Origin of the sequence: Rothia sp. L_38, assembly GCF_050689125.1 — a bacterium.
In the GTDB taxonomy this organism is placed as follows: Bacteria; Actinomycetota; Actinomycetes; order Actinomycetales; family Micrococcaceae; genus Rothia.
Genome location: NZ_JBOEQD010000010.1, coordinates 1 through 57067, shown reverse-complemented (window position 1 = coordinate 57067; position 57067 = coordinate 1). Strand labels below are relative to the sequence as shown.

The window sequence follows — 57067 nt, the reverse complement described above, 5'->3', positions numbered from 1 at the left end:
AGCCTGTACAACGGCCTTCGCTTCGGGGCCCTTGGCCTGGGCCTCTTCGACCTCGGTGCTTACTTCGGCAACCTGTTCAGCGGCTGCGGTAGCTTCTGCAGCCTGGGTTTCTTCGAGGTTTTCTACAACCTCGGACTGTTCGCTGCTCATCAGCGTTCACTCTCCTTGTGTTCGTATGCCCCTGCCGCACCAGTGGTCTTGCCTGTAGTCGGCAGTCCCTACCCTGAAGGTGGTCCGCCGAAATCCTTGGCTACCCGGCTCAACCGTGAGCTCCTTGGCGTACTCGGCAGGTCAAGGCTTCTGTGCTCCATACCGAGGGGAACCGGGCCAGCGGCAACAACCCGAGGCAGCGCTAGGGCTGCACTTGATGGGGGCTTGACGGTAAGGACGCCTGCGGGTAGGCAGTGCGTCACCGGCCGTTTCGGGGTGCCTGCTGGGTAGTGCCACCGCGTGCGGGCGGCACACTACCACACCCATTCTCTCACACCCGGGCTCTTTTCACCCCATCTAGAACCGAACTCACCACGCACCGAGCCGCCCTGCCCAAACCAGCTCGCCCCGGGCGTCCTTACCTGGGAACTTAGTAAAGAAAACCTGCCCCCACCCCGCAAAACCGGGCGGGCTTGGAGCCTGCCCCGTAGTATGGGGAAAGAAAGTTTTATACAGCCTAAGGATTCACTGTGTCTACCCCCGTGAACACCCCCGATACTGAGAGCGGTATCAGCCAGGCCCAGCTCGATCGCAGGCTCGGCTGGTTCACCCTCATTCCCGGCCTGCTGGCCTTCGGAGCCGCCGCCATGCTGGTCTACGAGCGACTTCAGATTTATATGGACGGCGCCCACCGGTCGGTCTGCGATATCAACGCCCTGCTCAACTGCGGCACCGTCATGCGCACCTGGCAGGCAGAAGCCTTTGGCTTCCCCAACCCCTTTATCGGTATCGCCGGTTACGCTATCGTGCTGACTATCTCTACCGCTCTGATTGCCGGGGCGTCCTTCGCCCGCTGGTACTGGGTCGCCATGCAGGTGGGTCATACCCTGGCCATGGCCTTTGTGCTCTGGCTCTGGTACAACACCACCTTCGACATCAACGCCCTCTGCCTCTTCTGCATGGTGGTGTGGATTATGCAAACCGCAATCTTCGTGAAGGTCACCACCCGCAACATCCATGCAGGGGTTATCCCGACCTCTGAGAGCATCCGTCAGGCTGCCCCCAACTGGACCTGGTTCTCTATCATCCTGGTCTATATCTTGATCTTCGGCATTATCTTCATCCGCTTCTTCGATGTGATTATGGGAATGTTCTAAACCCCTCCCCACCGCAAAAGGCCGGGGCCCTCAGTACGAGGGCCCCGGCCTTTTTGTTCTGCTTAGCGACAGGTCTTTTTAGGCACCGAACCAGAGCGCGATTTCGCGGTCTGCTGATTCTGCTGAGTCTGAACCGTGAACCAGGTTCTTCTGCACGCTCTCGCCCCAGTCGCGACCAAAGTCACCGCGGATGGTTCCGGGGGCAGCGGTGGTGGGGTTGGAAGATCCCATGAGAGTACGGGCGCCCTCAAGCACGCCGTTGCCCTCAAGTACGAGAGCAACCACGGGGCCTGAGCCCATGTAAGACACCAGGGGCTCGTAGAAGGGCTTACCCTCGTGTTCCGCATAGTGCTGCTCGAGCAGCTCGCGGGAGGGAACCAGCATCTTCAACTCAGCAATGCGGTAGCCCTTACGCTCAAAACGGGCCAGCACCTGGCCGGTGAGGTTACGCTCCACACCGTCGGGCTTGACCAGAATCAGGGTACGCTCGGTCATGACAATCTCCTTTGATAGGTCAGGGTGAGTTTTCACCCTTACCCTACCAGACAGCCCGCTAGGCGGGGTTAGCCTTCTCCCATTCCTCCTGCTCTTTGGCGCGGACGGCGTTCTCGGCGTCCAGGCGGGCACCACGCGTCACCCCGTACCAGTAGGCCACAGCAAAAGCCGCTCCCACAAAAAACATGGAGGGCAGGGCAAAGCCCACCAGAATCAGGGCAACCTGCAGACCGTAGCCCAGGTGGTAGCCCCAGGGCTTCTTCAGGAAGGCCGGTGTGACCAGCAGGGCTGCTGCCAGAGCTAGACCCAGCACCCAAATGACCACCTTGACCCAGGTGGGGTCGTTGAAGTGGTGGCCAAAGATTGCCAGGGTGGCAAAGAAAGCAACCAGGGCTTCGAGCGACAGCACCATCGAGGTAAACATGACCTTGATGGAGCGCTGTTTCTTGGGCTGGCCCGGCCGCCATTCACGCTGGGCGCGCGTCATTTTCGCCATCATCTCTCCTTTACAATCCAAGCAGGGTGCTAGCTTCGCCCACCACAGTGATAGAGCCGGTCACCAGAACAGCCGAGTTAAGGTTGGGCACGTCTGCTGCCGCTGTAACCGCTGCTGAGAGAGCATCGGGGATATTCTCGTAGGTTTCGATCGTATCTTCATCGAAACCGGCCTCAAGGGCCAGCTCAGCCAGTTCCTCAGGCGCGATGGCCCGTGGCGAGTCTGACTTGGTCAGGTGCAGCACCGTGCGCCAGTCAGCCCGGTCAACGTACTCGTCAAAGAGCAGGTTCAGCATGGTCGCGGCGTCCTTTTCACCCAAGATACCCACCACCAGGTGCAGTTCTTCGAAACTGAAGGACTCCTTGAAGGCAGCTGCCGAAGCAGCGACACCGTGGGGGTTATGGGCGGCATCGAGCACCACGGGCGGCTCGGTGCGGGCTACCTCTAGACGGCCCGGCGAGCGCACCTCGCCAAAGGCCAGCTTGATGAGGTCGAGGCTCAGTTCCTTCTCTCCCCCGCCCAAGAAGGCTTCAACCGCAGCCAGGGCCACGGCGGCGTTCTGGGCCTGGTGGGCGCCGAAGAGGGGCAGGGCTATGTCTTCGTAGCGGCCAGCTAGTCCCTGGATGGTAAGCAGCTGCCCGCCCACACCGGCGGTGCGGTCGACAGCGCCGAACTCTACGCCTTCAAAGCGGTAGTCGGCGTTGTGGGCGCGGGCGGCTTCGAGCAGAACCTGGGCGGCGGACGGGTCCTGGGCGGCGGAGACGAGGAAACCGCCGTCCTTAATAATCCCTGCCTTCTCACCGGCAATTTCGGCGAGGGTCTCCCCCAGCATGTCGGTGTGGTCCAGGCCGATGGGGGTAACCACCGATACGGTAGCGTCGGCGACGTTGGTGGCGTCCCAGGAGCCCCCAATACCCACCTCGAGTACCATCACGTCCACCGGCTCGTCGGCGAAAATCGCAAAAGCCAGGATAGTGAGGGCTTCAAAGTAGGTGATGCGGGGGGCACCGGCGGCCTCAAGTTCAGCATCCACGATCTGTAGGTAGGGCTGAATCTCGCCCCAGATACGCACAAAGGTGGAATCTGCCACGGGCGCCCCGTCAATCGAGATCCGCTCGGTGACCGTGGAAATATGGGGGCTGGTGTAGCGACCCACACGAATGTCGTGCGCCATGAGCAGACGCTCAATCATGCGGGCGGTTGAGGTTTTGCCATTGGTGCCGGTGATGTGGATGACCGGGGCTGCCTTGTTGGGCTCGCCCAGAATTTCCACGGCGCGGGTCATCGCATCGAGGCGGGGGGCCATCTTGTGCTCGGGGGCACGAGCCAGCAGATCGGCGTAGACCGAGGCTACGCCGAGGGCATCGTCAGCGCGAACGCCCTCGGCAGCAATCTCGGCAAACACGGGGTCAAGCTCCATGTTGTCCTTGGTCATTTATGCCTTCTTCACGGTCGCTGAGAATTCAGCGCCCTCGAGGTAGGTCACGGCCACAGCCAGGGTCTCACCGGCCACCAGTTCCTCGTGCTTCTTGATAGCTTCGAGGTCGGCTGCGGGAGCGGTGATGGTCAGCTCGATGCGGTCTGAGACATTCAGGCCGGCGTCCTTACGCTCGGACTGGATGGCGCGGACGGCGTCGCGGGCAGTACCCTCGGCGCGCAGCTCGTCGGTGAGGGTGGTGTCGAGTACCAGGAAGCCGCCGCCGGGCAGAACCGAGACGGCGCGCTCTGCGGCGCCGTCGGTTTCTGCGACCACGGTTTCAAGCTCGTACTCGCCCGGCTCCAGAGCCATGTTGTCGGCACCCACCACAACGGTGCCGTCCTCGGTGACCTTCCAGTCCCCGCTCTTAGAAGCCTTGATAGCAACCTGCACCTGCTTGCCCAGGCGGGGGCCTGCGGCACGGGCATTGACCTTGAGCTGCTGGGAGATGCCGAAGTCAGCAGGAGCCACCTCGGCAGCGTCCAGAAGCTCAACCGCCTTGATGTTGAGCTCATCAGCGATGATTGACTCAAAGGTACCGGCCAGGTCCTTGCCACCGGCAACCGCCACGGTCAGGGCAGCCAGGGGCTGGCGCACGCGCAGCTTGTGGGCCTTACGCAGGGCAGAACCGGCAGAAGCGACAGCGCGGGTGGTCTCCATCAGGGCCAGCAGTTCAGCCTCGTCCTTGAAATCCGCAGGTGAGGGCAGGTCGGTCAGGTGAACCGAACGCTCCCCGGTCAGGCCGCGGTAGATTTCTTCGGTGGTCAAAGGCAGCAGGGGGGCCGCCATCTTCACAAAGGTCACCAGGGCGGTGTAGAGCACGTCGAAGGCCGCGGCGTCTTCGTTGAAGAAACGCTCGCGGGAGCGGCGCACATACCAGTTGGTCAGGGCGTCGGTGTAGGTGCGCAGGGCCTCGCAGGCGGCCGATACATCGTAGGCGTCCATGGCCTCGGTGACCTCTGCAACCAGCTGACGGGTCTTCCCCAGGATGAAGCGGTCCATAACGTGCTCGGCCTCGGTGACCAGCTTGGCCTCGTAGCCTGCACCGCCGTTGGCAGCGTTGGTGTAGAGAGCGAAGAAGTGGTAAACGTTCCACAGGGGCAGCATGACCTGGCGGACGCCCTCGCGGATGCCCTGCTCGGTCACAATCAGGTTGCCGCCGCGCAGAATCGGGGACGACATGAGGAACCATCGCATGGCGTCCGAACCATCGCGATCCAGAACCTCGGAGACGTCCGGGTAGTTGCGCAGGGACTTAGACATCTTCTGGCCGTCTGAGCCCAGCACGATACCGTGGGCAATGACGTTCTCAAAGGCGGTACGGTCGAAGAGGGCGGTAGCCAGAATGTGCATGGTGTAGAACCAGCCGCGGGTCTGGCCAATGTACTCAACGATGAAGTCTGCCGGGTAGTGGGCCTCGAACCACTCCTTGTTTTCGAAGGGGTAGTGGAACTGGGCAAAGGGCATAGAACCGGAGTCGAACCAGACATCCAGCACGTCCTCCACGCGGCGCATGGTGGACTTGCCGGTGGGGTCGTCCGGGTTGGGGCGGGTCAGCTCGTCGATGTAGGGGCGGTGCAGGTCGACTTCGCCGTCCTTGTTCAGGGGCAGGCGGCCGAAGTCGGCTTCCAGCTCAGCCAGGGAGCCGTAGACATCGGTGCGGGGGTAGTTGGGGTCATCAGAGACCCAGACCGGAATCGGGGAGCCCCAGAAGCGGTTACGCGAGATGGACCAGTCGCGGGCGTTCTCAACCCACTTACCGAACTGGCCGTGCTTGACGTTCTCGGGAATCCAGTTGATGTCCTCATTCAGCTCGCTCATGCGGCCCTTGAAGTCGGTCACGCGCACGTACCAGGAGGTGATGGCGCGGTAGACCAGGGGGGTGCGGCAGCGCCAGCAGTGGGGGTAGGAGTGAACATAGGACTTCTCGCGAATCAGCACGCCGTCAGCCTTGAGGGTGTTGATGATGGTGCGGTTAGCCTCGAAAATCTGGACGCCGGCGATCTCAGCCAGGGGGGCACCGTCGGCCAGGGAAGAGTCGGCGAAGAGGTCCAGGAACTTGGCGCCCTCGTCGATAGACAGAATCACGGGGATACCGTAACCCTCACAGACCTTCTGGTCGTCCTCACCGTAGGCGGGTGCCTGGTGGACCAGACCGGTACCGTCGGTGGTGGTCACGTAGTCGGCAACCAGAATCTGCCAGGCCTTCTCGGTGCCGAACTTTTCTGCGTCGGTGAAGTAGTCCCACAGGGGTGCGTAGCGCACACCTTCGAGCTGGGTGCCGGTGTAGGTGGCAAGGACGGCCTCGCGGGCGGCGTCCGCGGGCTTTTCAGCCTCCCCGTAGCCCAGGTCCTTGGCGTACTCGCCCAGCAGGTCAGCAGCCAGCAGGAAGCGGCGTCCTTCCAGCTCACCGGCACCGGGCACCACAACGTAGCTGATCTCGGGGCCAGCGGCCAGGGCCTGGTTGGTGGGCAGGGTCCAGGGGGTGGTGGTCCAGGCAAGAGCCTCAACACCGACCAGAGCTTCAGCTACAGCCTTGTCGGTTGCCAGGGAGGTGTCATCGGTGATGCTAAAGGCTATGGTGACGGAGGGGTCCTGACGCTCCTTGTAGACGTCATCGTCCATGCGCAGCTCATGGTTCGAGAGCGGGGTTTCGTCCTTCCAGCAGTAGGGCAGCACGCGGAAGCCCTCATAAGTCAGGCCCTTATCGTGAAGCTGCTTGAAAGCCCAAATCACGGACTCCATGTACTCCACGTTCAGGGTCTTGTAGTCGTTCTCAAAATCCACCCAGCGGGCCTGGCGGGTGACGTACTCTTCCCATTCCTTGGTGTACTTGAGCACCGAGGCGCGGGCAGCGTCGTTGAAGTTATCGATGCCCATCTCGATGATCTGCTGCTTGTCGGTCATACCCAGCTGCTTCATCGCTTCAAGCTCAGCAGGCAGGCCGTGGGTATCCCAACCAAAGCGGCGCTCCACCTTGTGACCGCGCTGGGTCTGGTAGCGGGCGACCAGATCCTTGACATAGCCGGTCAGCAGGTGGCCATAGTGGGGCAGGCCGTTAGCAAAGGGAGGGCCGTCGTTGAAGACGAACTCGTTGGCACCGTTCTCGCCGGCGTCGCGGTTATCAATGGATGCCTGGAAGGTTCCGTCATTCTTCCAGTAGTCCAGCACTGCTTCTTCGAGTGCGGGGAAAGAGGGGGAAGCGGCCACAAAACTGGCTCCGCTTGCGCTTGCCTTGGGGTAAACAGGCTTATTGGTCATGGTTGCGCCCTTAGGTTCTTGTCTGCCTAGTACTTGGGGTGCAAGGACGCCTGCCCTCCCCCGTCCGCTCGACGGGCAAGGAACCTGCGCGGTACCACCTTGCTTACATCAACCGGCCCGACCCCACCCCGAGCCGCACTGAAAAGTGCGGGCGGGTATGGGTCTGCGCCGGGGCAACCTACCGTCTCGTGAGATGAGGTAGGTTGCGCCCAGCGCAGGGTCGAACCGGTTATCAGTCGCTTCATGACAGCTGTTTCGGGCTTACCCGTCCGGGTCTACTGGGGCTATATCTATTCCGCGCACTCCCCTCGTCGCAACGAATTACGGGGGTGTGCAGGTACAGCCTGTTCTTCCGGATTGCTCGCCGGTGATAGCCGGGTCATTGCAACTGTTACCTATTTTAGGGGCAGGGGCGGTGGCTGTCTAACGGGTTTTTAGCTTTTCTGGCAGGCGCCCGCCGGGGCGGGGTGTGAATTACAGGCGTGTGAGCACAAGATGTAGTACAGGTGCGGACGCCCCGCCCCAAGATAGCGGATTACCGCCAGCTGGCAGGGTGAGCAGGGGAACCTAAATTACAATTCTTACCCCCGCCCCTATGCTCACCTTCAGGTCGCACCCGCAGGCGGGCGGCGTCCGCGCACCTCTCCCTCTCCTATTCCGCGAGCGTCCACCAGACTCTCAAAGTGCTTATTCCCCCGGTGGACGCTCCGAGAGTCTGGTGGACCTTAGAGGCGGCGGGCACGGTTGAAAGCTCGCTCCATCTTGATTTTGAGCTCGTGCGGACGCCGGGTGAGCTCGTCCCACGCTACTCGAACCACATCCCACCCCTGCCCCCGTAAGAGAGCCTCACGTTCGTTCTGCCGCCCAAAAACGTCCTCACGCTCACCAAACTGGGTGTATTTGATCTGCCCATCGAACTCAACGATGATCTTGAGATCTGGCCAGGCAAAATCTACCCTGAACTGCTGCCCATATACCCCAATCACGTACTGTTCGACAGGCCGAGGCAAACCACACCTCATCAAGAAAAGCCGCAGCAAACTCTCCCCAGGCGACTCGCTGAGAGGGCTTACGATATCTGCAATTATGCGAGCCTGCACAGAGCCACGACCAGACAGCCCCCGTAAGGCCTGGGTCAGTTTTTGGTGCTCAATCTTCCGCAAAGAACTATCTGCAAGCACAAGTGCCTCTTCGAATTTCATCACCCTCATACAGTGAAGAACCGTATCGAGCGGTGCGGTTACATCCACACCCAAACTTTTCTCGATTTCGTACCGGCCGTTTCTATGCCGCACAACCCGCGGTAATGGGGTGCCGTGTGCCTGCCCCACTGTATGGATAGCAGTCGGTATATGGAGTAGCCACATACCGTGTACCGCTGCCGCTGAATGGTGGGATAGCACCGAGGTTTTGAGCCTGCTTCTGCCATACCCGATGACACGGGCCAGATACTGCTGACTAGGGTAAAGCTGAGAGTGGAAACCACTTTCCATATAACTTCCGTAGCCAAGCCGCTGGTACTCGCCGCGAGCGACCGCACGGGCGAGGGCGTCCTTGTTTATGCCTCGCGCGGATAGCTGCTGTGTGGTCTGTACGGCCATTGCTATTTCTTCTGGAGATTTCATGGTCAGATTGTGCGCTGATTCGGGCAGATTTCGCTAGATAGGCGCTTCCTGTGGATAGCGCTTTGCTCACCAGTGCACGGCGAGCGCGTTTAAAACGGTGCAGCCGTGACGCAGTATGACGCGGCTGAGCTAAGTGTCCACAAGAATCTTGCACCGCCCATTTGAGACATAAGCATTCCGCGAGTCTGGTGGACGCTCAAGATGAACACGCCTCTGATACGCCGCTAGACTTGGGTTCAAGCACTACCCAGGAGAACACCATGCCCCTCATTAATGTCTCGTATGCATCTACTCAGTCTGATGAGAAGAAGGCCGAGCTGATTGCTGAACTCACCCGAACCTATGCCTGGGTGATGGGTGCCAAGGAAAGCTCGGTGTGGGTGGTCCTAAACGAGGTGCCGCGCACCGATTGGGGTGTGGGTGGCCAGCCTCTAGCAGCGCTTGACGCGGCAGCAACTCACCAGCAGGACGCCCGTGTTGAGATTCGCCAGGCACAGCAGGAAGACCTGCCCGCCCTTGCAGCCATTGAGGCCGAGTGCTTCCCGGCGGCTGAAGCAGCGAGTGAGAGCGACCTGCGGGCCAGGTTTGAGGTTTTTGGGGAGCATTTCTGGGTACTTGAAGCTGACGGCGAAGTTGTTGCCTTTATCGACGGACTAGTGACCGACTCCCCCGTTATCTTCGATGACCTCTACGAGAGCCCCCAGGCCCACACCCGGCACGGGGCTTACCAGACGGTTTTTGGTATCAACACCCGCCCGGCCCACCGGGGCCGGGGGTACGCGTCCGCCCTGATAGAAAAGCTCATCAACCAGGCCCGAGAGCAGGAGCGAACAGGGGTGATTCTTACCTGCAAGAAGGAGCTGATTGGCTTCTATGAGAAGCTCGGCTTTGAGCTTGACGGGGTTTCAGAATCAACCCACGGCGGCGCTATCTGGCACGATATGACCCTGCATCTGAACTAGTCCCAGCCCAGCACCCCGGCGATGCGGTTGAGCAGGGCAAGGGCTCGCCGCGGGTTACCCCCGCCAGAAACAGCCACCAGTTCATCGCCCTGCCTGCGGTGGGCCAGCGACCAGAGTGGAGATTCCTGCGACGCCCCTCCCACTAGGTACCAGATTCCTCGCTCGTCGCAGAGCTCAGCAACCCGTGCGTTGAGGTCCGGTGAGTCCGTGAGAGCGTAGACCAGCCAGGCACCGGCAAGATCTTCGGGAGTAAAAGGACGCCGGTGGGCAACAAGACTCCCCTCAGCCAGCAGGTTCTCCAGGTGGGAGTCGAGAGAAGGAGCCACCACCTCAACCTGAGCCCCAGCCTCAATGAGGGCGCCCACCTTCCGGGCAGCGACCTGCCCCGCCCCGACAAGGAGGACCCGGCGTCCGCGCAAATCAAGGGCTACCGGCAGCCGCTGATTCACGCGGGGAGCTCCGCCCAGATGTCACCGTCGCGCACTTCTACGGGGTACACAGGTAGGCGATAGTCAGCTCCAGAGAGGCAGTCGCCGCTGATGAGGGAATAGACCTCTTTATAGAGAGGGGATGTCACGGTGGGCTCGCCGCCCTTCTCTCCCAGGATGCCGCGGGCAATCACCAGGGCCCCGGAGGCAGGGTCCCTGTGGCTGGTGACGAAAATAGAATCGTCTGCGGCACGAAAGACCGCATACTGCTGCCCGTCAATCAGAGCCGCTTCACCCCAGTTAGGCTCCAGGTCGTTCTTGGTGCAGATTCGGTGCCACTGTACTGTCACGGTGCCCTCCATTTTCTTACTGTACGTCGTGCGTTTGCGTGGGTTTACCTTGTTTACCCTGTCTTTAAGCTAATATTAGCATTATAAATACGCATTAAACCGGCTTGAACCCACACCAGGGAGGCTCCCATGTCCCACACCCCCACCACCTCCAGCCAACGTTCCGTTCTGGTGATTGGAGGTGGGCCCGCAGCCTGGAGATTTGCCAAGGCCTTCCTCGACAAGGACTCCGGCGCCTCCCACCTTACCGTGCTCAACGCCGAGAAACACCTGCCCTATGACCGTGTAGCGCTAGAGAAGATTTTTCACGATACCGCCCGCGACCTCACCCTCGGCGACCCCGAACTCTGGAACAACCCCCACGTCACCCTCGTCAATGGTGTGAGCGCAACCGCCATCGACCGCAAGAACCACACGGTCAGCGCAACCGACGGTCAGACCTACCCCTACGATGAACTGATTCTTGCTACCGGCTCATCGGCGGTCAAGATTCCCATTCCTGGCTCCGACAGCGCCCACGTCTTCCGAACCATCGATGATGTGCAAACGGTGGTTGCGGAAGTTGCCCGTCTAACGGAAAAGCTAGGACGCCGCCCCCGCGCTATCGTGGTCGGTGGCGGCCTACTGGGGCTTGAGGCAGCAGAGGGCCTGCGAGATGTAGGAGCTGACCCCACCATTCTCGATGTGGCTCCCTGGCTGCTATCGATTGAGGTAGACCAGGGTGGCGGTTTCGCGGTCAACGCCGCAATTCGCGAGGCGGGAATCGCGGTTGAAACCGGTGCTTTTATCTCAACCATCAATAAGGATTCCGCCGGTGAGGTTATCTCGGTGTCGGTGGCAAACGGTATGGGTGATGAAGCCGATGTGCACCAGCTCGATGCTGACCTGGTCATGATGGCTGCCGGTATCCGCCCCAATGACCAGCTAGCCCGGGACGCCGGTTTGCAGGTGGGCGAGCGCGGCGGCCTCGTGGTCTCCCCCAGCTGTCAGTCGGAAGACCCCCACATTTGGGCTATTGGTGAAGTAGCCTGCGTGCTGGGTCGCACCTGGGGCCTGGTGGCTCCGGCGAATCAGATGGCTGAAGCTGTGGCAACTAATCTCACCGGTGGTCATGAAGAGGTAGAGAGCTTCGATATCGCCACCAAACTCAAGTTTTCGGGTCTGGAAGTAGCCGGTTTTGGTGACCGTCGCGGGGTGACCGAAAACTGTCTAGAGATTATGTTTGCTGATCCGGCCCGCGGCCTGTATCAGAAGATTGTGACAACCGCCGATGCGAAGACTCTGCTCGGTGGTGTCTTCGTGGGTGATACCGCCCCCTACGATTCGCTGAAGCCGCTGCTAGGCAGGGAGCTGCCCGCGGAGCCGTCCGCCTTTCTCACCGCTGCAGGAAGCGGGGATGGCGTGCCCGATACAGAACTGCCCGACGACGCGGTGCTGTGCTCCTGCAACAATATCTGCTTCGGTGCAGTGCGGGAAGCGGTAAAGGGCGGCGCGCACGATGTGGGAGCGGTCAAGGCTGAGACAACCGCCGGGACCCAGTGCGGCTCGTGCGTACCCATGATCCAAAAGACCCTAGAACAGACCATGAAGAAACTGGGGCTGACGGTCTCGAAGGCCCTGTGTGAGCACTTTGATCTCTCGCGTGCTGAGCTTTTCCAGGCTGTCTACGCTGTGGGCGACCTCGATGATTTCTACTCCGTGCTCAAGCGCTTTGGGCGGGGTACCGACGGCTGTGCCATCTGTAAGCCGACCGTGGCGTCCATCCTTGCATCGACCCGCAAGTCCTACGCCCTGGACGGCGGACGCGGCACCCTGCAAGATACCAACGACCGCAACCTGGCCAATATGCAGAAGGACGGCACCTACGGGGTGATTCCCCGCATTCCCGGCGGCGAAATTACCCCGCAGAAACTTGCGGTGATTGCCCAGGTGGCAGCAGACTACGGGCTCTACACCAAGATTAACGGCGCCCAGCGTATCGGCATGTACGGTGCCCGCCTGGAGCAGCTACCCGAGATTTGGCAGCGCCTGGTTGATGCTGGTTTTGAGTCGGGTCAGGCCTACGGTAAGTCCCTGCGCAATGTGAAGTCCTGCATCGGGTCTGCCTGGTGCCGCTTTGGCATGCGGGATTCGGTGGCCATGGCCATTGATACCGAAAACCGCTACAAGGGTCTGCGCTCACCCCACAAGTTCAAGGTGGCGGTTTCTGGCTGTAACCGCGAGTGCGCTGAGGCCCAGGGTAAGGACGTCGGCTTGATTGCCACCACCAACGGCTGGAACCTCTACTTTGCCGGTAACGGTGGTGCCAACCCCACCCACGGTCGCCTCTTCGCCCAGGACCTGGACCAGGCAACCGCCTACCGCTACATTGACCGCTACCTCATGTACTACATCCGCACTGCCGATAAGCTGCAGCGCACCGCCCGCTGGGCTGAGGACCTCGATGAAAAGTTTGGCGACGCTATCGAGCACCTACGCGAGGTGATTATCGACGACAAGCTGGGCATCTGTGAACAGCTCGATGCCGATATGCAGTACCACATTGACCATTATGAGGACGAGTGGGCTGCAACCCTGCGCGACGAGAAACGCCTGCGCCGCTTTAGGGCTTTTGTGAATGAGCCTGAGGCCAATTCGGCGGGTGACCGCATGTATGTGCTGGAGCGTGACCAGATCCGCCCGGCCACCGAAGCGGAAATCGCTGCAGCCGAGGCCGATGGTGATCTTGAGGGTGAGGACGCCGGCGAGAAGGTTTTGATTGCCGGGGCCATTTTGCCGGTGCACGCCGGCTAGCTGCCGCCGTGTGACCTCGCGTGACAAGGTTGTGGTACTCCGGTTCATGCGAGGTCACGCAAGTGGGTGAAGCTGCCCGACCCGTGTGAGGATGAAGGGTAAAGAGTTTTCTAGGGAGAGGATACGGCGTGTTCGCTAATCTTGATGTCACCAGTGCCGCGGTGCTGCTCTGCGGAGCATCAGAGCGGGTGGGGCAGGTTGCGCCCAAGTATAAGGCGGCGGCTGAGGTCATGAGTGTCTCCTCTGCTGACCTACTCCCCTCTGTTCTAGAAGATATCGCCCCGTCTGTGGTGGTCATCTGTGCCGAGCAGCCCGATGAGATTGGGAGCTGGCGGCAGGCGATCAAGGCCGCCCTGGGCAACAGGGGGCTGCACACGGTTCTTCTTGTGGATAGCGAACCGACCCCCCAGCAGGTCGGCAGGGTCTTTTTGATTGGGGCTGGCCCCGGCGATCCCGGCCTCATGACCCGCTATGCCCTTGAGGCACTGAGTCGGGCGGACGTCGTCCTGCTTGACCATCTTGCTCCCCACCAAGACCTGCCCCGCTGGGCACCTAAGGCTGACATCATCGATGTGGGCAAGATTCCCGGCCAGCACCGGGTGCCGCAGCGGGAGATTGACCGGCTCATGGTAGAGCATGCCCTAGCCGGTCGAACCGTGGCTCGCCTCAAGGGCGGTGACCCCTATGTCTTCGGGCGCGGTGCTGAGGAACTCTACGTCTGTGAGCAGTCCGGCATACCGGTTACGGTGTATTCGGGGGTGACCTCGTCGATCGCGCTGCCCGCTCTGGCCGGTGTGCCGATTACCCTGCGCGGTGTGTCCCACATGTTTACCGTGGTGTCTGGGCACGCGCCTCTAGGCGGCTCGGAGCTGGATCAGCTGGCGGGCCTGCTCAAGGACGGCGGCACGGTCTCCCTCCTCATGGGCGTCAAGTCCCTCCCCCATACCGTTGCCGGTCTGCGCGAGCGCGGGGTGCCGGCGTCCTTGCCCCTGATCGCGGTGCAGGACGGCTTCCGCCCCAACCAGCGCGAAGTGTACGCGACCTTGGGTGACTGCCTTGAAACGCTAGCCGATGTGAAGCCGCCTGCTGTGATTACTCTGGGCGAGGTGTGTGCGGTGGCCGGCCCCCGCCGCGAAGAGATCATGGCAAGGGCTTTTGAGACCCACTAGGCAGCAGCTGCCACAGCGACTTTTCAGGCCGGGGCCGACGTCCTAGCCCCGATTCCGAGTCTGTTTCCGCGCTCTCGTTGTGCCTTCCTCTTCATTTCGACGCGTCCGCCGGTTTTCCACGCCTCAACAGTGGAAAACCGGCGGACGCGTCGAAGGTTTAGCAGGGTGCTAGAAATCCGGACGGACGCGCCCCCAGTGCGGTCCGGACAAGTTGTGCAGACCCCACAGCAGCTGACTTCTATGACGCGTTTATGTCTTTGTGGCGCCTTAAACGTTAGGCCTATCCCCGCTAAAGGGCGCAGTTATCCACAGGTTCGGCCTTAGGCCTGCGATAAAGGTGCTCAAGGGTGCAATCTAGATGCATGAAAAGCCTGCACGACATCCACCCCCTGGTTCAGACAGCCCAAGATCTGGAGCTACGCGGTTTTACCCGTCATGCTGTGCGTCAAAAAGTGTCCCGTGGCGAGATCGTCAGAATACGTCGCGGGGTCTACGTGCCCTCTCAGAGCTGGTCTTCGCTCCTACCGAGTGAACGCTATGTGGCCCGGCTGGTTGCCCATTCAAAAGGTATGGGTGCTCGAACAGTTTTCTCGCATCAGAGCGCTGCAGCTCTCTATGGTTTTGCTCAGCTGACTGTTCCTGAACGTATCCACGTTGCAGCACCGAACTCTAGGGCTCATTCTTCACCGGGCGTCACCGTGCACGGGCTTACGAGTAAGCCCCAAGAGCTTGCGGGTATTCCCGTAACATCTGCCCTACAGACAGTGGTGGATTGTTGCCGGGTTCTCGACCTACGCCATGCACTCGTACTGGCCGATAGTTCCTTACGGGCTGGGGTTCTCTACCCCGATCTCTTGACGTGTTTACGTCAGGCTAAGGGCCGCGGCAGTAACCGCCTACAGAGGTTGGCTGACCTAGTCAATCCGCTTTCCGAATCTGCTGGTGAAAGTCTGGTGGTCTATTTCTTAGACGAGTTTGGCTTTCCGCCCTGCCAGCAGCAGGTGTGGGTTGAGGGCGGCGGACGGCGCTACCGGCCTGATTTTATGTGGCCTAAGTGCATGATCATTTTAGAGTTTGACGGAAACATCAAATACGCGGGTTCAAACCGTGAACAGGTTTTTGGTCAGCAAAATGAGCGTGAAGCCTGGCTCCGCGGTAGAGGCTACAACGTGGTACGAACCAACTGGCATGAGGTTATCTACCGGCCGCAGTTCTTGGCGGAGAAACTGAAGCGGGCTTTTGCGTCCGCCGGGGTGTACCCATAACTTCGACGCGTCCGCCGGTTTTCCACGCCTCAACAGTGGAAAACCGGCGGACGCGTCGAAAAGCCAGCCCTATACTAGCTGCTGCTCGTCTGCCTCCAGTGCCCAGCGCGCAAAGGTCTGGGAGGCGTCCGCTCGCTCCGCAAGGTAGGTGCGAATCAGGCGCTCAAGGTAGTCCTCAAGCAGGTCAGCTTCAACTTTGAGCCCGCGCACGGTACGCCCAAGGGTGCCGGCTGCGTCATTCTGGTAGTCAGCCAGCCCGCCGCCAAGGTGGACCTGGAAGCCGGGTACTTGGCGCCCGTCCTCAGTGGTAATGATCTGCCCCTTGAGCCCAATATCGGCAGTCTGAATACGAGCGCAGGAGTTGGGACAGCCGTTGATGTGCAGGGTCAGGCGCTGCGGGAGCTGGTCAGCAACATCAGCTAGGCGTTCTTCGAGGTTATCGATGACGCGGGCGGCAGTGGACTTGGTCGCAACGATAGCCAGCTTGCAATACTCGATGCCGGTGCAGGCGATGGTGGAGCGGCGGAAGACGGACGGACGCGCGTAGAAGCCCAGCTTCTCAGCTTCGGTGATGAAGGGTTCAACATCATCTTCTTCGATATCGAGCACAACCAGCTTCTGGTAGGGGGTAGTACGTAGACGCGAAGAGCCGTACTTTTCAACCAGGTTGGCCAGGTCAATGAGCTGGCTGCCGCTGATGCGCCCCACGGTGGGGGTCAGGCCGATATAGAACTTGCCGTCCTTCTGCGCGTGTACTCCCACGTGGTCGCCGGTGACGGCGGGGGTCTCGGGGGCGGGGCCGTCGGGCAGGGCATAGCCCAGGTATTCTTCTTCCAGTACCTGCCGGAATTTCTCTACCCCCCAGTCAGCAACCAGGAACTTGAGGCGGGCCTTGTTGCGCAGGCGGCGGTAGCCGTAGTCGCGGAAGATGGAGATAACGCCCTTCCAGACCTCCACGGCCTGCTCCTGGGTGACGAAGACCCCCAGGCGCTCTGCAAGCTTGGGGTTGGTGGAGAGACCGCCGCCGACCCACAGGTCATAGCCGACACCCAGTTCCGGGTGGCTAACACCAACGAAGGCGACGTCGTTGATTTCGTGCACGACGTCCTGGCTGGGGTGGCCGGTGAAGCAGGTCTTAAACTTACGTGGCAGGTTGGAGAAGGCGGGGTCGCCGATATACTTTTCTTTAATCTCACGAATCACCGGGGTGGGGTCGATGAGTTCGTCAGCGGCAATTCCTGCCAGGGGTGAGCCCAGAATGACGCGACCTACGTCGCCACAGGCCTCGGTGGTGTCGAGCCCCACCTCTGCCAGGCGGCGCCAGATTTCGGGTACGTCTTCTACCTGGACCCAGTGCAGCTGCACGTTCTGGCGGTCGGTCACATCGGCGGTGTCGCGGGCAAAGTCTCGGGAGATTTCACCGATCACGCGGGTCTGCTCGGTGGTGAGCTGGCCGGAGTCGATGCGCACACGCAGCATGAAGTACTTGTCTTCGAGTTCTCCGGGGCTCAGGGTTGCGGTACGGCCGCCGTCAATGCCCTGCTTGCGCTGGGTGTAAAGACCCCACCAGCGGAAGCGGCCGTGTAGGTCGTCCGAGTCGATGGAATCAAACCCTTCCTTGGAGTAGGTGTCGATAATCCGTTCGCGTACGTGCAGGCCATCATCTGCCAGCTTGAATTCTTCGTTGGCGTTGAGCGGGCTTTTGCCGTCGATTTTCCACTGGCCGTTGGGCTTCTTTGAGACGGGTTTACGGCGGGCCGGTGCGGCTGCCTGGTCGGGGCGGGCGGTGAGGGTCTTAGCCATAGGTTTAGTCTTTCGTGCGTGTGGTGCTGGTGGCGAGAGTGTGATGTGAAGATGCGATAGTTTCACTGTAGCCGGTGGGGCGGCTGAGGGTGAGGTTCCGGCTCCGCAGCACTCCTCGGGTGCTCAGGGCCAGCCCGGTCAGGGCTGCTCCCAGGGTGAGCGGCAGGCTGTAGGGGGCCAGGGCCGGTACGAGGCCGGTGAGGTAGGGCAGGTGGGTGACGACCAGGCAGGTGCCCACGAACCCGCCGAGGGCGGTGGGGTTGATGCGGGTGACCAGCCAGGCTGCGACGGGAGCAGCGAGGACGCCACCGGCCAGTAGGGCAAGGACGGCGAGCAGGTGCTCGGTGAGGTCCTGCCACATTCCCAGGATAAAGCCCAGACTGGCGGCCAGGGTGACCAGGAATTCGGCGGTGTTGACCGTGCCCACGATGCGGCGGGGTTCGGTTTTGCCGATGGTCATGAGGGTGGAGCTGGTGACCGGGCCCCAGCCTCCCCCACCGGCGGCGTCCACGAATCCGCCGAAGAGCCCGAGGAAGCCGAGGGTGCGGGGGTTGGCGGGAGCGCCGGTGCCGCGGGCGGCGCGGCGGCCGGTGGAGAAGCGGAGTACCAGGTTGATGCCGATGAGGGTCAAGATAGTTGCCATGACCGGCTTGGCGGTAGCCAAGGAGAGGTTGGAGAGCAGGGTAGCTCCTGCAAAGGCCCCTACCGCACCCGGCAGGCCCAGTCGCAGCACGACCTTCCAGTCGATGTTGTTGAATCGCCAGTGGCTGACGCCCGAGGCGAGGGTGGTGCCGAGTTCTGCCACATGAACAACTGCTGAGGCGCTGGCCGGGTTCATCACGGCGAGGGTGAGGAGCAGGGTGGTTGAGGTGACTCCGAAGCCCATGCCGAGGCTGCCGTCAACGAGTTGTGCGAGCAGACCGCCCAGGGCGATGAGTAGTAGTTTGTTCATGGTGGTGTTCGTTCTGTGAGGGCTGCTAGCGGACGAGACCCGCGGCTAGGGTGTTGCCGTCTGCCTGGTTGATCAGCAGCAGGGAGCCTACCAGTCCGCGCCCGTTGTAGGGTTCGACGGGTAGGTCTTCTGCCAGTTGCAGGGTGACGGTGGCGATGTCGTTGAGTTCAACTGCTTCGCCGGGGTGTTCTTGGTTGGTGTCAATATCGAGGATGGAGTCGATGGAGGTGAGGCGGGCCCGCACCAGGGAGGTACCGTAGCGCAGCTTGACCTTGGCACCCGGACGCAGCGGGGTATCGGCTAGACCTACCAGGGTGGCGGTGAGTTCCCTGCTACCTTCGGGGCGGTCGGCACCGGCAATGAGGTCACCGCGGGAGAGGTCGATATCGTCTGCCAGGCGCACCACGATGGAGTCTCCTACGGTGGCAGTGGTTGCTGCCCCATCTGCGGTATCGATGTGGGTGACGGTGCTGGTTCGCCCCTGCCCCAGGTGCACGGTGTCGCCCACAGCCAGGTGACCGGCGGTGATACGCCCGGCGTAGCCCCGGTAGTCGGTACCCTGGGGGCGAATTACATACTGGATGGGCAGGCGCAGGCCAAGGTCTGACTCCTGCTCAGCTACGTCGACGGTTTCGAGGTAGCGCAGCACGGTCGGGCCGGTGTACCAGGGGGTGTTGGCAGAAGGTTCCACCACGTTATCCCCCTTCAGGGCGCTAATAGGGATCACGGTTACCTCAGCGACGCCCTTAGCCTGCGCCAAAGCCGTGAACTCTTCGCGGATCTGCTCAAAGACGTCCTGGGAGTAATCCACCAGGTCAATCTTGTTCACAGCCAGGACTACCTGGCGCACGCCCAGCAGGGCTGCAACCGTCAGGTCGCGGCGGGTCTGGGTCACTACGCCGTGGCGGGCGTCCACTAAGAGCACCACAACCTGGGAGGTTGAAACACCGGTCACGGTATTGCGAGTGTACTGCACGTGGCCCGGGGTATCAGCCAGAATGAAGGTGCGCTCGGCGGTTGAGAAATAGCGGTAGGCCACGTCGATGGTGATGCCCTGTTCGCGTTCTGCGCGCAGACCATCAACCAAGAGCGATAGGTCCAGGCCGTCGTGGCCGCGCTCGCGGCTGGTGCGCTCGACCGCTGAAAGTTGGTCAGCCAGCACGCTCTTAGTGTCGTGGAGCAGACGGCCCACGAAGGTTGATTTGCCGTCGTCGACGCTTCCGGCGGTGCACAGGCGCAGGGTCTGACGGGTTGCGAGCTGGGCGGACGCCGGTGCCCCGCTTGCTGTCTCGATATCGGTGGGGTGGGTGAGCAGGGTCATTTTAGAAATAACCTTCCTTCTTACGGTCTTCCATGGCGGATTCGCTCAGGCGGTCGTCCGCGCGGGTTGCGCCGCGTTCGGTCAGGGTTGAGGTGGAGATTTCGGTGATGATGTCCTGTACTGTGCTGGCTTCAGACAGGACGGCGCCGGTGCAACTCATATCGCCGACGGTACGGTAGCGTACCCGGCGGGTTTCAAGGGGTTCGCCCTCGGTGGGTCCACCCCACTCCCCTGCGGTCAGCCACATACCGTCGCGGTTGAAGACTTCGCGCTCGTGGGAGAAGTAGATGGGGGGAAGCTCGATTGCGCGGGCTCCGATGTATTCCCAGATGTCGGCTTCGGTCCAGTTGGAGATGGGGAAGACGCGGATGTTCTCGCCGGGCAGGTGGCCTCCGTTGTAAAGGTTCCACAGCTCGGGGCGCTGGCGGCGGGGGTCCCAGCCGCCGAAGGCGTCGCGTACCGAGAAGATGCGCTCTTTGGCGCGGGCTCGTTCCTCATCGCGGCGAGCGCCACCGAGCACCGCGTCGTAGCCTTGTTCTTCGATGGTTTCGACCAGGGGGACGGTCTGCAGGGGGTTGCGGGTGCCGTCGGGGCGCTCCTGGAGTTCTCCCCGGTCGATCCAGTCCTGGACTTTGGCCACGCGCAGGCGGGCGCCGGTGCGCTCCACCAGGCGGTCGCGGAAGTCGATAACTTCAGGGAAGTTGTGGCCGGTATCAACGTGAAGCAGCTCGAAAGGAACCGGGGCAGGGGCAAAGGCACGGCGGGCTAGTTCGTAGACGACAACGGAGTCTTTACCGCCTGAGAAGAGCAGGGCGACCTTGTCGAATTGCCCGGCTACTTCGCGCAGGATGTGGATTGACTCGTTTTCTAGGTCTTTGAGGTGGGGTGAAAGGGTTTCTGTTGTTGTGGTGCTCATGTGTGTAGTCCGCATTCTGTCTTGGTGAACCCTGCCCAGCGTCCGCTGCGGGGGTCCTGGCCGGCTTCAACCTTGGCGGTGCAGGGGGCGCAGCCGATTGAGGGGTAGCCTGCCTTGGTCAGGGGGTGAACTATGAGGTTCTTATCCTCGATGTACCGGTCGGTATCTTCAAGGCTCCAGGTAACCAGGGGTGAGATCTTGAGTCTGCCGTTGGGGTCTATGTCCAGTGCCGGGGTGGTGGCGCGAAGCGGTGAATCTGCCCGGCGGAGGCCGGTAATCCAGCCGGTGTAGGGGGCCATGGACGCTGCCAGGGGCTCGACCTTGCGCATGCGGCAGCAGGCTGCGGGATCGGTGCCGTAGAGGTTGATGCCGTAGCGGGCGTCCTGCTGGCCCACGGTGAGCAGGGGCTTGGCTCTGACCAGGTTCTGGGGGTAGCGTTCCTCTACCTGCTGGGCCACGTCAAGGGTCTCGGGAAAGTGGTAGCCGGTATCAAGAAAGAGGAAGTCGGAGTCAGGCAGGTAGCGGCTAGCCAGTTCGGCGAGCACCGTGTTTTCCATGGAGAGGGTTACCACCAGCTTGCCCGTCACGTGTTCGTGGGCCCAGGTCAGGATTTCTTCGGCACTTGCATCGTAGAGGGCTTCGGCATAGCGATCTACGAGTTGCCGGTTGGCTTCTTTCTCGGCGTCAGAGAGCTGGGCGGGCTCAGGCGTGCCCTCCGGGCTGATAGCCGGATCTTCCAGCGCTGCGGCCGGTGAGCCAAGACCAAAGTTTTTAAAGCTCACGGGTGAGGGTTCCATAGCGCTCCTTTCATAACAGTTCTTAGGGTCGAATTGTTTGAAAGTCTAGGCTTATGGGGGCGGGGTGGTCGAGTTATTGCGGGGGCCAGGTCACGGGGCGACATTTTTACGTCATAGGTATTCACCGGGGGTAATTTTTACGGCCCTAGGTTTGCTTGAGGCCCTTGCAGCCCACTACTGTGCGCCACTGGTTGCAGGCTTACTTGTCATCTAATGAAACGTGCGTACCGCAGGTAGACCCAGGGCGTGCCACAATGGTGTTTATGCGTATTTTGTCTATTCAGTCCGCTGTAGCTTACGGCCACGTAGGTAATTCAGCTGCCGTTTTCCCCCTCCAGCGTCTTGGCCACGAGGTCATGCCCGTCAACACCGTCCTCTTCTCGAACCACACCGGCTACGGTGCTTGGCGTGGGCCGCTAATTTCGGGCGACGACGTCCGCGAAATTGTCACCGGCATCGAGGAACGCGGCGGTCTGACCGATACCGCCCTGGTGATTTCCGGCTATCAGGGTGGCTCTTCCATCGGCGACGCCATCCTCGATGCCGTTGCCAAGGCCCGCGCAGCCAACCCGAACGTCCTCTACTCCTGCGATCCGGTGCTGGGCAATGCCACCAGTGGCTGCTTTGTCTCCCCCGAGGTGCAGGAGCTGATTCGCGACCGCGTCATTCAGCACGCCGACATCATCACCCCCAACCAGTTTGAGCTGGGCTTTGTAACCGGTACCGACCCCAAGACCCTGGATGAGGTTCTCGAGTCTGTGGCTGCAGCCCAGAAGATTGGCCCCCAGACCGTGCTGGTGACCAGCGTGAACACCCCCGAAACTCCCGAGGATTCAATCCAGATGCTGGCTGTTTCGGGCGACGAGGCCTGGCTGATTACTACCCCGCGTCTGCCTATGAAGGCCAACGGCTCAGGCGACGTTACCCAGGCCCTGTTTGCCTCTCACTTCGCATCGGGTAAGGGCCTAAAGGAGGCCCTGGAACTCACCACTGCCAGCGTCTACGAACTGCTGAAGAACACCCTGGCCTCGGGCCAGCGTGAACTTCAGCTGATTGAGTCCCAGCAGGCCTACGTTGAACCTGCTGAGACCTTTGAGGCTGTAGCGGTTAAGCGCTAAGAGCAGCTAAGGCTTCGGTGGCCCTCTCTAGGGCAACCGAAGCGACAACCGCAGCAGAGGCGGCGTCACCGGGAAGCACCAGCGGCTCGGCGACGACCGCCTTTTCTGTGCCCTGGTAAGCCTTGGTGAGTTTGCTGTGGAAGTAGCCGCGGGCCAGCAGGTAGGTTGAGATGTATTCGGCCTGGTTGCTCTCCCAGGCCTGTTCGATAGTGGGTTCAATGTCGGCAACAAAACCGTAGGGCACCTGCCGGCTGAGCAGGGTGCTGAAAACTTCTGCCTGATAGAGCACCGCTTCACGGCCGTCCGCCCTGGAGGAACCGGCTGCTGCAAGCGCAATATCGTCGTAGCCGTCCCAGCCTGCCTCTTCGAGGCGCTGGCGTTGCAGCTTAGCCAGGGCTGCGGAAGGGCCGAGGGCGCGGGCTACTGCGGTGGTCAGGTGGCTAGCGCCTGCTGCTGCCTGCCTCATATCGTGTTCGGTGTGGTAGCCCGGTGAGAGTAGCAGGGGCACCAGGACGACGGTTGCCCCGGACGGTAGGGCCTGCAGCACCTGCGGCAGGGCGGGTTCTTGCACATCAACGTAGGCTTCGTGCACGGTGTAGGTTCCTGGGGCCTGGGCCTCGACCAGGGCAGTGAGCTGCTCGCGGATGAGGTTGACGGCTTCGCGGCCCTGGGGGTTATCGGTTCCGTGGGAGGTGGCGACCAGGTGAATCATGGGGCTCCAGTCTGCTGCTCATACAGCACAGTGGGTGGGGCTGACCCCACCCACTGTACAGCACAATCGATCGACTGGCAGGTGCGCTTCTCCCGCTTTTATCGTGCTGATTCCTCAGCAAGGGGTTGGCTGACCAGTTTCTCCGCTTCCTCCTTGCTGAGAATCCGTCCGCCAAGTCCACCGCGGTCGTGCCAGGCACCACCGACCTCAATTCTGGAAGCAATGTCCAAGCCGCCAGCCTTGACGGGCTCCCAGCCACCCAGACGCAATAGGTGGGTAATGCGCTCTTGCGCTACAGGGTCGTCCGTTGCAAAAAGTTGAGCCACCTTTTCGCCGCTACCGGTAGTTTCTTTGCCCAGATTAGCCGCACTCATGGTTCCCAGTGCTTTGACGAAATGAGCGCCCTCAGGAAGAAGGGCAGCGTTCTGCTGGCCAGCTGAGGACCCTTCTGGGTTGGCGGAAACCGCCCGGCCATCATCAGCAACCCGGAAGTTGTTGGATGGATCAACAACAACCTTGTCCACCAACTGTGAAGAGTGTTCCTGTAGCAACTGCTGAGTAACGGGGAACATCGTAGCGAAGACAACTGTGTCTGCCTCGTCAATGACCTGCTCGACGGTACCAGCCCGAATACCTAGCCCCAGTTCTTGAGCTGATTTCTGAGCCGATTCGAGATCTGATGCTGCAACCAGTATCTCTTCTCCCCCGCGAGCCAGGCGGAGGGCGACCTGTGAGCCAATGCGCCCTGTTCCAATGATTGCTGTGGTCATCTCAAACCCCTTATTTAGTTCATTTATTGACTATTTTCACTTTACTCTCGCGCTCTTAATTTTCAACAAAAGGGGTTGGGTCGCGTCTTAATTCGACACAAGACGAGCCCCGACCCCAACGAAGGGAACAATTTGGCCAACAGCCTCACAATCACAACCTAGCGGCCAACAATGAAACCACAGCGGGGCTCAGTGCTGGTGCAACCGGTGTAAACGGTCGACCCTTCCTCCCCTAGCGGCCCGGTAATGCTGACCTGCCGCACTTCTCCGCTGTCGTCCTTCCCCAGAACAAGGTAGGCTTCCCCGTCCGCATCGAGGTGCAGGCCGGCTGCGGGCTCGCCGGCCTCGTCGAAGAAGGGCTGAATTTCGAACCTGGGTTTCTCTACCGGCGCGGACGGCAGGGTGCCCTCCTGACTGTACCCGGTATCGGTGGGTGCTAGGACGACCACGGACCTATCCGTTGCTAGATAGATGTTTCCGTAGCGGTCAATATTGGTGCCGTTCTCAAGATTCCAGATCATGTTGCCCATCACGGTGTGCGTAGCGATGAAGGCGTAGGCATTGCCCAGGCCCTCGTAGAAGCCGATGGGCTGGCCGTCCTGATATACGGCGTAGGCCAGTTGCATCTGAGAGGGGGCTGACCCCGGGTTCATATCCCAACCGTAGGTACGGATCTCTACCGGCCCAAGGGCAGGGTGGGTGGCTTCAATGGTTTCGTAGTGGGTGCAGCGGTCTAGGCAGGTGTCTTTAAGAGCCTCAGATGTGGAGGCTACCGGGGAGCTTGAGGGCGTAGAAGTGCTTGCTGGTGCGGACGCAGAGGCAGAAACGGGGGCAGAGGTTTGAGCCGGTGCCTGCGCTGGAGCTTCAGCACCACCGGCGCAGGCGGCCAGGAGGGGCGCAAGGACCAGTGTTCCGAGGGCAGGACGCCAGCAGGCGGGCCGGTCGGTGAGGGCGGGGCGGGTGCGGGGGTTGCGCTTCACGGTCATCATCTCCTTTGATTGATGGTTGGTTACCGTAGTGGGCTCCCTCTTCTCATACTAAGCATGCTGGCAAGTCGCTTTCAAGAAGATGACGCGGGCTCACCCCGCCCTCTGGCCGCTCTGGCCGCTCCGGCTAGGAGGCTGCGGGCCGGCGAATCACCTTGTACTGGGCAGCCTGGGCGACCGGGCGCATGGTGATGTGGTCCAGGTTGATGTGCTGGGGGATGTTCACGGCAAAGGTGACGGTCTGGGCGACGTCCTCAGCCAGCAGGGGCTTCTCAACGCCCGCGTAGACCTTAGCCGCAGCCTCGTCCGACCCCAGGCGGTTGCGGGAGAACTCTTCGGTGTGCACCATGCCGGGGCGTACCTCAATCACGCGCACATTGTGTTCCGCCTCTTCGAGACGCAGGGTCTCGGTCAGGGCCCGCTCCCCGAACTTGGCGGCGTTGTAGCCCGCTCCCCCTTCGTAGCCGGCTTCGGCTGCGGTTGAGGTCAGGTTGAGCACGGTGCCCTGGCCGTTCTCGCGCAGGGCTGGTAGGAAGGCCTTGACCATATTGAGGGTGCCAATCACGTTGAGCTCGAACATGGCCGACCAGCCAGCGGGGTCAGCGTTAGCTACAGAATCAGCCCCGATAGCACCGCCGGAAATATTGACCAGGGCGTCAAGACGGCCGCCGGTTTCCCCCAGAATCTCCTGGGCGCGGGCAGATACCGCGTCGGCGTCCGTAATATCGAGGACGACCGGGCGCACCGAAGTGCGCGAGGCAAGTTCTTCGAGGCGCTCGGCGCGGCGGGCCACAGCGTAGACCGTCCAGCCGGTAGCGGCCATAAGTTCAGCGGTAGCCCGGCCGATACCGGAAGAGGCACCGGTCACCACGGCGATCTTACCGGCCTGGACATCGGGGGCAAAAGGGTTTGCGGGAAGTGATGAAGTAGTCATAGCACTAGCCTAACCTGCAACATATTTTTATTCGTGAGAGAATAGGCACCATGGCTGAAATCAACCAGGGCACAGACACGCCCGCAGAAAACACCGTAGAAATTACCGTCCCCGCGAAGCCCGGCCTCGAAGGCCTCGAAAAGAAGTTCACCGAGAACTGGGCCGCCAATAAGACCTACGCTTTCGACCCGAATACCACCCGCGAGCAGGTCTACTCCATCGACACCCCGCCGCCCACAGCGTCCGGCTCCCTGCACGTAGGTCACATGTTCTCCTACACCCAGACCGACGTGATTGCCCGGTACCAGCGCATGAAGGGCAAGAACGTCTTCTACCCCCTGGGGTGGGACGACAACGGCCTACCCACCGAGCGTCGCGTGCAGAACTACTATGGCGTACTCTGCGACCCCGCTATCCCCTACGACCCCGATTTCAAGGCTCCCGAAAAGCCTGCCAAGAACCAGCGCGACTGGCCCCGTATCTCCCGCCAGAACTTCATCGAGCTGTGCGAGATCCTGGCGGTAGAGGACGAAAAGGTCTTCGAAGAGCTCTTCACCACCCTGGGTCTGTCCGTCGACTGGTCCCACACCTACCGCACCATCGACGCCCACTCCCGCAAGGTCTCCCAGCTGGCCTTCCTCAACGACCTGGCCAGCGGCGATGCCTACATGGCAGAGGCCCCCACCATGTGGGATGTCACCTTCCGCACCGCGGTGGCCCAGGCAGAACTGGAAGACAAGGAACGCCCCGGCGCCTACCACCGCATCTCCTTCCACCGCGAGAACGGCGAGAAGGTCTGGATCGAGACCACCCGCCCCGAGCTGCTGCCCTCCTGTGTTGCCCTGGTCGCCCACCCCGACGATGAGCGCTACAAGCCCCTCTTCGGCACCAAGGTCACCTCTCCCCTCTTTGGCGTTGAGGTCGAGATCAAGGCCCACCCCCTGGCCCAGCCCGACAAGGGCGCCGGTATCGCCATGATTTGTACCTTCGGCGACACCACCGACGTCACCTGGTGGCGCGAGCTCCAGCTGCCCACCCGTGCCTTGATTGGCCGCGACGGCCGCTTCGCCACCGACACCCCCGAGTGGATTACCTCCGCCGAGGGCCGCGAGCGCTACGAGCGCATGGCAGGTGCCACCGTGTTCACCGCCCAGAAGACCGTCGTTGAGATGCTGGTTGAAGCCGGTGAAATGGATGGCGACCCCAAGCCCATCACCCACCCGGTTAAGTTCTACGAAAAGGGCGATAAGCCTCTTGAAATCGTGGCCTCCCGCCAGTGGTATATCCGCAACGGTGGCCGCGATGCCTACCGTCGTGAGGCCCTGGTAGAGCGCGGACGTGAAATCACCTGGCACCCCGCCTTCATGCGCTCCCGCTACGAGAACTGGGTTGAAGGCCTCAACGGTGACTGGCTCATTTCCCGCCAGCGCTTCTTCGGCGTGCCCTTCCCCATCTGGTACAAGCTCGATGCCGACGGCGAACCTAACTACGACGAGCCCATCATCCCCAGTGAAGAGATGCTCCCGGTCGACCCCGCTTCGGACGCCGCCCCCGGCTACACCGAAGACCAGCGCGGCGTGCCCGGCGGCTTCATCGCCGACCCCGACGTCCTCGACACCTGGGCCACCTCATCCCTGACCCCGCAGATTGCCACCGGCTGGGCCGTGGACGAGAACCTGCACAAGGTCACCTTCCCCATGGACCTGCGCCCCCAGGGCCACGACATCATCCGCACCTGGCTCTTCTCCACCGTGGTTCGCTCCAACTCCCTGGAGAACTCCGTCCCCTGGACCGACACCGCCCTTTCCGGCTGGATCCTGGACCCGGACCGCAAGAAGATGTCCAAGTCTAAGGGCAACGTCGTGGTCCCCAACGAAGTTCTGGAAAAGTACGGTTCGGACGCCGTTCGCTACTGGGCTGCCAGCGCCAAGCTCGGTGCCGATACCGCCTACGACGAGGCCCAGATGAAGATCGGCCGCCGCCTGGCCATCAAGCTGCTGAACGCCTCCAAGTTCGTGCTCGGCCTGGGCGCCACCGCCAACTCGGTCATCACCGACCAGGCTGCCGCGGGCGTCCTGACCAACGAGCTGGACCGCTCCCTGCTGGCCCGTCTCGCTGCCCTCGTTGACGAAGCCACCGCTGCTTTTGAGAACTACGAGTACGCCCGTGCCCTGCAGATCTCAGAGACCTTCTTCTGGCACTTCACCGACGACTTCGTAGAACTCATCAAGGACCGTGCCTACGGCAACGTCGGCGAAGCAGAACAGGCCTCCGTCCTGGCCGCTCTGGCTACCACCCTCGATGCTATGCTGCGCCTTTTCGCCCCCTTCCTGCCCTTCGTCACCGACGAAATCTGGTCCTGGTGGCGAGCAGGCTCAGTACATCGCGCCCCCTGGCCCACCACCGAGGGCTTCGCAGCCGCCGTAGCGGACGCCGACCCCGCCGTCCTGCCCACCGTCGCAGCTGCCCTGGGCGGTCTGCGTAAGGCCAAGTCAGAAGCCCAGGTCAAGCAGCGTACCGAGGTTGAAACCGCAACCATCACCGGTTCAGCGGACGACCTTACCCGCATCCGCGGCGGTCTTGGCGACCTCAAGGCAGCAGGCAACGCCCGCGACCTCACTCTCACCGAAGCAGAGGGCGAGCTGGCGGTCACTGACGTTGTGCTGATTACCGAAGAAGAAAGCTAATGTTATTGGGCATGCATACCCCGGTATAGCTGCATCATACGATAAGGCCCGGTTCCAGAGCTTCTGGAACCGGGCCTTTCGTGTATTCAGTAACAGGGGTATAAAGCACCCCTCGCTACTACTTTTCGGTGTTGAAAATCGGGCCGACGTTGCGGGGGCGCTTGATTTCAAAGAAGCCGGGGTAAGAGGCTAGGGCTACCGCGCCGTCGAAGACCTTGGCGGCTTCTTCACCGGTGGGAGCCGGTGACATCACGGGGCCAAAGAAGGTCACTCCGTTGATGCTCATCAGGGGCACGCCGATATCGTCGCCACCGGCTGAGTCCAGGCCAGCACGGGTGGAGGCGCGCATCTGCTCATCGTACTCTTCGGTAAAGGCAACCTGGGCAAGCTCAGCAGGTAGGCCCACCTCAGCCAGGGCAGCCTCGATAGCCTTCTCGAAGTAGGTGCCCTCCTTATTCTTCTGGTGGTGGATCTGCTCGCCCAAAGCGGTGTAGAGCTCGTCCAGCTTCTCTTGGCCGTACTGCTCTGCCACAGCGGTGGCAACACGGGCCGGACCCCAGGTGTTATCGATATGCTCGCGGTAGTCAGGGTCAAGGTCGCGTCCCTCGTTCAGGACGGCCAGGGAGAAGGGGTGCCAGGTGACAGCAACGTCGCGCTGGGTCTCCACTTCCTTAATCCAGCGGGAAGTCATCCAGCACCAGGGGCAGGTAGGGTCAAACCAGAAATCAACAGTATTTTCAGCCACGGGGTTACCTTTCAGTTAGGGGTGACATAGAAGAGCCCGCTGCCGGCATGTACAAGCACCGACAGCGGGAACGTTTTAGGCAGATTTTTTCTCGGGGGCTTCCAGCACCAGAATCGGGTCCTTCTCCCCCGCTACTACAGCCTCATCAATAATCACTGTAGTCACGTCAGTGCGGCTAGGTACATCGAACATGACCGGCTGCAGAATCGATTCCATGATGGAGCGTAAGCCACGGGCACCGGTGTCACGCTCAACTGCCTGACGGGCAATCGCTGCCACGGCGGCGTCCTCAAAAATGAGTTCTACCCCGTCGAGGGCAAACATGCGCTTGTACTGCTTAACCAGGGCATTCTTAGGCTCGGTCAGAATCCGCTTTAAGTCAGATTCGGTAAGTTTACCCAGGGTCGCCAGCACGGGCAGACGCCCAATAAACTCGGGAATCAGACCAAACTTCAGCAGGTCTTCAGGCATGAGCTTGGTGAGAATATCGCTCTCTTTAGCGGCCTGGTCAATAGATGCGCCAAAGCCGATGCCCTTGCGGCCCACTCGCCCGCCCACAATCTCTTCGATACCGGCAAAAGCACCGGCGACGATGAAGAGGATATTGGCGGTATTAATCTTGAGGAAGTCCTGCTGGGGGTGCTTCCGCCCGCCCTGCGGGGGCACAGCTGCCTCGGTGCCCTCAAGAATCTTGAGCAGGGCCTGCTGCACACCCTCACCCGATACGTCCCGGGTGATGGAGGGGTTGTCGGCCTTGCGGGAAATCTTATCGATTTCGTCGATATAGATAATGCCGCGCTGGGCCTTTTCAATATCACCGTCAGCAGCCTGGATGAGCTTGAGCAGGATGTTTTCAACGTCCTCGCCCACGTAGCCGGCCTCGGTTAGGCTGGTGGCGTCGGCAACGGCAAAAGGTACGTTGAGTTTCTTAGCCAGAGTCTGAGCCAGGTAGGTCTTACCCGAGCCGGTGGGGCCAACCAAGAGAATATTAGACTTAGCAATCTCTACGTCTTCGCCCTCGGTCGCCAAAAGCTCCTTGGCCTCAAAGGCAGGGCTCTGCTGGGCCCGAATACGCTTGTAGTGGTTGTAAACAGCAACAGATAGAGCACGCTTGGCAGCCTCCTGGCCGATCACGTACTCCTGCAAGTGGTCAAAGATTTCACGCGGGGTGGGAAGCTCTTCAACGGCACCCAAATCTTTCACATCGGCGAGCTCTTCTTCGAGAATCTCGTTGCACAGTTCAATGCATTCATCGCAGATGTAAATGTTGGGGCCGGCGATCAGTTTACGAACCTGTCGCTGGTTCTTCCCACAAAATGAGCATTTGGGAAGAGTGGTGCTATCGCCTAGGCGAGCCATAGACCCTACCTTTCCTTGGGTTCCTCTACCTAATCTACCGTGAAAACCTGCCTAGCCCAACATGTGACGGTTCAAGCAAGGTTACGTCTTTATGACTTAACAGTTGAACCGGGCGGGCTATTCCTTCTCTACCGCTTGGCAGACAGAAGGACGCCGCCCCTGCCCTTCCCTGCCTTGGGGCAGGTGGGGTGGGAGGCGGCGTCCGCACCGAGTCTAAACGTGAGCAGTGCTTAGTCGTGCTTCTCGGCGGTGTTGAAGGAGGGCTTGACGGCCTTACGGGATTCAAGCACCTGGTCAACGATGCCGTACTCAAGAGCGCCCTTAGCGGTAAGGATGTTATCACGCTCGATGGACTTATCGACCTCTTCAAAGGTCTTGCCGGAGTGCAGGGCCAGGGTCTGGGCGGTCCACTCGCGCATACGCATAACCTCGTTGGCGTGGATCTCGATATCAGAAGCCTGGCCACCCTGCTGACCCGAGAGGGCGGGCTGGTGAATCAGCACGCGGGCGTTGGGCAGGGCAAGGCGCTTACCGGGGGTACCGGCTGCCAGAAGGACGGCGGCAGCTGAGGCAGCCTGGCCCAGGCAGACGGTCTGAATTTCGGGGCGGATGTACTGCATGGTGTCGTAGATAGCAGTCATCGCGGTGAAGGAGCCACCGGGTGAATTGATGTAGAGGGTGATGTCGCGGTCGGGGTCCTGGGACTCAAGCACCAGCAGCTGGGCCATGATGTCGTCGGCTGAGGCGTCGTCGACCTGCACGCCCAGGAAGATGATGCGGTCTTCAAAGAGCTTGGCGTAGGGATCCTGGCGCTTGTAGCCGTAGGGGGTGCGCTCTTCGAAGTTGGGGAGCACGTAGCGGTCGGTGGGCATACCGGCAGGTGCGGTTGATGAAGGAAGGTGAATCATTCGTTTCTCCTGTAAAAAGTTCTGTGCCGGTTTACTTGTCGGTGGCACTGGTGGCCGGGCCGATCTTGTCGAGAATCTTGTCGAAGAAGCCGTAGGCCAGGCCTTCTTCGGCGGTGAACCAGTTGTCGCGGTCGTTATCGCGCAGGATGGTTTCAACTGTCTGGCCGGTGCGCTCTGCGGTGATTTCGCTCAGGCGCTTCTTCATGTCGAGAATCAGCTGGGCCTGAGTGCGGATGTCGGAGGCGGTGCCACCGATGCCACCGGAGGGCTGGTGCATGAGGATGCGAGCGTTGGGGGTGGCGTAGCGCTTACCGGGGGCGCCTGCGGTGAGCAGGAACTGGCCCATGGAAGCTGCCATACCGGTGACCACGGTGACAACGTCGTTGGGGATCAGCTGCATGGTGTCGTAGATTGCCATGCCCGCGGTGACGGAGCCGCCGGGTGAGTTGATGTAGAGGTAGATATCTGCCTCGGGGTCTTCAGCTGAGAGCAGCAGGAGCTGGGAGCAGATACGGTTGGCGTTGGAGTCGCGCACCTCGGAGCCCAGCCAGATGATGCGTTCCTTGAGCAGGCGGTTGTAGACGTAGTCGTCCTGGCCGCCCATGGGGGTTTCCATGGCGGGGGCCTGGTGTGCTTCAGGGGTGAAGGACATGTGTTCCGCTCCTTGTGTCGGTTGCAGCACCCGCGCGGACGCCGGTGCCAAAGATTTGCTTGACACTTAGGTTATCGCTTTTGGGGCTCCAAAAATTGCCTTTTGCCCTTCAGTTCGCTGTTGGCATGTGCCCGCTACGCTGTGAGCAAGAGCGAGCGGGCACGGTGCCTAGTGGTAGCAGGCGATGGGGCCGTTGGGGCCCTGGATCACCTGGATGGGGGTGTTGAAGATATCGGTGAGCAGGTCATCTTGCATGATCTCTGCAACGGTTCCGAAGCGGGCTAGTTTGCCGTCCTTGATAGCGCAGATGTAGTCGGCGTAGCGGGCGGCGAAATTGATGTCGTGCAGCACCACGATGATGGTGCGACCCAGGGTGCGGGCGGCGTTGTGCAGGTGCTGCATCATCTGCACGGAGTGGGAAATATCGAGGTTATTGAGGGGCTCATCAAGAAGTACGTAGTCGGTTTCCTGGCAGAGCACCATGGCTACGTAGGCCCGCTGCCGCTGGCCACCTGAGAGTTCATCGAGGTAGCGGTTTTCGAGGGTGGTGAGGTTGAGGAAGTCGATGTAACGGGAAATAATTTCTTCGTCTTCAGCGGTGAGTCGGCCCCCGGTGTAGGGGAAGCGCCCGAAGCCCACCAGCTGGCGCACGGTGAGTTTGGTGACGAAGTGGTTTTCCTGGCGCAGGATCGAAACTACTTTAGCCAGATCCTTGGACTTTGTGGTGGCAACGTTGAGACCGCCAATCTCGATGGTGCCAGAATCGATATCCAGCAGGCGGCCGACCATGGTCAGCAGAGTCGATTTTCCCGCACCGTTGGGGCCCACCAGGGCTGTGATACCTCCAGACGGTAGCTCTACGTCAACCGGGCCGATGTTGGTTTCACCGGAGTAGCTTTTGGCGACCTGGTTCAGGGTGATCATAGTTTGCCCTTTCGGAGGATAACGATCAGGAAGATCAGGCCACCGATCAGTTCGATGATAATGCCAACGACTCCCTGGGCTGAGAAGATGTGGTTCATGATGAAGTAGGAGACCGCCAGAATGGCAAAGGAGAGCACGGTTGCCATGGGGAAGAGGTAGCGGTGGTCGTAGGTATCGGCGAACTGGTAGGTAAGGGTTGCCACCAAAAAGCCGAGGAAGGTCAGCGGGCCGACCAGGGCGGTGGAGACCGCCATCATGATAGCGACGATCACCAGCACGATAATGGATTCGCGGCGGTGGTTGATTCCCAGGTTGGTAGCCGCGGGTGCGCCCAGGGAGAGGGCGTTGAGGGTGCGGGACTTTGCGTAGAGCACCGCGACGCTCAGGACGACTAGTGGCAGGGCTACCGGGTAGTAGGCGGGGTCGGCGTTGTTGACCGAGGCGAAGAGGCGGGCGGTCAGGATATCAAACTCGCTGGGGGTCAGCATGCGCTGCATGAAGGTTGAGACTGACCCCAGTCCCCCACCCAGTACCACACCGACCAGGAGCATGACGTGCATGTTGGCCCGTTTGCCGGTCAGCAGCCAGGAGTAGAGCAAGAGGCTCAGGGCCACCATCATGACCAGCTGGAAAATAAAGGTGTCGAGGGTGCGGGCAGCAATCAGCCCGGCTGCCCCGGCGAAATAGATGGTTGCCGTGTGAATCGCGGCGTAGAGGGCCTGAAAGCCCAGAATACCGGGGGTGATGATGCGGTTGTTGGTCACCGTCTGAAAAGCCACCGTTGCTACAGCCTGGCAGACAGCCGCTACAGCCATCGCAATCAGGGCGTTGGAGCGGCGCTCAGCAATGAGCCACCACTTGGGGGTGCCGGTCTCAAAGGGGTTGGCGTAGGCCAAGAGCCCAAAGGCTGCCAGCGCAGCTGCAGCGGTGAGCGCTGCCAGGAGCACCCAGTAGGTGCGGGCAGCGGACGGGGTCTTGAAAGCCCCAGCGCTACGGGAGGTGCCTGCCCTGCGGGAGGCGGGGCGGGCGTCCGCGCCTGTGGTCATCTCGGGTAGAGCGGACGCCCCCACCCGGCTTTCCTTACTTGCCTGCTGGTACACGAGGGCGCCCCTTCACAATCAGACCAATAAATACGAGAGCTCCAACAATGCCCAAAATGACCGAAACCGGGATTTCGAAGGGGGCAATGATGGTGCGGCCAATCAGGTCGCAGACGGTCACAACACCGATACCGGTGAGGGCTACCCAGGGTAGGTTAGAGCGAAGATCATCGCCGCGGAACATACTGACGATGTTAGGAACAATCAGTCCTAGAAATGGTAAAGCTCCTACCACCACGGTCACCACACCTGTTGCAACCGCGATGAGGGCGGTACCCACCAGCATGATCTGGGCGTAGTTTAGGCCCACATTGGTTGCAAATTCCTGTCCCAGACCGGCAACAGTCAGCCGATCGGCATACCAGAAGATAACAGCAACTACCAGAAGCACCAGCCAGAGCACCTCGTACTGCCCCTTAATGACAGACGTAAAACTGCCGGCAAACCACACACCCAGGTTCTGCAGCAGGTTGGCCTGAAGGGCAAAGAAGGTGGTAAAGGCAGAAACAACAGCACCCAGCATCATGCCCACAATCGGCACAATGAGGGAAGACCTGAGAGATACCCGGCGCAGGAAGAGGAAGAAGACCATTGAGCCGATAAAAGCAAAAACGATAGCCGCCGTCATCTGCTGCAAGAGGTTCGCCGCGGGGAAGAAATAGAGCATAAAGAGCAGACCCAGACTAGCCCATTCGGTGGTACCGGTCGTGGTTGGTTCCACGAACTTGTTCTGGGTCAGCATCTGCATGACCAGACCGCACATAGCCATAGCTGCCCCGGCAAGCACCAGGGCGACAGTGCGGGGTATGCGGGTTATGGCAAACATTGCAGCACCGTCCGGCTGGTTGAAGATGTCATACTCCCCCGTGAACAGTGAAACCACAAGCAAGGCGGTAATTCCTAGGCTGGCAAGCAGGAACTTACCGCTGAACACTGAGGTTCTAGTACGGCTTGTTCGGGGTATTTCTGTAGTCGTCATAAAAGCCCTCAAGGAGTCACCCTGCCCCAGAGGCAGGATGACTCCTTTTTCATTGGTTATAGGGTCTGAGCCGGTAGGTTACTTAGCGGCTTCGAACTTATCGGCAAGATCGTTGAGAATCTCGGTGTAGGTGATGATGGATTCGTTGGTGTAGGTATCAGCCGGCGCGTAAGCAATCTGCTCCTTGGTGATTGCGGTGACGTTTGCCAGTGCTGAGCTACCGGCAATGACGTCAGCTGCAGCCGGTGAACCTTCGTCGCTACTGGTACCGGCGTCACGGTCAAGAACCAGCAACCAATCGGGGTTCGCTTCGGCAATAGCTTCTACGGAGATATCGTCACCCTGGTGGTTATCTGATGAGCCTTCAACCTCTAGGGCGGGCTTGAGACCCAGTAGATCAAAGATGGGGCCATAGGTGCGGCCGATAGAGGGTGCGATGTAGCCGATTTCGCCGCCGGAGACGTTGACGGCCATGACGGTGGATTCGCCGTCGTAGGCAGCCTTAGCGCGGGCCAGGGCCGCATCGAAGTCAGCAATCAGCTGATCAGCTTCGGCCTGCTTACCAAAGACCTCACCTAGTACGGTGACCTGGCGCTTGAGTTCAGCATCTAGAGGCTCACCTTCACGAGGTTCGAGTTCCAGGATGGCGGCCTGGGGATTCAGTTCCTTGATGGCATCGTAGTGCTGTGAGAAGCGCTGGCCGTTGACAATAAGGTCAGGTTCTTCGGCAGCTAGCAGCTCCAGGTTGGGCTCGCGGTGGGTGCCGATATCGGTGATGGAGGAGTCGTTCTTGTAGGTCTCTACGGTTGCGGGAACGAGGGTGACGGGAGCGGCAACCAGGTCAATGCCCCAGGCTTCGAGTACCTCAAAAGTGCGGTTATCGGTGGCTGCTACCTTCTGGGGAGGTACAGTAACGGTGACCTCACCGTAGTTATCGGTAACAGTGACGGTGCCAGTGGTCTGGCTCGCTGATCCAGAAGCGGTGGTGGAGGTAGAGGCACTCGAGTCATTGGAGGCATCAGTGGTGCCTGCACCACAGGCAGTTAGCGCCAGTGCTAGAACGGAAGTGGCTGCAAGCAGGGAGATACGGTTGGCCTTCACGGGTTTTCCTATATCTGGTAGTGGTGTGTACTTGGTAAGCCTCAACATCGTGTAAGGCTTGACTTACCTAAGATTAGTTAGCCCCACCTTACTTATGCAACCCCAAACCCCTTATTACGGAATATTTATTTAACTTATTTCCTGTATTTGACTTCCCAATGCCCAGGTCAGCCACTTTCACCCGCGGACGCCGGGGGCCGCGACCGCCTCTTCCCACGAGTTTTAACGCAGGCAGCACAAAGCCCCCGCCAGAACCCAATCAGGGTCGTGCGGGGGCTTGCGCTAGAAAAGTTTTAGAGCCTCAGCGGCGCTAACTTATTCAGCGTCTGCGGTCTCACCCAGGAAGGATGAGAGGTCAACGGTCTTGCCGTCGGCGTCCTTAACCTCAGCCTGAGCCAGAACAGCTGCCAGAGCCTTTGAACGGCGAACCTCGCCGACGATCATGCCGGACTGGCCTGAGCCGTCGAGCATCTGAGCGAACTGGTTGGGGTCCATGCCGTACTGCTGGCTCATGGTGATGATGTAGTCAATCAGCTCAGCCTGCTCGACAGAAACTTCTTCCTTCTCAGCAATAGCGTCGAGGATAATTTCGTTCTTGAAGGCACGCTCGGTGTTCTCGCGAACCTCTGCGCGGTGCTCTTCAGTGTCGTGGTCGTCATCCTGGCCGGGAGCGTTGAAGTGCTGAGCCATCTGGTCTTCGATGACCTTCTCGGGAACGGGGATTTCAACCAGTTCAACCAGAGCGTCGAGGACCTTGTCGCGTGCTTCTGCACCCTGCTCGGCAACCTTGGAATCAGCAGCCTGCTTCTTCAGGTCTTCCTTCAGTTCGGCAATGGTGTCGAATTCTGAAGCCAGCTGAGCGAAGTCGTCGTCAGCCTCAGGCAGCTCGCGCTCCTTAACAGCGGTGACCTCAACCTTAACGGTTGCCTCTTCACCGGCGTGCTCGCCACCGGCAAGCTTGGTTACGAAAGTTGCATCTTCACCGGCAGACAGACCAAGAACAGCCTCATCCAGGCCGTCCAGCATGGTGCCGGAACCAACCTGGTAGGACAGGTCATTAGCGGCGTCAACCTCTTCACCGTCGATTTCAGCGGCGATGTTGATGGTCAGGAAGTCTTCGTCAGCAGCGGGGCGGTCAACAGCCTTCAGAGTGCCGAAGCGGCCGCGCAGGGCATCGAGAGCCTTCTGCTCGTCTTCTTCAGTGACCTCTACGCTTGCAACCTTAACCTTGATACCTGAGTAGTCAGGCAGTTCAATCTCGGGGCGGACGGTGACCTCGATGGTCAGCTTAACGTCAGCTTCGCGATTACCCTCTTCAGGCTTGGACACGATGTCAAGCTCGGGCTGCGCCAGGGGGGTCAGCTCATTCTCAGCCAGAGCCTGTGAGTAGTAGCTGTTCAGAGCATCGTTCAGAGCGTTCTCAACAACAAAGTCAAAGCCTGCACGCTGATCGATGAGAGCCTTAGGGGTCTTACCCTTGCGGAAACCGGGAACCGAAATCTGGTTAGCCAGTGACTTGTAGGTACGGTCAAGGTAGGTCTTGAACTCAGCGAAGGGAACCTCGACCTCAATCTTTGCGAGGGTCGGGTTGATCTTCTCGACGGCAGTCTTCACGTCCGTTGATCTCCTGATAACTTGATTGGAACCACCACCCGGAAAAGAGTGGGGCTGTATACACGTTCTATAGAAAAACCCGCCGTTTCCGGCGGGTCGTTCTATTTCACGTCGGGGTGACAGGATTCGAACCTGCGATCTCCTGCTCCCAAAGCAGGCGCGTTAGCCAAGCTACGCCACACCCCGATTTTGCACGGAAGCAAAGACCAGTCTAGCGGTTCAAGCCCCTAAAACCTAACTCACCCCCAAATTACGCCCTGGGCGTGTTGAGAAACGCCGGTTCCACACTGAATTTGACAAGCCCGCATGAAAACAGGTTTACTGGAACACGTCCACAACGCTGGGCACCCCATGTGGGGATGTAGCTTAATGGTAAAGCCTCAGTCTTCCAAACTGATTACGCGGGTTCGATTCCCGTCATCCCCTCTCTTGCGGCTGTAGCTCAATGGTAGAGCGCACGCTTCCCAAGCCTGATACGCGGGTTCGATTCCCGTCAGCCGCTCGCTATCGCTCGGGAAGACGGAAGTCATTCCGGCACCTCTTGAGTGCTCGCGCACTCGCACCCGGTGTCTCCATCCCGTCAGTCGCTCGCTTCATGGCCACTCTTCCGAGTGGCCATTTTTGCATCCCTAGAAAAACCTGCGTGCAACTGGGGCAGGTACATTCAGCAGCTCCACCAAGTCATGCACTTTTACGGTCCCGCGCGGCAACTTCTGGCCACGACGATGACGGTTTACCCAAGCAGCCTGCAAGCCCGCTCGAGCCGGGGCAGCGACGTCCGCAATGTAGTTATCACCCACATGCACCGCAAAAGCCGGGTCCACCTCCAACTGGGCACACACAAATCTGAAAAGCAAGGGGTCAGGCTTGCTCATACCCACACGCTCAGAAGAAAAGAGGGGCATATCGTGCAAGCCAATAGCATCCAATTTCTTCTGCTCCGTTAACTGCGACCCGTTGGAGATAACTGCCACCTCTAGGTGCCCAAACTGCCTACCTAGTTCTTCAAAGAACCGATCAAGCTCGGCAAATGGGGCCCAGGCTTTACGGGTTTCCTCCTGCAAGGTGGTCAGAAACTTCTGAGCCCGGTCGGTACTCTGGGGCTCCCCCGTCATCAAGTGCAGCAGGCTTGATGTGCGAAAGAGCCTGTTCTCGTCAAAGATTTGCTCCCCGGCTAGGTAGCGCTGAAAATCCTCACGCTGAATATCTGCCCAGGCATGATAATAACTTTGGGTGTCGGCAGTCTCCCCTTCAAAGCCAAACTCTCGCACCGCCCGGTTGAACCCCACTGCTGTTGCGGTATCACTATCGAGCAGGGTGCCATCGAGGTCAAAAAGCACGAGGTTTGCTTGGTCTAGCAAATATCCGGTATCGCGCATGGGACCCCCTCGGTGTCATGATGGCCTGTGACTCTTCACCAGCATATATGTTCACCACTATTATGAGAGAGACACCCCACCGTCAAAGGAGACAGTATGTGCCCCCGCCCCCTTCAAGCGGCCCTGCCCCTGGCTGCTGCGCTTGCCCTTGTTGCCTGTAGCTCTTCATCGACTGAACAAACCCAGGCAGATACAACCGCATCCGCACCAAGAAGCAGCGCCAGCGCTTCGGCTACCCCATCATCTGCAAGCCCCAGCGCCTCCCCCAGCGCTGAAATGACCCAGAGCCTGCAGGCCGAGCCGTCCAGCTCCCCTGAAACAGCCCAGACCACCGAAGCACCCGCTCCTCAGGTAGTAGAAGCACCGGCTACCCAGCCAGCAGCCCCAGCCCCTAGCGAAACGCCGGTTCAGGCTATTAATCCGCCCGTCGATAGCGGGGCAACTACTCTAGTCACTGACCTTGCCCCCTATCAGACCAGCATCGACGGGGTAACCCCCGCCGGCGATGGCAAGGTCTACTTTCAGACAGCGGACGGCGCGGGCTGCGTCATGAGCGTCGAGCAGGTAAGCTGCTACCGCGCAGGCTCCCAGGGCCGTATCGGTTACGGTGTGATGTGGCTAAATCCCGGTACCGTACCGCATCAGGACTTCCTCCAGGGCAGCACCCCGGGCTTTGCCCCCTTCTCTTTCGGAACCCAGCTACCGAGCAACCACACGATTACGGTCGGTGAGTTTACCTGCACCGCAACTGCGGACGGCGCTGCCCGCTGCGATAACGGTGTGCACTGGTTTGCCCTGAGTAACTCGGTTAAGGATTTCAGCAGCTAATAGCTCTGCTGACTACCCTTCCCCTTAGCCTGACCCAGCCTATTTCTAGACCGAAAGCCGCATGAGATAGGGCTGCGGGTGTCTTTTCCCCTAGGATGGGAATAAGGCACCCGCATTTTTGACCACAAGATTGACACTCATGGCTTTAAGATTTCCCCCCGTTCGCTTCGCCCCGGCCTACACCCTGCTAACTGTCTGCACCCTGTTGGTGACAGGCTGCGGGAGCAGCCAGGTCACCTCAACAGCCGCCAGCTCGGTTCCTGAGGTGAGCGCATCAAGCAGTGCTGCTCCCAGCCCGTCCGCTAGCGCCAGCCCTACTGCTGAAGTCACCGCAGAAACCCCCAGCGCAGAACCCACCCCCGCAGAGACTACTGCCGCGCCTACTCCTAGCGCTACGACGCTCACTCCCCCGGTCAATGACGGCTTCACAATTGACCCGGTATCGCTCGTCACCACAGACCTAGTGACCGGCACCCCTGTCGCCGACACTTCGGCCTATACCTTTGCTGCGGCTGACCAGCCTTCTGTGGTTTTCCAGACGCCCGACCCCCAGGTTGCCTGCCTCATGCAAACCTATGGTGTCTTCTGCATGACCGATGATTCAAAGAACTGGGTCCTCCAGTCTGTCTCAATGGGGCCCGGTGATACCCAGCCCCGTACGGTCCAGGCCCGCGGCCGGGCAGCCACCCATGACTGGTTCAAGACCAATACGGTGCTACCTGAGGGGCAGTCCCTCAGCTGGATGGGCGTGACCTGCACCACCACCGGCCCCGTCAGCGTTCAGTGCAATGACGGCACCACCGGTTTCAATCTCTCAGACCTGACCGACCGCTAGGGTTACAAAAACAAGCGGCTCCCAGCACCAAGCTGGGAGCCGCTTCGTCTCTCTCTTCTAGCTACCGCACGCGACGCAGGGCTAAACCTGGCAGCCCGGGCACCAGTAGAGTTTGCGCCCGGCAACTTCTTGCATGGCGATGGTCATGCCACAGCGGGGGCAGTCTTGCCCCTGCCGCTGGTAGACGTAGTTGGCGTGGTCTGGCCAGGCTTCGGTTTCGGGGATTCCGGGGCGGTCAGCTGGCTCGGTGGTAATGATACGGCCTACGCGCACACCGATGACCAGCAGGTGCTTGTTATCGTTCCACAGGGCTTCAAGCTGCTGCCGGCTACATTCTTTAGCCGGGGTAAAGGGGTCAATGCGGGTGCGGTAGAGGGATTCTGCGCGGAAGATATTGCCCACCCCCGAGATGGCCTTCTGATCCATGAGAACTACACCGATAGGTCGACTGGTCTTGGCCGCCGCGGCGTAAAAGGCGGACGGGTCGGCGTCCTGGTTGAGGGGGTCGGGCCCCAGCTTGGCCCGCACACCGGCTACCTCATCGGGAGTCAAGGTGCGGCAGATGGTGGGGCCCACTAGGTCAGCCCAGCCGTGTTCTGATACCAGGCGGACGCGGGTGGTCGGCCGGGGTGCGGGAGGTTCAGCTGAGGGTTCGGTGCGGTGGTCCTCTTGTTCACCGATCTTCCGGGGAGCTCCGATGGATGAGGCTCCAGTGAAGTATGCATCGCCGCCAAAAGTAAAAGCCCCGTAGATGCCCAGGTGTACATTGAGGTACAGGTCATTGGAGAAGCGGGCGAAGAGGTGCTTACCGTGGGCGAAAGCAGAGTCGAAGACTGCCCCGTCCAGTAGGGCCGCGCCGTCCGCAAATCGCCCCTGGGGGCTGGTGACCGCCAGCTTCTCACCGGCAAAAACGTCGGTGAGCTGGCGGGCCAGGCGGTGAATTGAGTGCCCTTCTGGCATTAGTTCTCGTAGCTGTCGATCTGCTTACCGGCGATTGCCCCGGTCTGCTCGTATTCGGCCATCTGACCGATGCGGCGGGCATGGCGCTCTTCGTTGGTCCATGCGGTGGCGAGGAAGACCTTGATGATCTCCAGGGCTTCTTCCTTGGTGTGCTGACGTCCGCCCACCGCCACGACCTGGGCGTTGTTGTGCTCACGGGCCAGGGCTGCGGTGTCGTGGTTCCACGCAAGTGCCGCACGGATACCTTCGACCTTGTTAGCTGCCATCTGCTCGCCGTTGCCGGAGCCACCCAGCACAATACCCAGGGAGTCCAGTCCAGCTGCACGGTCTGCGCGGACGGCGAGCGCCGCGTTAATGCAGAAGCTGGGGTAGTCATCGAGAGCGTCATATTCAGCGGGTCCGTGATCGACCATCTCGTAGCCTGCCTCGGTGAGTTTTTCGATGAGGTAGTGGCTAAGTTCTAGGCCTGCGTGGTCGGTTGCGATGTGTACACGCACGGTGTCTCCTTTGGTCGTGGTGGGTGGGGGCCGGTTGACCGCACTGAAATTTAGTTATGTGAATCACTGGTGAGCACATAGAATTGGGAGCGTATGCGCCATGGTGACCTCTATACGATTGTAGGTCACCTGCGGCTATCGTGTGGTTTGTTTCCTGCTGTGTGCAGTGAGCAGGCCTCTAACTTTAGATTTGATTGACAAGGATTCCTCATGCCTGGAATGAATTTGACCCGTGCCGAAGCTGAGAAGAGAGCGTCAGTTATTCAGCGTGTACATTCGTACACGGTTGAGCTTGATCTAACGCGCGGTGAGCGGGTCTTTGGTTCTCGTACCGTGGTGCGCTTTGATGCGGTTGCCGGGAGTGAAACCTTTATCGACGCTATTACCGATACGGTGCACAGTATTGAGCTCAATGGCGAGCTGGTTCCTGTTGAGAATGCCGATGGTGTGCGCATTGCCCTGCCTGCGTTGGCTGAGAGCAATGAGCTGGTGATTGATGCCGATATGCTCTACACCAATACCGGTGAGGGCCTGCACCGCTTTGTGGACCCGGTGGACGGCGAGGTCTACCTCTACTCCCAGTTTGAGGTACCCGATTCCCGCCGCGTGTACCCGGTCTTTGAGCAGCCTGATTTGAAGGCTGAATTTGAGTTTATTGTGACGGCCCCTGCCCACTGGGTTGTGGTGTCGAACCAGCCTGAAACGTCGGTCGAGGACGTCGAGGGCGGCAAGGTCTGGCATTTCAAGCCGACCCCGCGTATCTCGTCCTACATCACCGCGATTATTGCTGGCCCCTACGCCAGCGTCCATTCTTCCCTCACCAACAGCGAGGGCCACGAGGTCAAGCTGGGTTGCTACGCCCGTCAGTCCTTGATGGAGTACCTGGATGCCGATGAGGTCTTCCACATCACCCGCCAGGGCTTTGAGTTCTTTGAAGAGCAGTTCTCAACCCCCTACCCCTTTGAGAAGTACGACCAGCTTTTTGTGCCCGAGTTCAATGCCGGTGCTATGGAGAACGCCGGTGCGGTGACCTTCTTGGAGAACTACATCTTCCGTTCTAAGGTGACCGAGGCGATGATTGAGCGCCGAGCTATCACCATTTTGCACGAGTTGGCTCACATGTGGTTCGGCGACCTGGTGACAATGAAGTGGTGGAATGACCTGTGGCTTAACGAGTCTTTTGCTGAGTTCATGTCGACCCTGGCCGCTGCCGAGAACACCCGGTTTGCCCCCGAGGCCTGGGCTACCTTCTCTGCCTCAGAAAAGACCTGGGCCTATAACCAGGACCAACTCTCATCCACCCACCCCATCGTTGCTCCAATTCGCGACCTTCAGGACGTTCAGGTCAACTTTGACGGCATCACCTACGCTAAGGGTGCTTCCGTGCTGCGCCAGCTGGTGGCCTGGGTGGGCCAGGAGAACTTCATGGCAGCTCTCAAGGTCTACTTCGACAAGCACGCCTACGGCAACACCGTGCTCGATGACCTGCTCGATGAGCTTGAGGCAACCAGCGGACGCGACGTACGCGCCTGGTCTAAGCTCTGGCTGGAGACCGCCGGGGTTAACACCCTCACTACCGAGGTGGATGAGGCAGAGGACGGCACTATTACCCGCCTGGCCCTGCGCCAGACCTATGCTGAGGGCTTTGAGACCCTGCGCCCCCACCGCCTGGTTATTGGTTTCTACAACCTGGATGGTGAGGTACTGACCCGCACCGACCGCCTAGAAATCGATGTGGACGGCGACATCACCGAGGTATCCCTGGCTGTTGGAGCCAAGCGTCCCGATTTGATTCTGGTCAACGACGAGGACCTGGCCTACGCCAAGATCCGTCTCGATGAGCGTTCTCGCGCCACCGCCGTTGCCCACCTGGGCGCTATTGATTCTTCTGTTGCCCGCGGCGTGGTCTGGGGTTCCCTCTGGGATACCGTGCGCGATGCCGAGATGCCTGCCCGCCAGTTTGTTGAACTGGTTCTTGGCAATATTGGGGCAGAGACTAACTCCACTGCCGTCCGCACCCAGCTTCTCAACCTTGAGAACACCCTACGAGCCTACCTGAACCCCGAGCACGCTGAGACTGTGCGGTCTGAGGCAGCTGACCGTATCTGGGCCCTTGCCCAGGCAGCAGAAGCTGGCTCTGATAACCAGTTCCAGCTGGTGGGCACCTTCGCCCGTCTGGCCCATACCTCAGACCAGCTGGATGCTGTGGCAGCCCTACTCGATGGCTCTACCGTTCTGGAAGGTTTGGAGATCGATACCGACCTGCGCTGGAACCTGCTAGGCTCCCTGGCTGCGGGCGGACGCGTCACCGCAGCTGAGATCGATGCAGCCCTGGCTGAGGACAACACCTCCAACGGCCAGCAGGCAGCTGCCACCGCCAAGGCTGCTATCCCCACCGCTGAGTCCAAGGCTGAGACCTGGCGCGCTGTGGTTGAAACCGGCGAGCTGTCTAACATTGTGCAGCGCTCCGCCATTCTCGGTTTCTACCGGGGTGCCCCGGAGTTCTCCGAACCCTACATTGACCGCTACTTTGAGGCCATTGAGGGGGTCTGGCGCGAGCGCTCCCACGAGATTTCAAGCCAGATTATTAGCGGGCTTTTCCCCCGTTTTTACACTCAAGAGGTCCTGGATAAGGCCGAGGCTTACCTCGCTGCCCTGCCTGAGGACGCAGCTGCCCTCAAGCGTCAGGTAGCAGAAGGACGCGACTCACTGGCCCGTGCTCTCAAGGTACAGGCCGCAGACCGCTAGGCTCTAACCGCTGGTACCTGCTGACGATAAGGGGCGGGAGTAGACTGGTGGGTATGAATTTACCCAACCCAGCCTTCCGCCCCTTATCTGCACCCGGCGAGGCCAGCGTCCAGCCCTCAGAACCTCACGACGAGGTCGATGAGCGTAGCTTCTACTACCAGGTGGGCGGACGTCCGGTCTTTGAGAAGCTCTGCCGGGAGTTCTATTCCCGTGTAGCAGCCGACCCGGAGTTCAGTGCCATGTACCCCGAGGAAGATTTGGGGCCAGCAGAGCGCCGCCTCTTCATGTTCCTTGAGCAGTACTGGGGCGGGCCTAAAACCTACCAGGCAGAACGCGGCCACCCGCGCCTGCGCATGCGCCACAATCCCTTCTATATCGGCCCCAAGGAGCGCGACACCTGGCTCAAGTATATGCGCGAGGCCATGGACACCCTGGACCTAGCTCCCCTGCACGACGCCGAAATGTGGGCCTACTTTGACCGGGCAGCCCATGCCATGCAGAACCGGGCCCAATAGCTCAGTTCTAGGCTGAGGCAGCCGAATACACCAGTACGTGCCCTGCCCTAGCCGAGATACGGGCCCAGCGTCCGCTGGCAAAAACGGGCATGGGTTCGGTAGCCCGCGGAGGCAGGAACCCAAGCACCTCAAGGGCAAAAGCAGCCCCGGTGGGTAGGCTCACTGTCGTATCGGGGGCCTGCAGGGGTGAAGACCAGATACGGGAGCGGACGGTTGCCACCACCGCGTGCCCCGGGTTAGTGGGCAAGGCCCCGTCTACCGCGGCAATACCTTCCTGGGCTGCTGCTCGGGCATGGTCGGATAGGTAAAACCCTTTCTTCTCCCAACCACTACGTGGAACGGTTCGCCCAACCCAAGGAGCGGTAACAGTCACCGGGGGCAGAGCCAGCGCTAGTCCTGCTTCCTCGATACGGGCTAGCCGGTCGAGAAGAGCTGCCGCCTCAACCGTAAGATCAACCTCGGCAGGCTGGGCCAGTTTGATAGCGCGCAGACCGATGATTGTCGGGGTTGAATCAAGCAGGGTCTCAGGCGCAAGCACACACACCGAAATCCCCAACACATCGCCGTTAGCCTGCAAACGAACGGCAGCCTGAGGATCCACTGAACGGGCCCGAGTCAGGTAGGTCGCCATATCCCGGGCGGTCCTTGCATCGGGTAGGTAAATATAATCGGTGTAGTCAGATAGCTTGGGCTCGGTCATTTCACAGGCTTCCGGAAATCAAAGGGACGGTCTATTCACACACCACCCTATCGCAGATGATGGGCTGCATTCCCGGTGAGATGAGAAATAGGGGCTACCTGTGAGAGAGTGGAACTATGAGTCACGAAACCCTAGAAAGCCTCTCCCCCACCCAAAAATTACTGGCCATGCTCAACCTGGCCCCAGGTGGCGCGTCCGCCCACGAGCATGTCTTTAGTGCTCTGACCCTCACCAAAGAATCCCCCCGTATCTTCGGCGGGCAGGTACTTGCCCAGGCAATCATGGCAGCTGCCCATACAGTAGAGGGCAAAACCCTGCATTCCCTGCACGGCTACTTCCTGAGGCCCGGCGATGTAGAAGGCGATCTTTCCTACGGGGCAGAAGCGCTCAATGACGCTAGGTCATTTTCGACGCGCAGAGTGCAGGCCTACCAGGGTGGGCAACCTATCTTTTCGTGCATCACCTCGTTTCAGGTACCTGCACAGGGCCCCGACCATAGTTCTGCCATGCCGGAGAATATTCCTGATCCGGAGAGCCTTCCCACAGCTGCTGACCTCCTGGACCACCTGCAAGTACCCGTCGCACAGAAGGTCGCCTACTCCCGCCCCTTCGATGTCCGGCATGTGACTTCCCCGCTGTACACCACTCCCGGTGAAGAGAAGCGGCCGACCAACATGGTCTGGTTCAAAACCTTTGAAGGCCTGCCCGATCCCCCTGTGCTGCACCAGGCAGCGCTAGCCTATGCCTCGGACTACACCCAGCTTGAGCCGGTACTACGGCAGCACGGTAAAACCTGGCTTGAACCCGGCATGAAGGTGGCCTCACTTGACCACGCAATGTGGTTCCACCGCCCCGCCCGTGCCGATAACTGGCTGCTGATGGTACAGGAAGCCCCCAGCGCCCAGGACGCCCGCGGTCTCTCTGCAGGCAAGATTTTCACCCGTGACGGTGTTCATGTAGCTACCGTGACCCAAGAAGCCATGATCAGGCTCCCCGAGTACCGCGACCAGTGAATCAAGAGGTACAACAAAAATCCCTCCCACCGGTGAAAGTGGGAGGGATTTTTAGCTCAATTACCTTGTGAGCTTGCGGTGATGGAGCATGATTTTCCGAGCGCGCGAGGAACCAAAAATCATGCGGAATCGTTCACCGCTTCCACACTGATTGAGTTGGGTTTATCGCGTCAGCTTGCGGTGAACGACGCGATGCGGCTTTGCAGCCTCGGGGCCAAGACGCTCAATCTTATTCTTCTCGTAGGATTCGAAGTTACCCTCGAACCAGTACCAGTTATCGGGCTGCTCGTCGGTACCTTCCCAGGCCAGGATGTGGGTGGCTACTCTGTCGAGGAACCAACGGTCGTGGGAAACGACAACGGCGCAGCCGGGGAATTCCAGCAGGGCGTTTTCGAGGGAGGTTAGGGTTTCGACGTCCAGGTCGTTGGTCGGTTCGTCGAGCAGTAGCAGGTTGCCGCCCTGCTTGAGGGTCAGGGCCAGGTTGAGGCGGTTGCGCTCACCACCGGAGAGCACGCCTGCCTTCTTCTGCTGGTCGGGGCCCTTGAAGCCGAAGGCTGAGACGTAGGCGCGTGAGGGCATTTCTACCTGGCCTACCTGGATGTAATCCAGACCGTCTGAAACAACCTCCCACAGCGACTTTTCGGGGTCGATGTTGGCGCGGTTCTGGTCAACGTATGAAATCTTGACAGTCTCACCAATCTTCAGGTTGCCACCGTCGAGGGGTTCAAGGCCAACGATGGTCTTGAAGAGGGTTGACTTACCCACACCGTTGGGGCCGATGACACCGACAATGCCGTTACGGGGCAGGGAGAAGGAAAGACCGTTGATGAGGGAACGGCCGTCGAAGCCCTTCTGCAGGTTTTCTGCTTCGATGACGACGTTACCAAGGCGGGGTCCCGGGGGGATCTGGATTTCTTCAAAGTCTAGCTTGCGAGTCTTCTCAGCCTCGGCAGCCATCTCTTCGTAGCGGGCCAGACGAGCCTTTGACTTAGCCTGACGGCCCTTGGTGTTGGAGCGAACCCATTCGAGTTCTTCTTCCAGGCGCTTGGCCAGCTTTGCGTCCTTCTTACCCTGCACTTCGAGGCGGGCGCGCTTCTTATCCAGGTAGGTGGAGTAGTTGCCCTCGTAGGGGTAGAGGTTACCGCGGTCTACTTCTGCGATCCATTCTGCAACGTGGTCGAGGAAGTAGCGGTCGTGGGTAATGGCGATCACTGCGCCTTCGTAGGACTGCAGGTGCTGTTCCAGCCAGAGGACGGATTCGGCGTCCAGGTGGTTGGTAGGCTCGTCCAGCAGAAGCAGGTCGGGCTTCTGGAGCAGGAGCTTACAGAGCGCTACGCGGCGGCGTTCACCACCGGAGAGGTGGGTCACGGGTGAGTCACCGGGAGGGCAGCGCAGGGCGTCCATAGCCTGCTCCAGCTGGGAGTCAATGTCCCAAGCGTTAGCGGCGTCGATAGCTTCCTGTAGCTTGCCCATTTCTTCCATGAGCGCGTCAAAGTCAGCATCGGGGTTGGCCATCTCTTCTGAGATTTCGTTGTAGCGAACAATCTTTTCGTAGATTTCGCCGACGCCTTCCTGGACGTTGCCCAGGACGGTCTTTTCTTCGTTGAGCGGGGGCTCCTGCATGAGGATGCCCACGGTGTAGCCTTCAGAAAGTCGTGCTTCACCGTTGGAGGGAGTATCGAGTCCCGCCATGATTTTCAGGATGGTGGACTTACCGGCACCGTTGGGGCCGACCATACCGATTTTTGCACCGGGGAAGAACGACATGGATACGTCGTTGAGGATGACTTTGTCGCCTACAGTTTTGCGGGCTTTGGTCATGGTGTAGATAAATTCTGCCATGCGTTTAAGCCTACCGGTTGATGTCAAGCTAGTGGGGGTTTGGGGCAGGGCATCTGCCAAGAATCTTGGTGTGAGTTTGCCCTGCCCGGTTGCACTAGCTGGTAAGAGCTACTGCAGCTTCACTTGTTTCTGAGGTTTCGGTCAACCCCTGGTCAGAGCTGGAGCTGTCTGGTGTAGGTGTTTGGCCGGGTTGGTGGGTCTCTTCTAGCGGTGGCAGGGACTCATAGCCATGGTTGGTTTTTTGTTCCCCTGCTACCTGCTCATTGAACTTACGGTCGGTTTCATCGGCCTCTGGCTTCCGGTCTGTGACACGGGCAAAATTTGCTAGACCATAGTTGAGGTCGTGGCCAATACTGGTGGCATCCACCTCAATACTGGTGCCGGGTGAGCCGTCCGCTCGTTCAAACTGTTTGACGCGTAGGCGTCCGGTTACCAGCACCGGTTGCCCTACCTGCAAGCTCCTAGCGCTGTTATACGCCAGAGCTCTAAAAGAATTGACGGTGTACCAGTTAGTTGTGCCTTCTTTCCAGGTGCTACTAGTGGCATCAAACCAACGAGGCGTGGAGGCAATACGGAAATTTGTTACCGGGATATTACTGTTGGGCAGGAACTTTTGGGTGGGCGCCGTTGCGATAAAGCCTCGGATAGTGACGGTGTCGGTCATGACTCCTCCTTGAGTTGTGGGTGAACCGGGGTGTCTCAAGGGTTACATCAGCAGAGGTTTTTGAGCTAGAAAAATGTTGGCTGTGTATAACTGGTTCCACGCCAGTAAACCGCTCAGGAGTAGAAATCGGTGAAGCTGTGACGCGCCACTTAGCTTTTATGACGGATTTTGTTCACACCCCTGGCGGCGGTTGTTAGGCCCCTCCTAGTCTCTAACCAGCGGCCTAGGTTATCTGCCTTGGCGAGCGTCCGTATCAACCAGTTATCAAGGAGACAGGGCAGTGACAGATAATTTTATTCCCGATGAGCCAGTGTGGGTACGAGATGACCGCACCCGCGCTTACTTTCACCACGAGTGGCAACACGTACCCAGAACAAGGGATGCTCTCTTTGAACATCTCTGCCTGCTTGTTTTCCAGAGTGGCCTATGGTGGTCAGTAGTTCTGGCAAAACGTGAGGAGTTACAGCGTGCCCTACATAGTTTCCAGCCTGATCGATTAGCCGCTATGACTGATGCTGAAATTTCCTCTTATCTTGAGGGCGATGTGGGAATAAGAAACGAGGTAAAACTCAGAGCCTGTATCAATAACGCAAAGGTGCTCACAGATGCGCGCATCAACCTAGCAGATCTCTTTGAGAAAGCAATTCCCGTTGACATGTTCTGCCCACGGGCCGAAGATCTGCCCCGAACAGCACCTGCTACCGATGCTCTAGCTCGTGACTTGCGGGCCTTAGGTTTTCAGCGCTTAGGGCCGGTGGTGGTGTGCGCGGCAGCCCAGGCTGCTGGCTACATCCGTTTGGGTACCCACCCGCTTAACCAGTGTGATCAAAATAGGCCTGTACCGCTTGGCTAGCTACCTCGTAACCCACTAACTGGTCTTCGAAGCCTTTGCTCAACAGAGCAATGGAGTAGGTGGTGTTTTCAGTCCGTACAACCCCAACCGAGTTGATGTGCCATGCGCCAGTATCTTCTTGAATCCAGCCGTTTTTTACCGATACGTCGGTAACGGTCTCCCCCAGAACTGTCTGCCCGTATTGGGAGCCGCCCCCCAAGTTTGTGACCAGTCAAGGGGAACCATTTTTTCTAGCAGATACTGGGCGTCGGTAGCATTGACCCATTCAACGGTATCGACGATGGCGCACATGATCCGCACCTGGTCTTCAGCCCAGGTCTGGTTATCACCCCAGGTACCGGCAGAGCGGGTCTCCGTCACCCCCAGCAGCTCGTAGGTCTTGTTGAGGGATTCAGCGCTAGCGGTGGATTCCCCGTCGTCTGAGCCAAATCTGCGGTAAATCTCTATCGTTGCGTTGTTATCAGAGTAGGTAATAGATGCTTCGATAAGGGCTTTTTCTTCGTCAGTCAGTTCTCTTTGTTCAAAGGCTGCCAGCCTGAGCAGGGTGAGAGAAATAGGGACTTTAACGATGGATGCTTCATAGGTCCACTGGTCACCCTTGTGTAGGAAGAGGTTACCGGTGGTGTGGTTATAGACGGCAAGGCTAAGAGTGATGCCGTTATCCGCTTCGAGCTGATCGAGGGCTCGGTTGATGTCAACGTCGTGAGCCTCGTTGGTGTGTTCCTCGCCCGTAGCGGTGGGTTGGATCTGCTCTTCGTCCGGTCCGCAGGCAACAAGTAGGGTGCTCAGGGCCAGGGTGAGCCCGGTTCCTGCAAGTAGGGTGCGGCGAGGCAGGGCAGGCGCGGACGCAGGGGCGCCGCTTGGCATTTCGGGCAGGTGAGCTGTAGACATGCCATCTAGTGTATTCCGAAAGTATTTGATTTTCCTATGCACAAGCCACATACACTGCCTACTGCTTCTCTGCCAGTGCTAAAAGTGTTGCGAAGATGCATTTTCGCGTCTTTGGGGGTCAAAATCGCCCCTGAAAAAGATAACCGCCCCACAAGCACTATTGTTTGCGCTTGTGGGGCGGTTATTTTGCGAGCGCCCCAGGAGGGAGTCGAACCCCCGACCAAGAGATTAGAAGGCTCCTGCTCTATCCACTGAGCTACTGAGGCTAGCCGCTGTTTATACTATCGATTCCTCGGCTAAAAGTCATCTCAGCCCCCGGAGGGAGTCGAACCCCAGACCAAGAGAGTAAGGGGTTCTGGCATATACCGGGCGCTTAAATGGCAACTTCATAGAGAGCTGAGCGCTGGCCGCGGCGGAGCACTCGGCGCGTTGCCGGGTCGAAGAAGACCAACCAGAAAGCGTAGGCAATACTGAGTACCGCAGCAATCAGTCGGCCCATGTTCTGGTCGAAGTTATCGAGATAGGGGGAAACTGCCAGCTGGTCAGATACCCCGTACATCACAAAGAACATTGTGGTGAGGAAGTAGAAATCCAGCTGCCAGTCGGTGCGAACACCAGCAGCTACAAACAGGGGGATGAACCAGAGCAGGTACCAGGACTGGAGCATGGGTGAGAAAATCACGACCATGGCCAGGGCCAGACCGGTGCGGCGGATGAGGTTTTCGTCCTTCCCCACAAACATCACCACAACAGCCATAATCATGCCTGCTAGCTTACCCAGGGAGAAGAAGGTATCGCGTACCGAGTTTGCTAGAGCGTTGTCGCCGGTGATCGAAACCAGAATTTGGTTGATTTGTAGGCCCAGGAAGCCGATGGGAGTGAACCAGATGTACTGGCCACCGGTAGTTGCAAGGGCTCCAATCCACCCAAAGCCCAGGTCGGTAGCCGCCCCAAGTGCCCAGAGCTGAACCATAGAAATTGCTAACGTCATCGCCCAGAAAACAAAACGACGGGGCCAGCTAGCTCCCCTACCGGCCCAAAACAGCCCAATGAAGGGCAGGGCGACCAGGGCTATGGGTTTGACGGCTACAGCGGCAGTAACCAGGGTGATGCCCAGTAGGCCACCCACCAAATCCCGGCGGGCTGCCGCATGGTAGACACCGGCTAAGACCAGGCCGGTCATGAGGGCGTCGTTGTGAGATGAGGTGATAAAAGCAGCGATAAAGAGAGGGTTGGCTAGCACCAGCCAGTTAGCCCGTGTCCCATTGATACCGTGGAGTTTTGCGAGCTTGGGCACGTAGTAGGCAATGAGTCCCACACCAACGAGAGCAACAAACCTGAAGAGGTAGAGCGCGGTATCTACCGAGTCACCTGCAATTTGAGCCACCCATTTTTCAATCAGCAAGAAGATGGGCCCGTAGGGCGGTGCTGATTCTGACCACATCTGGTCAGCCCCGTACTGGAAGAAATTATTGACCGAAGATACCCCGTACTCGTAGGGATTCAGCCCCGACGCCATGACCCGCCCCTGGGCGAAGTAAGAGAAAACATCTCGACTGTAGAGGGGGAAGGCAAAGAGCTGAGGGAGCATCCAGCAGATGATAGCTGCGGTTGCCCAGCGCTTTGCCCGATGATCCCAGACCAGCAGTTTCTGCACCATGCGTAGCCATTCTCGGCAAAGCATCATGGACCCTACCACCAGCAGAGCGATGCAGGTGATCAGCCCGGGCGCTGTATAGCGCAAGGGGATAATCCAGTCCACACGGCGGAAGGGAGAGGCATCAGCTAGCCAGCCCACACCGAAGGAAGCGAACATCACCAGTAGTGAACCGATGGTTCCAAAGATGAGGGTTCGCAGGGGGCTTCCCGAGACATAGTTAGCTGTCTTGGGCTTATACCGGTGCACGGGGATGCTTGCGGTAGGTATTTGCGAGGTTCTGGGGCTCATGGTCCTCCTGGCCGAGCGGAAGAGTACACCTGATTTTACCCGGCCAGTCCGACCACCCTGGGCTTGTGTAGGGGCCTGCTCTCTGAAAATCTGCTGTGGGTTAGGGGCCAAAAGGGGTAGATTGGTTCTGTGTCTATTTCGAATGAACGTATTGTATGGATTGATTGTGAGATGACCGGCCTCTCTCTAGAGAAGGACGCCCTGATTGAGGTTGCCGCGCTGGTGACTGACGGGGATCTCAATATTTTGGGCGACGGCGTGGATGTCGTCATTAAGCCCGAACCAGAGGCCCTTGAGCAGATGGATGATTTTGTGCGCAATATGCACACTGTCTCTGGTCTGCTGGACGACCTGGACCAGGGCATCACCATGGCTGAGGCTCAGCAGCAGGTGCTGGATTATGTGAAGCAGTGGGTGCCTGAGCCGCGTAAGGCTGTTCTCGGTGGTAACTCGGTGGGCACTGATAAGACTTTTTTGGTGCGCGATATGCCCGAGCTGGTGGACTACCTGCACTACCGTGTGATTGACGTATCTACCATCAAGGAGCTTTCCCGCCGCTGGTTCGAGAAGGCTACCTATAACGCTCCGGCTAAGACCGGCAACCACCGGGCACTGGGCGATATCCAGGATTCCATTGATGAGCTGCGCTACTACCGCGGAACAGTATTCGTGCCCTCCCCTGGCCCCGATAGCGCCTCTGCGCAGAAGGTTGCCCAGGAGGTTGCGGCAACCCGTCAGCAGGTTAATCCTGCCTAGCTGGCTGAGGTCGGCGGACGCAGGTAGTAGCCTACCGGCGTCCGCCATTCCCAGCCGCAAAGGTTCGTGAGCACAGTCACCCCACCTGTAGCCCATTTTGATTTGCAGGGAACCAAAACTGTGTGTAAGCTAGTATCCGTTGCCAAAACAAGCCGATGAAAGAAGCGGTCCTGTTTTGAACACATGGTGGTCGTAGCTCAGTTGGCAGAGCGCCTGGTTGTGGTCCAGGAGGTCGCGGGTTCAACCCCCGTCGATCACCCCGAGTAGAAGGGTCGCTACGGTTTTATCGTAGCGGCCCTTTTTGTTTACCCTGTGTGAGAGGTTATGTCATGACTGTTGTGCCCATCGTTATTCACGGCAACCCTGTACTGCACCGCCCGGCTGCTCCGGTGACTTCCTTTGATGATGAGCTGCGGAAGCTTATTGACGATATGTATGAGACTCAGGAAGTCTCTAACGGTGTGGGACTTGCAGCTCCTCAGGTAGGTGTGGGCCTGCGTCTGTTTACCTACAAGTTTGAGAATGAGGACGGCGTCCCCCCGCTGGGTGTGGTGGTGAACCCGGTGCTAACCCTGGGTAAGGTATCTACCGCTGACCCCGACCCCTATGAAGAGGTTGAGGGCTGTCTGTCTTTCCCCGGCTATTCTTTCCCACTCAAGCGCGCTGACTGGGTCACCGTGAACGGGTTCGATGGTGAGGGCAACCCGCTGAAGTTTGAGGCGACCGGCTGGTTTGCCCGCGTCATGCAGCACGAGACTGACCACCTTGATGGCAAGCTCTATGTGAATAGGCTGAACGCCAAGTACAGCAAGAAGTACAAGAAGGTTGTAAAGGCTGAGGGTTGGACCGCTGAGGGGAATACCTGGATGCCAGGTGTTGACCCTGACCCCTTCGGGCACTAGGGGCACGAGACGCAGCGGAGCTGAGGCCTGGAAGGATGCGCCGAATGCCGACGTGGATCGGGGCTGGCGGTGAATTGCTGAGCGAGCTCTGCGAGCCAGCAAGAGCGGTTGTCGGCAAGGCGCGTCTGGAGGGCCGAAAGCGCAAACTAGAGCAAAGCTTTGTGAGAGAACGGGACGCCCTGTAAGCCTGGGATGAAGCGCCTTTTTCCGAGCGCGCGAGGAAGATAAAAAGGCGCTGAATCGGTGAGCCTGCGAACCGTAGAACCCGGCTTCGATGTGGGGTAACAAAAGAACGGGACGCCCGATAAGCCGGGTTCTGTACCTACCCGCAGGTAGGCGGCAATCATCCATCTAGACCCGTCGTTGCCGGCGGGTTCAAGCAGCCTACCCGGGCGCTTCACCGCACTGGTTACTGGCGCGCCCTGTTTGGCCTTGCTCCGGGTGGGGTTTACCGAGCTACCGCAGTCACCTGCGGTACTGGTGAGCTTTTACCTCACCTTTTCACCCTTACCCCGTGGTGGGGCGGTTTGTTTTCTGTGGCACTGGCCTGCAAGTTACCTTGAGTCGATGTTATCGACCACCCTGTGCTGTGGAGCCCGGACTTTCCTCGAGACTGTGTTGTCGCGCGATTGCCTGGGCGTCCCGTTCTGGGGTTCTACTTTACTACACTGGTGGGTATGTTGATTTTGTTTCCGCCGTCTGAGGGTAAGACTCCTGCCACATCTGGTTCCGGGGTTGAGTTGGGTGAGTTGGTCGCTCCGGAATTGACGGGGGTTCGTGAGGCTGTGGTGGATGAGCTGGTGCGGGTCAGTGGCTTACCCGATGCTGGGCAGCTCTTGAAAGTGGGTCCGTCGCTGTTGGCTGAGGTTGAGCGGAATACCCGCTTGTGGTCGGAGCCTGTGGCTCCTGCTGCTGAGGTGTATTCAGGCGTCTTGTTTGAGGCTTTTGGGTACAGTTCTTTGGGGGCGGACGCGCGAGCGCGGGCTGATAGGGCTGTGGTTGTGATTTCTGCGGCTTGGGGGGCGGTGACTCTGTCGGATAGAATTCCGGCCTACCGCCTGTCGATGGGCACGAAGCTGGGTGAGATCGGTGATTTGGCTAAGTTCTGGAAGGGCGAGCTCAAGCGCCCCTTGGATGAGTTAGCCGGGGATCAGCTGGTAGTGGATGGCCGCTCTGCTGCCTATGCGAAGGCGTGGACGCCCGCCCCACAGCGCCACTTGCTGGTGAGGGTGGAGAAGGTAGCGACGGACGGTAGCCGCAAGGTGGTCTCGCACATGGCCAAGCACTACCGGGGCCTGTTGGGCCGCTATCTGGTGCAGGAAAATCTGACGGAGATTGAGGACGCCGGTGAGCTGGCTGAGGCTCTTTCCCCCGGCTTTGAGGTGGAGCTGCTCTCCCCCACCGAGAAGAAGCCGGGCCTGCTAACACTTGTCGTTGAGGGATGAAAAACGGAGAAACTCTCAAGATTGATCGTAAATTCTAACATACCATCATGGTTCAGATAACTTTGACCACAGAGTCAACTCTTTGACTAGCACCTGATTTTGAAATTTAACCAGAAGGTTTATGTAAGTCTCTGCACGCCTATCAACTCTCACGACTAGGTAAATCACCCTCAAATACTTATCGAATTTTACAAAACAATAAATAACATTTATTCATTGATTTTTAGAATCCCGAATGCCTAACACAAGTAAGCTGAAATCTGCACCGTCAACCCGCTTCACAAC

General features: G+C 59.6%; 50 protein-coding genes, 5 tRNA genes and 1 other RNA gene (1 of these 56 cut by a window edge). 19 read left to right on the top strand and 37 right to left on the bottom strand.

Annotated features, from left to right (window positions below; genetic code table 11):
* On the bottom strand, window positions 1-150 hold the start of the coding sequence (locus tag ACRCJM_RS08750; RefSeq protein ID WP_431464619.1) for an Rne/Rng family ribonuclease. The gene continues 3045 nt to the left of window position 1, outside the view; only the first 150 of its 3195 coding nucleotides appear in the window; the start codon lies at window positions 148-150; its stop codon lies off the left edge, out of view.
* A 530-nt stretch (window positions 151-680) separates the two neighbouring features.
* Here ACRCJM_RS08750 and ACRCJM_RS08745 point away from each other — a divergent pair.
* The gene (locus ACRCJM_RS08745; protein ID WP_431464618.1) at window positions 681-1307 is read left to right on the top strand and encodes a vitamin K epoxide reductase family protein; all 627 of its coding nucleotides are present in this window, start codon (window positions 681-683) and stop codon (window positions 1305-1307) included.
* A gap of 78 nt (window positions 1308-1385) precedes the next feature.
* Here ACRCJM_RS08745 and ndk read toward each other — a convergent pair whose 3' ends face one another.
* From ndk to ACRCJM_RS08720, 5 genes are all read right to left on the bottom strand, one after another.
* On the bottom strand, window positions 1386-1802 hold the full coding sequence (gene ndk, locus ACRCJM_RS08740) for a nucleoside-diphosphate kinase (RefSeq protein WP_237186160.1): 417 nt from the start codon (window positions 1800-1802) through the stop codon (window positions 1386-1388).
* A gap of 58 nt (window positions 1803-1860) precedes the next feature.
* Window positions 1861-2298 (bottom strand): DUF4233 domain-containing protein, encoded by a 438-nt coding sequence (locus tag ACRCJM_RS08735; protein WP_431464654.1) that lies wholly within the window; start codon window positions 2296-2298, stop codon window positions 1861-1863.
* 10 nt (window positions 2299-2308) lie between these two features.
* A complete protein-coding gene (locus ACRCJM_RS08730; RefSeq protein WP_431464617.1) occupies window positions 2309-3733 on the bottom strand; it encodes a bifunctional folylpolyglutamate synthase/dihydrofolate synthase in 1425 nt (474 codons plus the stop codon).
* Window positions 3734-7036, bottom strand: coding sequence for an isoleucine--tRNA ligase (gene ileS, locus ACRCJM_RS08725; protein ID WP_431464616.1), 3303 nt, complete (start codon window positions 7034-7036; stop codon window positions 3734-3736).
* Between the two features lie 725 nt (window positions 7037-7761).
* A complete protein-coding gene (locus ACRCJM_RS08720) occupies window positions 7762-8046 on the bottom strand; it encodes a DUF559 domain-containing protein (RefSeq protein ID WP_237242585.1) in 285 nt (94 codons plus the stop codon).
* 875 nt (window positions 8047-8921) lie between these two features.
* On the opposite strand from ACRCJM_RS08720, the gene ACRCJM_RS08715 reads away from it, so the two are divergent.
* Window positions 8922-9623: a GNAT family N-acetyltransferase gene (locus ACRCJM_RS08715; RefSeq protein ID WP_431464615.1), complete on the top strand. Its 702-nt coding sequence runs from the start codon at window positions 8922-8924 to the stop codon at window positions 9621-9623.
* Here the strand turns inward: ACRCJM_RS08715 and ACRCJM_RS08710 are convergent.
* Both ACRCJM_RS08710 and nirD read right to left on the bottom strand, forming a co-directional pair.
* Window positions 9620-10072, bottom strand: coding sequence for a precorrin-2 dehydrogenase/sirohydrochlorin ferrochelatase family protein (locus ACRCJM_RS08710; protein WP_431464614.1), 453 nt, complete (start codon window positions 10070-10072; stop codon window positions 9620-9622). The two genes, ACRCJM_RS08715 and ACRCJM_RS08710, sit on opposite strands and share 4 nt — an antisense overlap.
* On the bottom strand, window positions 10069-10401 hold the full coding sequence (gene nirD, locus ACRCJM_RS08705; protein ID WP_237186155.1) for a nitrite reductase small subunit NirD: 333 nt from the start codon (window positions 10399-10401) through the stop codon (window positions 10069-10071). The genes ACRCJM_RS08710 and nirD overlap by 4 nt, the downstream gene beginning before the upstream one ends.
* 129 nt (window positions 10402-10530) lie before the next feature.
* Between nirD and nirB the strand changes: the two genes are divergently transcribed.
* The 3 genes from nirB (at window position 10531) to ACRCJM_RS08690 (ending at window position 15628) form a co-directional block, all read left to right on the top strand.
* Window positions 10531-13194 carry a nitrite reductase large subunit NirB gene (nirB, locus tag ACRCJM_RS08700; RefSeq protein WP_431464613.1) on the top strand — a complete coding sequence of 888 codons (2664 nt, stop codon included), beginning with the start codon at window positions 10531-10533 and terminating at the stop codon, window positions 13192-13194.
* Window positions 13195-13322: 128 nt separating this feature from the next.
* Window positions 13323-14363, top strand: coding sequence for a uroporphyrinogen-III C-methyltransferase (gene cobA, locus ACRCJM_RS08695; protein ID WP_431464612.1), 1041 nt, complete (start codon window positions 13323-13325; stop codon window positions 14361-14363).
* A gap of 362 nt (window positions 14364-14725) precedes the next feature.
* The gene (locus ACRCJM_RS08690) at window positions 14726-15628 is read left to right on the top strand and encodes a hypothetical protein (RefSeq protein WP_431464611.1); all 903 of its coding nucleotides are present in this window, start codon (window positions 14726-14728) and stop codon (window positions 15626-15628) included.
* 69 nt (window positions 15629-15697) lie between these two features.
* On the opposite strand, the gene ACRCJM_RS08685 is transcribed toward ACRCJM_RS08690, so the two are convergent.
* Genes ACRCJM_RS08685 through ACRCJM_RS08665 form a run of 5 tightly spaced genes read right to left on the bottom strand, consistent with a single transcriptional unit; the run spans window position 15698 to window position 21417 of the window.
* Window positions 15698-17431 (bottom strand): nitrite/sulfite reductase, encoded by a 1734-nt coding sequence (locus tag ACRCJM_RS08685; RefSeq protein WP_431464610.1) that lies wholly within the window; start codon window positions 17429-17431, stop codon window positions 15698-15700.
* Window positions 17432-17435: 4 nt separating this feature from the next.
* Entirely contained in the window at window positions 17436-18383 is a 948-nt protein-coding gene (locus tag ACRCJM_RS08680) for a sulfite exporter TauE/SafE family protein (protein WP_431464609.1), read from the bottom strand.
* Between the two features lie 25 nt (window positions 18384-18408).
* Complete coding sequence (locus ACRCJM_RS08675; protein ID WP_431464608.1) at window positions 18409-19704, bottom strand: sulfate adenylyltransferase subunit 1; 1296 nt, start codon at window positions 19702-19704, stop codon at window positions 18409-18411.
* A gap of 1 nt (window position 19705) precedes the next feature.
* Window positions 19706-20635, bottom strand: a complete 930-nt coding sequence (cysD, locus tag ACRCJM_RS08670) for a sulfate adenylyltransferase subunit CysD (RefSeq protein ID WP_431464607.1) — start codon at window positions 20633-20635, stop codon at window positions 19706-19708.
* Window positions 20617-21417: a phosphoadenylyl-sulfate reductase gene (locus tag ACRCJM_RS08665; protein WP_431464606.1), complete on the bottom strand. Its 801-nt coding sequence runs from the start codon at window positions 21415-21417 to the stop codon at window positions 20617-20619. The genes cysD and ACRCJM_RS08665 overlap by 19 nt, the downstream gene beginning before the upstream one ends.
* 263 nt (window positions 21418-21680) lie before the next feature.
* On the opposite strand from ACRCJM_RS08665, the gene pdxY reads away from it, so the two are divergent.
* Window positions 21681-22535, top strand: a complete 855-nt coding sequence (gene pdxY / locus ACRCJM_RS08660) for a pyridoxal kinase PdxY (RefSeq protein WP_431464605.1) — start codon at window positions 21681-21683, stop codon at window positions 22533-22535.
* On the opposite strand, the gene ACRCJM_RS08655 is transcribed toward pdxY, so the two are convergent.
* The 4 genes from ACRCJM_RS08655 to ACRCJM_RS08640 form a co-directional block, all read right to left on the bottom strand.
* Window positions 22525-23247, bottom strand: a complete 723-nt coding sequence (locus tag ACRCJM_RS08655) for a sirohydrochlorin chelatase (protein ID WP_431464604.1) — start codon at window positions 23245-23247, stop codon at window positions 22525-22527. The two genes, pdxY and ACRCJM_RS08655, sit on opposite strands and share 11 nt — an antisense overlap.
* 98 nt (window positions 23248-23345) lie before the next feature.
* Window positions 23346-24017 carry an NADPH-dependent F420 reductase gene (locus ACRCJM_RS08650; protein WP_431464603.1) on the bottom strand — a complete coding sequence of 224 codons (672 nt, stop codon included), beginning with the start codon at window positions 24015-24017 and terminating at the stop codon, window positions 23346-23348.
* Between the two features lie 158 nt (window positions 24018-24175).
* On the bottom strand, window positions 24176-24997 hold the full coding sequence (locus tag ACRCJM_RS08645; protein ID WP_431464602.1) for a hypothetical protein: 822 nt from the start codon (window positions 24995-24997) through the stop codon (window positions 24176-24178).
* A gap of 133 nt (window positions 24998-25130) precedes the next feature.
* Window positions 25131-25937 (bottom strand): SDR family oxidoreductase, encoded by an 807-nt coding sequence (locus ACRCJM_RS08640; RefSeq protein WP_431464601.1) that lies wholly within the window; start codon window positions 25935-25937, stop codon window positions 25131-25133.
* Between the two features lie 50 nt (window positions 25938-25987).
* Between ACRCJM_RS08640 and valS the strand changes: the two genes are divergently transcribed.
* Window positions 25988-28624, top strand: coding sequence for a valine--tRNA ligase (valS, locus tag ACRCJM_RS08635; protein WP_431464600.1), 2637 nt, complete (start codon window positions 25988-25990; stop codon window positions 28622-28624).
* 118 nt (window positions 28625-28742) lie between these two features.
* Here valS and ACRCJM_RS08630 read toward each other — a convergent pair whose 3' ends face one another.
* The 10 genes from ACRCJM_RS08630 to ACRCJM_RS08585 all read right to left on the bottom strand — a co-directional run bounded on the left by ACRCJM_RS08630 (window position 28743) and on the right by ACRCJM_RS08585 (window position 38192).
* Window positions 28743-29369, bottom strand: a complete 627-nt coding sequence (locus ACRCJM_RS08630; protein ID WP_431464599.1) for a DsbA family oxidoreductase — start codon at window positions 29367-29369, stop codon at window positions 28743-28745.
* 75 nt (window positions 29370-29444) lie between these two features.
* Entirely contained in the window at window positions 29445-30728 is a 1284-nt protein-coding gene (gene clpX, locus ACRCJM_RS08625; protein ID WP_431464598.1) for an ATP-dependent Clp protease ATP-binding subunit ClpX, read from the bottom strand.
* 230 nt (window positions 30729-30958) lie between these two features.
* Window positions 30959-31636: an ATP-dependent Clp protease proteolytic subunit gene (locus ACRCJM_RS08620; RefSeq protein WP_185174588.1), complete on the bottom strand. Its 678-nt coding sequence runs from the start codon at window positions 31634-31636 to the stop codon at window positions 30959-30961.
* Between the two features lie 31 nt (window positions 31637-31667).
* Complete coding sequence (locus ACRCJM_RS08615; RefSeq protein WP_272878352.1) at window positions 31668-32288, bottom strand: ATP-dependent Clp protease proteolytic subunit; 621 nt, start codon at window positions 32286-32288, stop codon at window positions 31668-31670.
* A 168-nt stretch (window positions 32289-32456) separates the two neighbouring features.
* Window positions 32457-33212: an iron ABC transporter ATP-binding protein gene (locus tag ACRCJM_RS08610; protein WP_431464597.1), complete on the bottom strand. Its 756-nt coding sequence runs from the start codon at window positions 33210-33212 to the stop codon at window positions 32457-32459.
* The gene (locus ACRCJM_RS08605; RefSeq protein WP_431464596.1) at window positions 33209-34312 is read right to left on the bottom strand and encodes an iron chelate uptake ABC transporter family permease subunit; all 1104 of its coding nucleotides are present in this window, start codon (window positions 34310-34312) and stop codon (window positions 33209-33211) included. The genes ACRCJM_RS08610 and ACRCJM_RS08605 overlap by 4 nt, the downstream gene beginning before the upstream one ends.
* On the bottom strand, window positions 34293-35291 hold the full coding sequence (locus tag ACRCJM_RS08600; protein WP_431464595.1) for an ABC transporter permease: 999 nt from the start codon (window positions 35289-35291) through the stop codon (window positions 34293-34295). The genes ACRCJM_RS08605 and ACRCJM_RS08600 overlap by 20 nt, the downstream gene beginning before the upstream one ends.
* Before the next feature lie 78 nt (window positions 35292-35369).
* Entirely contained in the window at window positions 35370-36392 is a 1023-nt protein-coding gene (locus tag ACRCJM_RS08595; protein ID WP_431464594.1) for a siderophore ABC transporter substrate-binding protein, read from the bottom strand.
* Window positions 36393-36707: 315 nt separating this feature from the next.
* On the bottom strand, window positions 36708-38006 hold the full coding sequence (tig, locus tag ACRCJM_RS08590; RefSeq protein ID WP_431464593.1) for a trigger factor: 1299 nt from the start codon (window positions 38004-38006) through the stop codon (window positions 36708-36710).
* 111 nt (window positions 38007-38117) lie between these two features.
* Window positions 38118-38192 (bottom strand) — tRNA-Pro (locus ACRCJM_RS08585).
* A 169-nt stretch (window positions 38193-38361) separates the two neighbouring features.
* Between ACRCJM_RS08585 and ACRCJM_RS08580 the strand changes: the two genes are divergently transcribed.
* Window positions 38362-38432 (top strand) — tRNA-Gly (locus ACRCJM_RS08580).
* Between the two features lie 5 nt (window positions 38433-38437).
* Window positions 38438-38508: transfer RNA gene (locus ACRCJM_RS08575), tRNA-Gly, on the top strand.
* 127 nt (window positions 38509-38635) lie between these two features.
* On the opposite strand, the gene ACRCJM_RS08570 is transcribed toward ACRCJM_RS08575, so the two are convergent.
* Window positions 38636-39385 carry an HAD family hydrolase gene (locus ACRCJM_RS08570; protein ID WP_431464592.1) on the bottom strand — a complete coding sequence of 250 codons (750 nt, stop codon included), beginning with the start codon at window positions 39383-39385 and terminating at the stop codon, window positions 38636-38638.
* A gap of 96 nt (window positions 39386-39481) precedes the next feature.
* Between ACRCJM_RS08570 and ACRCJM_RS08565 the strand changes: the two genes are divergently transcribed.
* Together ACRCJM_RS08565 and ACRCJM_RS08560 are read left to right on the top strand one after the other, a co-directional pair.
* Window positions 39482-40213, top strand: a complete 732-nt coding sequence (locus tag ACRCJM_RS08565; protein ID WP_431464591.1) for a hypothetical protein — start codon at window positions 39482-39484, stop codon at window positions 40211-40213.
* Window positions 40214-40352: 139 nt separating this feature from the next.
* Window positions 40353-41048: a hypothetical protein gene (locus ACRCJM_RS08560; RefSeq protein WP_431464590.1), complete on the top strand. Its 696-nt coding sequence runs from the start codon at window positions 40353-40355 to the stop codon at window positions 41046-41048.
* Window positions 41049-41129: 81 nt separating this feature from the next.
* Here ACRCJM_RS08560 and ACRCJM_RS08555 read toward each other — a convergent pair whose 3' ends face one another.
* Both ACRCJM_RS08555 and ACRCJM_RS08550 read right to left on the bottom strand, forming a co-directional pair.
* A complete protein-coding gene (locus ACRCJM_RS08555) occupies window positions 41130-42008 on the bottom strand; it encodes an Fpg/Nei family DNA glycosylase (RefSeq protein WP_431464589.1) in 879 nt (292 codons plus the stop codon).
* Complete coding sequence (locus ACRCJM_RS08550; protein WP_431464588.1) at window positions 42008-42505, bottom strand: ribose-5-phosphate isomerase; 498 nt, start codon at window positions 42503-42505, stop codon at window positions 42008-42010. The genes ACRCJM_RS08555 and ACRCJM_RS08550 overlap by 1 nt, the downstream gene beginning before the upstream one ends.
* A 210-nt stretch (window positions 42506-42715) precedes the next feature.
* On the opposite strand from ACRCJM_RS08550, the gene pepN reads away from it, so the two are divergent.
* Together pepN and ACRCJM_RS08540 are read left to right on the top strand one after the other, a co-directional pair.
* Entirely contained in the window at window positions 42716-45253 is a 2538-nt protein-coding gene (gene pepN, locus ACRCJM_RS08545) for an aminopeptidase N (RefSeq protein WP_431464587.1), read from the top strand.
* Between the two features lie 53 nt (window positions 45254-45306).
* Window positions 45307-45768, top strand: coding sequence for a globin (locus ACRCJM_RS08540; RefSeq protein ID WP_431464586.1), 462 nt, complete (start codon window positions 45307-45309; stop codon window positions 45766-45768).
* Between the two features lie 7 nt (window positions 45769-45775).
* Here the strand turns inward: ACRCJM_RS08540 and ACRCJM_RS08535 are convergent, their stop codons facing one another.
* Complete coding sequence (locus tag ACRCJM_RS08535) at window positions 45776-46468, bottom strand: transcriptional regulator (protein WP_431464585.1); 693 nt, start codon at window positions 46466-46468, stop codon at window positions 45776-45778.
* Between the two features lie 116 nt (window positions 46469-46584).
* On the opposite strand from ACRCJM_RS08535, the gene ACRCJM_RS08530 reads away from it, so the two are divergent.
* The gene (locus ACRCJM_RS08530; RefSeq protein WP_431464584.1) at window positions 46585-47481 is read left to right on the top strand and encodes an acyl-CoA thioesterase; all 897 of its coding nucleotides are present in this window, start codon (window positions 46585-46587) and stop codon (window positions 47479-47481) included.
* A gap of 162 nt (window positions 47482-47643) precedes the next feature.
* On the opposite strand, the gene ettA is transcribed toward ACRCJM_RS08530, so the two are convergent.
* Both ettA and ACRCJM_RS08520 read right to left on the bottom strand, forming a co-directional pair.
* Window positions 47644-49323, bottom strand: a complete 1680-nt coding sequence (ettA, locus tag ACRCJM_RS08525) for an energy-dependent translational throttle protein EttA (RefSeq protein WP_185174575.1) — start codon at window positions 49321-49323, stop codon at window positions 47644-47646.
* Window positions 49324-49417: 94 nt separating this feature from the next.
* Window positions 49418-49987 carry a single-stranded DNA-binding protein gene (locus ACRCJM_RS08520; RefSeq protein ID WP_431464583.1) on the bottom strand — a complete coding sequence of 190 codons (570 nt, stop codon included), beginning with the start codon at window positions 49985-49987 and terminating at the stop codon, window positions 49418-49420.
* A 280-nt stretch (window positions 49988-50267) separates the two neighbouring features.
* Here ACRCJM_RS08520 and ACRCJM_RS08515 point away from each other — a divergent pair, with 280 nt between their 5' ends.
* Complete coding sequence (locus ACRCJM_RS08515) at window positions 50268-50840, top strand: DNA-3-methyladenine glycosylase I (protein WP_431464582.1); 573 nt, start codon at window positions 50268-50270, stop codon at window positions 50838-50840.
* Window positions 50841-50975: 135 nt separating this feature from the next.
* On the opposite strand, the gene ACRCJM_RS08510 is transcribed toward ACRCJM_RS08515, so the two are convergent.
* The 3 genes from ACRCJM_RS08510 to mptB all read right to left on the bottom strand — a co-directional run bounded on the left by ACRCJM_RS08510 (window position 50976) and on the right by mptB (window position 53679).
* Entirely contained in the window at window positions 50976-51731 is a 756-nt protein-coding gene (locus ACRCJM_RS08510; protein WP_431464581.1) for a hypothetical protein, read from the bottom strand.
* Window positions 51732-51924: 193 nt separating this feature from the next.
* Window positions 51925-51997, bottom strand: a tRNA-Arg gene (locus ACRCJM_RS08505).
* Between the two features lie 107 nt (window positions 51998-52104).
* Entirely contained in the window at window positions 52105-53679 is a 1575-nt protein-coding gene (mptB, locus tag ACRCJM_RS08500) for a polyprenol phosphomannose-dependent alpha 1,6 mannosyltransferase MptB (RefSeq protein ID WP_431464580.1), read from the bottom strand.
* A gap of 129 nt (window positions 53680-53808) precedes the next feature.
* Here mptB and orn point away from each other — a divergent pair, with 129 nt between their 5' ends.
* The 3 genes from orn to def all read left to right on the top strand — a co-directional run bounded on the left by orn (window position 53809) and on the right by def (window position 55337).
* Entirely contained in the window at window positions 53809-54435 is a 627-nt protein-coding gene (gene orn, locus ACRCJM_RS08495) for an oligoribonuclease (protein WP_431464579.1), read from the top strand.
* 186 nt (window positions 54436-54621) lie between these two features.
* Window positions 54622-54694 (top strand) — tRNA-His (locus ACRCJM_RS08490).
* Between the two features lie 70 nt (window positions 54695-54764).
* Complete coding sequence (gene def, locus ACRCJM_RS08485) at window positions 54765-55337, top strand: peptide deformylase (RefSeq protein WP_431464578.1); 573 nt, start codon at window positions 54765-54767, stop codon at window positions 55335-55337.
* 289 nt (window positions 55338-55626) lie between these two features.
* Here the strand turns inward: def and rnpB are convergent.
* Window positions 55627-55982, bottom strand: an RNA gene (gene rnpB / locus ACRCJM_RS08480) — RNase P RNA component class A.
* 32 nt (window positions 55983-56014) lie between these two features.
* On the opposite strand from rnpB, the gene ACRCJM_RS08475 reads away from it, so the two are divergent.
* The gene (locus ACRCJM_RS08475) at window positions 56015-56782 is read left to right on the top strand and encodes a YaaA family protein (RefSeq protein WP_431464577.1); all 768 of its coding nucleotides are present in this window, start codon (window positions 56015-56017) and stop codon (window positions 56780-56782) included.
* Window positions 56783-57067: the final 285 nt, after the last annotated feature.

Coding starts and splice junctions, on each gene's coding strand:
- pepN (WP_431464587.1), top strand. CDS start 42,716: ATGCCTGGAATGAATTTGACCCGTGCCGAAGCTGAGAAGAGAGCGTCA.
- ACRCJM_RS08665 (WP_431464606.1), bottom strand. CDS start 21,417: ATGGAACCCTCACCCGTGAGCTTTAAAAACTTTGGTCTTGGCTCACCG.
- ACRCJM_RS08655 (WP_431464604.1), bottom strand. CDS start 23,247: ATGATTCACCTGGTCGCCACCTCCCACGGAACCGATAACCCCCAGGGC.
- ACRCJM_RS08715 (WP_431464615.1), top strand. CDS start 8,922: ATGCCCCTCATTAATGTCTCGTATGCATCTACTCAGTCTGATGAGAAG.
- cysD (WP_431464607.1), bottom strand. CDS start 20,635: ATGCGGACTACACACATGAGCACCACAACAACAGAAACCCTTTCACCC.
- ACRCJM_RS08560 (WP_431464590.1), top strand. CDS start 40,353: ATGGCTTTAAGATTTCCCCCCGTTCGCTTCGCCCCGGCCTACACCCTG.
- ACRCJM_RS08510 (WP_431464581.1), bottom strand. CDS start 51,731: ATGTCTACAGCTCACCTGCCCGAAATGCCAAGCGGCGCCCCTGCGTCC.
- ACRCJM_RS08540 (WP_431464586.1), top strand. CDS start 45,307: ATGAATTTACCCAACCCAGCCTTCCGCCCCTTATCTGCACCCGGCGAG.
- ACRCJM_RS08520 (WP_431464583.1), bottom strand. CDS start 49,987: ATGACCGACACCGTCACTATCCGAGGCTTTATCGCAACGGCGCCCACC.
- ACRCJM_RS08570 (WP_431464592.1), bottom strand. CDS start 39,385: ATGCGCGATACCGGATATTTGCTAGACCAAGCAAACCTCGTGCTTTTT.
- clpX (WP_431464598.1), bottom strand. CDS start 30,728: ATGGCTCGCCTAGGCGATAGCACCACTCTTCCCAAATGCTCATTTTGT.
- ACRCJM_RS08535 (WP_431464585.1), bottom strand. CDS start 46,468: ATGACCGAGCCCAAGCTATCTGACTACACCGATTATATTTACCTACCC.
- ACRCJM_RS08690 (WP_431464611.1), top strand. CDS start 14,726: ATGAAAAGCCTGCACGACATCCACCCCCTGGTTCAGACAGCCCAAGAT.
- ileS (WP_431464616.1), bottom strand. CDS start 7,036: ATGACCAATAAGCCTGTTTACCCCAAGGCAAGCGCAAGCGGAGCCAGT.
- def (WP_431464578.1), top strand. CDS start 54,765: ATGACTGTTGTGCCCATCGTTATTCACGGCAACCCTGTACTGCACCGC.
- ettA (WP_185174575.1), bottom strand. CDS start 49,323: ATGGCAGAATTTATCTACACCATGACCAAAGCCCGCAAAACTGTAGGC.
- mptB (WP_431464580.1), bottom strand. CDS start 53,679: ATGAGCCCCAGAACCTCGCAAATACCTACCGCAAGCATCCCCGTGCAC.
- ACRCJM_RS08600 (WP_431464595.1), bottom strand. CDS start 35,291: ATGACGACTACAGAAATACCCCGAACAAGCCGTACTAGAACCTCAGTG.
- ACRCJM_RS08675 (WP_431464608.1), bottom strand. CDS start 19,704: ATGACCCTGCTCACCCACCCCACCGATATCGAGACAGCAAGCGGGGCA.
- ACRCJM_RS08555 (WP_431464589.1), bottom strand. CDS start 42,008: ATGCCAGAAGGGCACTCAATTCACCGCCTGGCCCGCCAGCTCACCGAC.
- ACRCJM_RS08685 (WP_431464610.1), bottom strand. CDS start 17,431: ATGGCTAAGACCCTCACCGCCCGCCCCGACCAGGCAGCCGCACCGGCC.
- ACRCJM_RS08615 (WP_272878352.1), bottom strand. CDS start 32,288: ATGTCCTTCACCCCTGAAGCACACCAGGCCCCCGCCATGGAAACCCCC.
- ACRCJM_RS08735 (WP_431464654.1), bottom strand. CDS start 2,298: ATGGCGAAAATGACGCGCGCCCAGCGTGAATGGCGGCCGGGCCAGCCC.
- ACRCJM_RS08610 (WP_431464597.1), bottom strand. CDS start 33,212: ATGATCACCCTGAACCAGGTCGCCAAAAGCTACTCCGGTGAAACCAAC.
- ACRCJM_RS08640 (WP_431464601.1), bottom strand. CDS start 25,937: ATGACTACTTCATCACTTCCCGCAAACCCTTTTGCCCCCGATGTCCAG.
- valS (WP_431464600.1), top strand. CDS start 25,988: ATGGCTGAAATCAACCAGGGCACAGACACGCCCGCAGAAAACACCGTA.
- nirB (WP_431464613.1), top strand. CDS start 10,531: ATGTCCCACACCCCCACCACCTCCAGCCAACGTTCCGTTCTGGTGATT.
- ndk (WP_237186160.1), bottom strand. CDS start 1,802: ATGACCGAGCGTACCCTGATTCTGGTCAAGCCCGACGGTGTGGAGCGT.
- ACRCJM_RS08565 (WP_431464591.1), top strand. CDS start 39,482: ATGTGCCCCCGCCCCCTTCAAGCGGCCCTGCCCCTGGCTGCTGCGCTT.
- ACRCJM_RS08680 (WP_431464609.1), bottom strand. CDS start 18,383: ATGAACAAACTACTACTCATCGCCCTGGGCGGTCTGCTCGCACAACTC.
- ACRCJM_RS08650 (WP_431464603.1), bottom strand. CDS start 24,017: ATGACCACAGCAATCATTGGAACAGGGCGCATTGGCTCACAGGTCGCC.
- ACRCJM_RS08730 (WP_431464617.1), bottom strand. CDS start 3,733: ATGACCAAGGACAACATGGAGCTTGACCCCGTGTTTGCCGAGATTGCT.
- ACRCJM_RS08530 (WP_431464584.1), top strand. CDS start 46,585: ATGAGTCACGAAACCCTAGAAAGCCTCTCCCCCACCCAAAAATTACTG.
- pdxY (WP_431464605.1), top strand. CDS start 21,681: ATGCGTATTTTGTCTATTCAGTCCGCTGTAGCTTACGGCCACGTAGGT.
- ACRCJM_RS08620 (WP_185174588.1), bottom strand. CDS start 31,636: ATGATTCACCTTCCTTCATCAACCGCACCTGCCGGTATGCCCACCGAC.
- ACRCJM_RS08475 (WP_431464577.1), top strand. CDS start 56,015: ATGTTGATTTTGTTTCCGCCGTCTGAGGGTAAGACTCCTGCCACATCT.